Annotated in this window: 38 protein-coding genes and 1 tRNA gene (1 of these 39 cut by a window edge); 14 read left to right on the top strand and 25 right to left on the bottom strand. The window is 69.9% G+C overall.

The features are described 5' to 3' along the window. The first annotated feature begins 161 nt into the window (after positions 1–161). The 3 genes from ACWGSM_RS09190 (at position 162) to ACWGSM_RS09180 (ending at position 2,420) form a co-directional block, all read left to right on the top strand. On the top strand, positions 162–1,001 hold the full coding sequence (locus ACWGSM_RS09190) for a DUF559 domain-containing protein (RefSeq protein WP_452322604.1): 840 nt from the start codon (positions 162–164) through the stop codon (positions 999–1,001). 55 nt (positions 1,002–1,056) lie between these two features. Next, positions 1,057–1,608: a hypothetical protein gene (locus tag ACWGSM_RS09185; protein ID WP_452322603.1), complete on the top strand. Its 552-nt coding sequence runs from the start codon at positions 1,057–1,059 to the stop codon at positions 1,606–1,608. A 284-nt stretch (positions 1,609–1,892) separates the two neighbouring features. Next, positions 1,893–2,420: a hypothetical protein gene (locus tag ACWGSM_RS09180; RefSeq protein WP_452322602.1), complete on the top strand. Its 528-nt coding sequence runs from the start codon at positions 1,893–1,895 to the stop codon at positions 2,418–2,420. Positions 2,421–2,780: 360 nt separating this feature from the next. On the opposite strand, the gene ACWGSM_RS09175 is transcribed toward ACWGSM_RS09180, so the two are convergent. Then, positions 2,781–4,136 (bottom strand): PhoH family protein, encoded by a 1,356-nt coding sequence (locus ACWGSM_RS09175; protein WP_452322601.1) that lies wholly within the window; start codon positions 4,134–4,136, stop codon positions 2,781–2,783. A gap of 210 nt (positions 4,137–4,346) precedes the next feature. Then, entirely contained in the window at positions 4,347–5,129 is a 783-nt protein-coding gene (locus ACWGSM_RS09170) for an isoprenyl transferase (protein ID WP_313355302.1), read from the bottom strand. A gap of 138 nt (positions 5,130–5,267) precedes the next feature. Here ACWGSM_RS09170 and trhA point away from each other — a divergent pair, with 138 nt between their 5' ends. Continuing rightward, a complete protein-coding gene (gene trhA, locus ACWGSM_RS09165; RefSeq protein WP_452322612.1) occupies positions 5,268–5,954 on the top strand; it encodes a PAQR family membrane homeostasis protein TrhA in 687 nt (228 codons plus the stop codon). A 43-nt stretch (positions 5,955–5,997) separates the two neighbouring features. Continuing rightward, positions 5,998–6,471, top strand: coding sequence for an S-ribosylhomocysteine lyase (locus ACWGSM_RS09160; protein WP_452322600.1), 474 nt, complete (start codon positions 5,998–6,000; stop codon positions 6,469–6,471). 12 nt (positions 6,472–6,483) lie between these two features. Here the strand turns inward: ACWGSM_RS09160 and ACWGSM_RS09155 are convergent, their stop codons facing one another. Further along, positions 6,484–6,729, bottom strand: coding sequence for a hypothetical protein (locus ACWGSM_RS09155; protein ID WP_452322599.1), 246 nt, complete (start codon positions 6,727–6,729; stop codon positions 6,484–6,486). 72 nt (positions 6,730–6,801) lie between these two features. On the opposite strand from ACWGSM_RS09155, the gene ACWGSM_RS09150 reads away from it, so the two are divergent. Beyond that, complete coding sequence (locus ACWGSM_RS09150; protein ID WP_452322598.1) at positions 6,802–7,188, top strand: DUF4307 domain-containing protein; 387 nt, start codon at positions 6,802–6,804, stop codon at positions 7,186–7,188. 121 nt (positions 7,189–7,309) lie between these two features. After that, positions 7,310–7,798, top strand: coding sequence for a transcription elongation factor GreA (gene greA, locus ACWGSM_RS09145; protein WP_452322597.1), 489 nt, complete (start codon positions 7,310–7,312; stop codon positions 7,796–7,798). A 63-nt stretch (positions 7,799–7,861) separates the two neighbouring features. On the opposite strand, the gene ilvA is transcribed toward greA, so the two are convergent. Further along, positions 7,862–9,109 carry a threonine ammonia-lyase gene (gene ilvA, locus ACWGSM_RS09140; RefSeq protein ID WP_452322596.1) on the bottom strand — a complete coding sequence of 416 codons (1,248 nt, stop codon included), beginning with the start codon at positions 9,107–9,109 and terminating at the stop codon, positions 7,862–7,864. Further along, positions 9,106–10,305 (bottom strand): AI-2E family transporter, encoded by a 1,200-nt coding sequence (locus tag ACWGSM_RS09135; RefSeq protein ID WP_452322595.1) that lies wholly within the window; start codon positions 10,303–10,305, stop codon positions 9,106–9,108. The genes ilvA and ACWGSM_RS09135 overlap by 4 nt, the downstream gene beginning before the upstream one ends. Before the next feature lie 117 nt (positions 10,306–10,422). Here ACWGSM_RS09135 and ACWGSM_RS09130 point away from each other — a divergent pair, with 117 nt between their 5' ends. Continuing rightward, a complete protein-coding gene (locus ACWGSM_RS09130; RefSeq protein WP_452322611.1) occupies positions 10,423–11,637 on the top strand; it encodes a winged helix-turn-helix domain-containing protein in 1,215 nt (404 codons plus the stop codon). Between the two features lie 115 nt (positions 11,638–11,752). Here ACWGSM_RS09130 and ACWGSM_RS09125 read toward each other — a convergent pair whose 3' ends face one another. From ACWGSM_RS09125 to ACWGSM_RS09115, 3 genes are all read right to left on the bottom strand, one after another. Next, entirely contained in the window at positions 11,753–12,319 is a 567-nt protein-coding gene (locus tag ACWGSM_RS09125) for a LemA family protein (protein WP_071644583.1), read from the bottom strand. Between the two features lie 74 nt (positions 12,320–12,393). After that, positions 12,394–13,707, bottom strand: coding sequence for a D-arabinono-1,4-lactone oxidase (locus tag ACWGSM_RS09120; RefSeq protein ID WP_452322594.1), 1,314 nt, complete (start codon positions 13,705–13,707; stop codon positions 12,394–12,396). Beyond that, positions 13,704–14,942: an amino acid deaminase/aldolase gene (locus ACWGSM_RS09115; protein WP_452322593.1), complete on the bottom strand. Its 1,239-nt coding sequence runs from the start codon at positions 14,940–14,942 to the stop codon at positions 13,704–13,706. Before ACWGSM_RS09115 ends, ACWGSM_RS09120 begins: the two co-directional genes overlap by 4 nt. A gap of 47 nt (positions 14,943–14,989) precedes the next feature. On the opposite strand from ACWGSM_RS09115, the gene ACWGSM_RS09110 reads away from it, so the two are divergent. Further along, positions 14,990–15,062: transfer RNA gene (locus tag ACWGSM_RS09110), tRNA-Leu, on the top strand. Positions 15,063–15,175: 113 nt separating this feature from the next. Here the strand turns inward: ACWGSM_RS09110 and ACWGSM_RS09105 are convergent. From ACWGSM_RS09105 to ACWGSM_RS09065, 9 genes are all read right to left on the bottom strand, one after another. Next, positions 15,176–16,738 (bottom strand): NAD(P)/FAD-dependent oxidoreductase, encoded by a 1,563-nt coding sequence (locus tag ACWGSM_RS09105; protein WP_452322592.1) that lies wholly within the window; start codon positions 16,736–16,738, stop codon positions 15,176–15,178. A gap of 20 nt (positions 16,739–16,758) precedes the next feature. Continuing rightward, positions 16,759–18,123, bottom strand: a complete 1,365-nt coding sequence (locus ACWGSM_RS09100) for a S8 family peptidase (RefSeq protein WP_452322591.1) — start codon at positions 18,121–18,123, stop codon at positions 16,759–16,761. Beyond that, positions 18,120–18,653, bottom strand: a complete 534-nt coding sequence (locus ACWGSM_RS09095) for a DUF501 domain-containing protein (protein ID WP_452322590.1) — start codon at positions 18,651–18,653, stop codon at positions 18,120–18,122. The genes ACWGSM_RS09100 and ACWGSM_RS09095 overlap by 4 nt, the downstream gene beginning before the upstream one ends. A 41-nt stretch (positions 18,654–18,694) precedes the next feature. Further along, positions 18,695–19,210 carry an FtsB family cell division protein gene (locus tag ACWGSM_RS09090; protein ID WP_452322589.1) on the bottom strand — a complete coding sequence of 172 codons (516 nt, stop codon included), beginning with the start codon at positions 19,208–19,210 and terminating at the stop codon, positions 18,695–18,697. A gap of 44 nt (positions 19,211–19,254) precedes the next feature. Further along, positions 19,255–20,535, bottom strand: coding sequence for a phosphopyruvate hydratase (gene eno, locus ACWGSM_RS09085; RefSeq protein WP_452322588.1), 1,281 nt, complete (start codon positions 20,533–20,535; stop codon positions 19,255–19,257). 97 nt (positions 20,536–20,632) lie between these two features. Then, a complete protein-coding gene (locus ACWGSM_RS09080) occupies positions 20,633–21,295 on the bottom strand; it encodes an O-methyltransferase (protein ID WP_452322587.1) in 663 nt (220 codons plus the stop codon). 31 nt (positions 21,296–21,326) lie between these two features. Next, complete coding sequence (locus ACWGSM_RS09075) at positions 21,327–22,298, bottom strand: CPBP family intramembrane glutamic endopeptidase (RefSeq protein ID WP_452322586.1); 972 nt, start codon at positions 22,296–22,298, stop codon at positions 21,327–21,329. Positions 22,299–22,314: 16 nt separating this feature from the next. After that, the gene (locus ACWGSM_RS09070; RefSeq protein WP_452322585.1) at positions 22,315–23,337 is read right to left on the bottom strand and encodes a DUF1648 domain-containing protein; all 1,023 of its coding nucleotides are present in this window, start codon (positions 23,335–23,337) and stop codon (positions 22,315–22,317) included. After that, positions 23,334–23,684 carry a GntR family transcriptional regulator gene (locus ACWGSM_RS09065; protein ID WP_452322584.1) on the bottom strand — a complete coding sequence of 117 codons (351 nt, stop codon included), beginning with the start codon at positions 23,682–23,684 and terminating at the stop codon, positions 23,334–23,336. Before ACWGSM_RS09065 ends, ACWGSM_RS09070 begins: the two co-directional genes overlap by 4 nt. Before the next feature lie 123 nt (positions 23,685–23,807). On the opposite strand from ACWGSM_RS09065, the gene ACWGSM_RS09060 reads away from it, so the two are divergent. Continuing rightward, complete coding sequence (locus tag ACWGSM_RS09060) at positions 23,808–25,037, top strand: APC family permease (protein WP_452322583.1); 1,230 nt, start codon at positions 23,808–23,810, stop codon at positions 25,035–25,037. A 167-nt stretch (positions 25,038–25,204) separates the two neighbouring features. Here the strand turns inward: ACWGSM_RS09060 and ACWGSM_RS09055 are convergent, their stop codons facing one another. The 3 genes from ACWGSM_RS09055 to ACWGSM_RS09045 form a co-directional block, all read right to left on the bottom strand. Then, positions 25,205–26,470 (bottom strand): histidine--tRNA ligase, encoded by a 1,266-nt coding sequence (locus tag ACWGSM_RS09055; RefSeq protein WP_452322610.1) that lies wholly within the window; start codon positions 26,468–26,470, stop codon positions 25,205–25,207. A 217-nt stretch (positions 26,471–26,687) separates the two neighbouring features. Next, complete coding sequence (locus tag ACWGSM_RS09050) at positions 26,688–27,347, bottom strand: MazG family protein (protein ID WP_452322582.1); 660 nt, start codon at positions 27,345–27,347, stop codon at positions 26,688–26,690. 4 nt (positions 27,348–27,351) lie between these two features. Beyond that, positions 27,352–28,527 (bottom strand): Na+/H+ antiporter NhaA, encoded by a 1,176-nt coding sequence (locus ACWGSM_RS09045; RefSeq protein ID WP_452322581.1) that lies wholly within the window; start codon positions 28,525–28,527, stop codon positions 27,352–27,354. A gap of 57 nt (positions 28,528–28,584) precedes the next feature. On the opposite strand from ACWGSM_RS09045, the gene ACWGSM_RS09040 reads away from it, so the two are divergent. Beyond that, entirely contained in the window at positions 28,585–31,248 is a 2,664-nt protein-coding gene (locus ACWGSM_RS09040; protein ID WP_452322580.1) for a phosphoenolpyruvate carboxylase, read from the top strand. A gap of 126 nt (positions 31,249–31,374) precedes the next feature. Beyond that, positions 31,375–32,739 carry an NADP-specific glutamate dehydrogenase gene (gene gdhA / locus ACWGSM_RS09035; RefSeq protein WP_452322579.1) on the top strand — a complete coding sequence of 455 codons (1,365 nt, stop codon included), beginning with the start codon at positions 31,375–31,377 and terminating at the stop codon, positions 32,737–32,739. A gap of 114 nt (positions 32,740–32,853) precedes the next feature. On the opposite strand, the gene ACWGSM_RS09030 is transcribed toward gdhA, so the two are convergent. The 3 genes from ACWGSM_RS09030 to ACWGSM_RS09020 are packed head-to-tail and all read right to left on the bottom strand — an operon-like array spanning position 32,854 to position 36,126. Continuing rightward, the gene (locus ACWGSM_RS09030; protein WP_452322578.1) at positions 32,854–33,450 is read right to left on the bottom strand and encodes a gamma carbonic anhydrase family protein; all 597 of its coding nucleotides are present in this window, start codon (positions 33,448–33,450) and stop codon (positions 32,854–32,856) included. Between the two features lie 22 nt (positions 33,451–33,472). Then, positions 33,473–34,510, bottom strand: coding sequence for a cytochrome d ubiquinol oxidase subunit II (gene cydB, locus ACWGSM_RS09025; RefSeq protein WP_452322577.1), 1,038 nt, complete (start codon positions 34,508–34,510; stop codon positions 33,473–33,475). A gap of 23 nt (positions 34,511–34,533) precedes the next feature. After that, positions 34,534–36,126 (bottom strand): cytochrome ubiquinol oxidase subunit I, encoded by a 1,593-nt coding sequence (locus tag ACWGSM_RS09020; RefSeq protein ID WP_452322576.1) that lies wholly within the window; start codon positions 36,124–36,126, stop codon positions 34,534–34,536. Between the two features lie 146 nt (positions 36,127–36,272). Here ACWGSM_RS09020 and ACWGSM_RS09015 point away from each other — a divergent pair, with 146 nt between their 5' ends. Continuing rightward, positions 36,273–36,629, top strand: a complete 357-nt coding sequence (locus ACWGSM_RS09015; protein WP_452322575.1) for a BlaI/MecI/CopY family transcriptional regulator — start codon at positions 36,273–36,275, stop codon at positions 36,627–36,629. Between the two features lie 4 nt (positions 36,630–36,633). Then, positions 36,634–37,443, top strand: a complete 810-nt coding sequence (locus ACWGSM_RS09010; RefSeq protein WP_452322574.1) for a M56 family metallopeptidase — start codon at positions 36,634–36,636, stop codon at positions 37,441–37,443. Positions 37,444–37,602: 159 nt separating this feature from the next. On the opposite strand, the gene cydC is transcribed toward ACWGSM_RS09010, so the two are convergent. Both cydC and mfd read right to left on the bottom strand, forming a co-directional pair. Further along, positions 37,603–40,989: a thiol reductant ABC exporter subunit CydC gene (gene cydC / locus ACWGSM_RS09005; protein WP_452322573.1), complete on the bottom strand. Its 3,387-nt coding sequence runs from the start codon at positions 40,987–40,989 to the stop codon at positions 37,603–37,605. 78 nt (positions 40,990–41,067) lie between these two features. Further along, positions 41,068–41,501, bottom strand: the 3' end of a protein-coding gene (gene mfd / locus ACWGSM_RS09000) for a transcription-repair coupling factor (protein WP_452322572.1). 3,127 nt of this gene lie beyond the right edge of the window; 434 of the gene's 3,561 nt are visible here — the last part of the coding sequence; its start codon lies beyond the right edge, outside the window — the gene reads right to left on this strand; it ends in the stop codon at positions 41,068–41,070.

Genomic DNA, 41,501 nt, shown 5'->3' with positions numbered 1-41,501 from the left:
GCCGACACTCCAGATGTCGGACGTTTCTCCACGATCCGTCCGACACCTGGAGTGTCGGCCCCCGTTTTGTATCCATCCCCAACGCAGGCGATCGGACGGGTTGTCCACAATCCCCGGAGAACAGGGCGAATCGCCCACGCCGCGTCCCGGATGCTGAGGGGATGTTCGATCCTCTTGACCTGCTCACCCGCCTCGGCGGACTCGCGCAGGGTACCCAGCTCCAGGACTACGGCGTCACGCGGATGCGGCTGAGCAAAGCAGTGCGAAGCGGGGAGATCGAGCGGTTGCGGCCCGGCGTCTTCGCCGCACCCGGAGTCGCAGCCGGCGAGCGCGAGGCAGCACGGCACGGAGGTGCGCTCACCTGTGCTGCGGCCCTGCGACATATGGGTGTCTGGGTTGTGTCATCGGAGACGGCACCGCATGTCTGGGTCGGCCATCGTGGTCGCGTCTATCCGCACTCCGGATGCCAGTGCGTCAGCCACTTCTTCCGCCGCGGGCGCGTCCGTTTCGGCGTCGTCGACGTCGAAACCGCTCTGCTGCATCTGTATCGCTGCGAGGGTGAGGAGTCGTTCTTCGCCTCACTCGAGTCGGCGCTGGAGCAGCGAAAGCTCACCAGGTCTGCGCGCGCTCGCATCCGCGAGGCGCTGCCGACGCACGCGAAGTGGCTCGTCGACTTCGCGCGAGCGGATGCCGGCAGCGGCCTCGAGTCGCTGCTGCGGCTGAGACTTCATCTGCTGGGGATCGCCCTCGACTGCCAGGTCGTGATCGCCGGCGTCGGACGTGTCGATTTCGTCGTCGACGGACGCCTCATCATCGAAGCAGACGGCAAAGAGAATCACGACGGACCGACCAAGCGGCACAAGGACCTGGATCGGGATGCCGCGGCCTCCGCCCTCGGATACGAGACGCTGCACTTCGACTATGCCCAGATCCTCCACGACTGGGCTACGGTGCAGCTGTCGATCATCGCGGCACTGCAGCGGACGGCTCAGCGGGCGTGAACAGGGCTGTGGATAACTTCAACGGGGCTGGGACGATCCGCGTTACCGTGGTGCGGTGACGATGACGACCACCCTTGGGCGCACAGGCTCGGCCCTCGCCGCCGCCGGTCTGCTGATCGGGATGCTGTCGGCCTGCACCCCTGAGGCGAAGCCGACTCCGAAGCCCACGAAGACGGCTGCCTTCGCCACGGATGAGGAGGCGTACGCCGCCGCGGAGGAAACGTATCGGGCCTTCATAGAGGCTCAGAACAGCGTGGATCTGGCGAATGACAACTCGTTCGAAGCCATATACGACCTCACAGCCGACGCAGCGTACAGCGCAATCCGGGAGAGCCTGACCCAGCTCCAAGCAGCGGGAGTCACAATGACGGGGTCGTCGGTGATAACGGGCGTCCGCCCTCTGGAAGCGAACTTAGCTTCTGGGGGCGTCACCATGCATGTTTGCGTTGATGTCTCCGCAACCGACTTGTTGGACGCAAGCGGCGTCTCGATCGTCCCGGCCTCTCGTGCTGACATTCAGTCTCTGGTCGTGGACTTTGGGGTGCAAGAGTCCGGGGAGCTTAAAATTACGCGTACTACCGGAGACGAAGCACCATGCCCAAGCTGAGCACCGTGCTACTGGTCGCAGCCGCCCTCGTTCCGATAGGCGCGTCGACGCCACCATCATGCGGTATCGCCGCTACTGGTTGTGGTTCCTCAATAAATGGCAGTGTCGTCGAAGTTTCGGGGTCGAGGACCTCAACGGGGGAGCAACCTCATCGTGGCGCAGGAAAGGGTTCACCGGGCGGTTCCAACGCCAGGATCGGCAACAGCCCCCGCCAATCCGCGTCCTCCGATGGGTGCGGATTGGCGGGGGTGCGGACAAGACTGGGCTGTTGGGATGTCGTCGTCTTGAGCGACGCCGAGCGTGCGGAACGCGCGAGTTCCTCGGGAGTACCGCCGATCACCATCACGGACCTCGCGAGCTTCTCCCCCGCCAAGGGCACCGTGCTCGGCGAGCCGGACAATCTCGGGGTCGCGGGTCTGCCGACGAACTTCGTGACCGAGGCGGCGACGCACGTTCGTTCCGGCGAGCTGTTCGGGTTCCCGGTCGACGTGCGCTTCACACCGGTGGCGTACACATTCCACTACGGCCATGGGCAGCCGAAGACCACCTCGTCCCCCGGCGCCAGCTGGGAGAGCCTGAGCCAGGCGCAGTTCACCCCGACCGACACCAGCCACACCTACGCAGCACGCGGCACCTACGACGCAAGCGTCGACATCGCGTACACCGCCGAGATCGACCTGGGCGCCGGATGGTTCCCGGTCGAGGGCCGGCTCGACATCGCCGGACCGTTGCAGCAGATACGGATCTTCGAAGCACGCACCGCGCTTGTCGCCCGCACGTGCGCGGAGCAGCCCTCCGCCCCCGGCTGCTGACCCACCCTCCCCGGTTCCCCGGGCTGGCCCATGACGGCACGCGCGGCTTCTAGATCGCGCGGTGCCGGCTCTCGTTCGTCGGGCGCCTGCGCCCCGTCCGACGCATCCCGCATCCCGGCATCCGGCATCCGGCATCCGGCATCCGGCATCCGGCATCCGGCATCCGGCATCCGGCATCCGGACATCCCGACATCCCCGGCATCCGCCCCTCCCGGCCGCCCTCAATACCCGCGGCGCGAGACGAATCGGGGGCCGACACTCCAGATGTCGGACGGATTCCCACGGAACGTCCGTCATCTGGAGTGTCAGCCCCCGGAATGTAAGCCGGCAACGGCAGAAGACCGCCGGTTCGCGCGCCGCTCAGCTCAGCTCGGTGCCCTCCAGCAGCTCGGTCACGAGCGCGGCGATCGCCGAGCGCTCCGAGCGCTGCAGCGTGACGTGCCCGAACAGGTCGTGTCCCTTCAGGGTCTCGATCACGCTCGCGATGCCGTCGTAGCGGCCCACCCGCAGGTTGTCGCGCTGCCCGACGTCGTGGGTCAGCACGACTCGCGAGTTCTGGCCGATGCGGCTCAGCACCGTCAGCAGCACGTTGCGCTCCAGCGACTGTGCTTCATCGACGATCACGAACGCGTCGTGCAGCGACCGGCCACGGATGTGCGTGAGCGGCAGCACCTCCAGCATCCCCCGCTCGACGACCTCCTCCAGCACGTTGCCCGAGACGACCGACCCGAGGGTGTCGAACACCGCCTGGCCCCAGGGGTTCATCTTCTCGCCCTGATCTCCCGGCAGGTAGCCGAGCTCCTGACCGCCGACGGCGAACAGCGGACGGAACACGATGATCTTCTTCTGCTGCTGCCGCTCGAGCACCGCCTCCAGCCCCGCGCACAGCGCCAGCGCCGACTTGCCGGTGCCCGCTCGCCCGCCGAGCGACACGATTCCGATCTCCGGGTCGAGCAGCAGGTCGATCGCGATCCGCTGCTCCGCGGACCGGCCGTGCATCCCGAACGCCTCGCGGTCGCCTCGCACCAGCCGGTACTCGCCGTCGGCCACGACACGACCCAGCGCCGAGCCTCTCTCGGAGTGGATGATCAGCCCGGCGTTCACGGGCATCCCGCGCACCTCCTCGCTGAGGCCGACCTCGCTCTCGTACAGGTCGCTCATCTCATCGCCCGAGAGGTCGAGGGTCGTGATGCCCGTCCATCCGGCATCCACCGCCTGCTCGGCCAGATACTCCTCCGCGGCGAGCCCGAGAGAGGCGGCCTTCACCCGCATCGGCAGATCCTTCGACACGATCGTGACGTTCTGCCCGTCTGCTGCAAGCTGCGCCGCCGTCGCGAGGATGCGACTGTCGTTGTCGCTGAGCCGGATGCCCGCGGGCAGCACCGACATGTCGACATTGCCGAGCTCGACCTGCAGAGTTCCCCCATCGCCCACCTCGATCGGGAAGTCCAAGCGCCCGTGCTCCACGCGCAGCTCGTCGAGATGGCGCAGCGCGCGCCGGGCGAAGTAGCCGAGCTCAGGATCGTGACGCTTGCCCTCCAGCTCGCTGATCACCACGACGGGGAGGACGATCGAATGCTCGGCGAAGCGGAACAGGGCCTGCGGGTCGCTCAACAGCACCGAGGTGTCGAGCACATATGTGCGAAGAGCCGTGTCATCTTGTGACACGGCTCGGGCTGCTGACGTGGACTGCTGCTGTGCTGTACGTGTGGTCACGATCCACTCCCACTCGGGATGTGCTCCCGGCTCTGCAGCGAGTCGACCAGGGTCACGAGTCGCGAACCTTGAGGCCGACCCGACCGGACACGGTGCCCGATGCCATGAACGTACTTCCGCCGGGCGCACACGGTGGGAGACACGCGGAACAGATCGGTGACGTTCGGGTGAACGACGAGGGTCAGGATGCTGCGGCCGAGGCCGGCGGCGTCATCGTCCGAATCGGCGGTCGCGGTCGGCGAAGTCGCGGATGGCGCGCAGGAAGTCGATCTCGCGCAGGTCGGGTCCGAGCGCCTCGACGAAGTAGAACTCGCTGTGCGCACTCTGCCACAGCAGGAAGTCGCTGAGCCTCTGCTCGCCGCTGGTGCGGATGACCAGGTCCGGGTCGGGCTGACCGCCGGTGTATAGATGCTCGCCGATCATCTCGGGGGTGAGCTGCTCGGCGAGATCCTCGAGGGTGCCGCCCGAGGCGTTGTGCTTGCCGATGATGCTGCGCACCGCGTCGACGATCTCGTTGCGGCCCCCGTAGCCGACCGCGAGATTCACGTGCAGCCCGGTGTGTCCGCTGGTGCGCTCCTGCGCCTCCGCCAGCACCCGCGCCAGCTCCGGCGGCAGGATGTCGGCGCGTCCCACGTGCTGCACCCGCCACTCGCCCTGCTCGGCGAGCGTGTCGGCGAGCTCGGCGATGATCTCGATGAGGTCGCCGATCTCCTTCGAGTCGCGCTTGAGCAGATTGTCGGCCGAGAGCAGGTACAGCGAGACGACGCCGATCCCCAGCTCATCGCACCAGCCGAGGAACTCGCGCATCTTCGCCGCTCCGGCGCGGTGACCGGCCGCAGCGCTGTCGAACCCGAGCTGGCGAGCCCATCGACGGTTGCCGTCGATCATCATCGCGACGTGATGCGGAGCCTTCGACACATCGATCCGCCGTCGGAGGCGTCGTCCGTAGAGCCGATAGAGGGGTCCCCGTCCCGAGCTCTCGCGTGCAGTCACGTGCCTACGCTACCGCCACCCGCCCCAGGCCTGCGGCCGCACTCAGGACATGTACCGCTGGCGGCATGCGCGCGAACGTAGAGTGAGCGCGTGAACTCCCGCCCCTCAGACGACGCCGATGTTCCCGAACTCCCGCTGATGGAGGCGGCCGCCGTCGACGCGGCAGTCGAGGTGAGACCGACCTGGCGAGGGTGGATCCACGCGGGCACCTTCCCCGTCGCGATCGTCGCCGGCATCGTGCTCATCCTCCTCGCGCAGGGGGCACCCGCCAAGTGGGCCGCTGCGGTCTTCATGGTGACGTCGCTGCTGCTCTTCGGCAACTCCGCGCTCTACCACCGCTTCGACTGGGGCCCGAAGACCAAAGCGGTGCTCAAGCGCATCGACCATGCCAACATCCTGCTGCTGATCGCCGGCACGTACACCCCGCTGGCGGTGCTCGCCCTGCCCCCGCAGAAGGGCCTCGTGCTGCTGATCGTGGTGTGGAGCGGCACGGTGCTCGGCATCCTGTTCCGCGTGTTCTGGATCAACGCGCCGCGCTGGCTCTACGTCGCCCTCTACCTCGCACTCGGCTGGGCCGCGGTGATGTACATGGGCGACCTGCTGCAGGCGAACGTCACCATGATGGTGCTCGTCTGCATCGGCGGTCTGCTGTACACCGTGGGAGCGATCATCTACGCGATGAAGAAGCCGAACCCGTGGCCGGGGCACTTCGGATTCCACGAGATCTTCCACGTGTGCACGGTGCTCGCCTTCCTCTGCCACTGGACCGCGTGCCTGCTCATCTCGCTCGACCCGCTCTCGCCCTCGCTGGGCTTCGGCGGCTGACCCGGGTTAGGCTCGAATCCCGCGTCAGAGCAGAGGAGCGACAATGGCCGAAGTCGAGAGCTTCACCCTGGACCACACCGCCGTCATGGCGCCGTACGTGCGTCTCATCGGCGTCGAGCACGGCCCGAAGGGCGATGCGATCTCCAACTTCGACGTGCGCTTCGTGCAGCCGAACGAGGGCGAGATCCCCACGGCAGGTCTGCACACCATCGAGCACCTGCTCGCCAGTGTGCTCCGCGACCGCATCGACGGACTCATCGACATCTCACCGTTCGGGTGCCGCACCGGCTTCCACGCGATCTTCTGGGGCGAGCCTGCGGTCGGCGATGTCGTCGCAGCCGTGCGCGGCGGCCTGGAGTTCATCGCCGAGACAGCCGAGTGGAGCGACGTGCCCGGCGTCTCGGCCGTGGAATGCGGCAACTACCGCGACCACAGTCTGCACAGCGCGAAGGAGTGGTCGAAGGCCATCCTCGATCAGGGCATCAGCCTCGACGCGTTCGCGCGCGTCGGCGTGTGAGACGGGCGGGTCTCAGCGCCCGTCGCCGTCGCGGTCAGCCTGGTCGCGCAGCGCCGCCTCTTCGGCATCCAGCTCTTCCCGCACCTCTTCGCGGTAGCGCACCTTGCGGATGCGGCGGTTCATGTCCCAGATCAGGAGCACGACGGCCGCGACGATGATGACGATGATCGCGAAGCCCGCGAACCCGGGTGTCACCGAGTTCGGGTCGACCGTCATCGACGGCGTCGGCATCGGGGTGGTCTCACCGAACAGGATCATGGTCCGCCTTCTCCTCGCAGGTCGAATAACCTGGAACTCCAGCCTATCCGCCGTCCAACCCCCGGGAGAGACGTGACCACCGCACGCGAGCTCGATGAGCGATACGGACGCACACCTCGGCGGCGCCTGCCCTGGATCATCTTCGGTGCCGCCGCCCTGGCGGTCGTCGTCGCCCTCGGCTGGACCATCGTCGCGCAGCAGATGAACGCGGTGGATGCCGATGATCTCGGTTTCAGCGTGGTCGACGCGCACAGCGTCGACCTGCGCTTCCAGTTCACCGCGCCACGGGGTGCGGACGTCGCGTGCGCCGTGGAGGCGCTCGACGAGGAGTTCGGCGTCGTCGGCTGGAAGATCGTCGAGATCGCCGGCGGCGAGCATCACACGAAGGGCGTCGCCGTCAACATCCCGACCGTCGCCGAGGCGACCACCGGTTTGGTGAAGACCTGCTGGGTCGCTTAGAATCATCCCGAAGATGACCGACGCCCCGGCCGATACCGGGGCGTCTTCGCATATCCCACGGGTCGCGAGACGGCCCGAACCCCCGAAGCCCCCGAAGGGGCCCGCACCGAAGGAGCAGGCTGTGTCCACAGACGCTCAGGTACCTTTCCTCACACAGGAGGCCTACGACCGGCTCGTCGACGAGCTCGAGAACCTCTCGACGGTGGGCCGTGAAGAGATCGCCGCCCGCATCGAAGCGGCCCGCGAAGAGGGCGACCTCAAGGAGAACGGCGGGTATCACGCCGCGAAGGACGAACAGGGCAAGCAGGAGGCGCGTATCCGCACGCTGCAGCAGCTCCTGAAGACGGCGAAGGTCGGCGAGGCGCCCACCAGCCGCGGCATCGTCGAGCCCGGCACGGTCGTCACGGCGATCGTCGCGGGCGACGAGGAGGTCTTCCTGCTCGGCAGCCGCGAGATCGCGGCCGGCGGCGAGCTCGACGTGTACAGCGAGGCGAGCCCGCTCGGCCAGGCCATCATCGGTCTGAAGGTCGGCGACAAGTCCAGCTACGAGGCACCCAACGGCCGCGCCATCACCGTCGAGATCACCGGCGTCGAGACCTACACCGGCTGACGCCCCGAGAACGACCAACGGCGGGATGCTCCAGGGCATCCCGCCGTTCTGCGTCAACCGTGATCAGTCCGGGACGACGACGGGCGCGAAACCGGCATGCCGCAGCGTCTCGAGAGCGAGCTCGGTGTGCTCGGGGCCGCGGGTCTCGATCGAGAGCTGCAGGATCATGTCGCTGATCTGCAGACCGTGCCCGTGGCGCGTGTGCAGCACCTCCATGACGTTGGCGCCGGCCTGCGCGAGCAGATCCGACACCTGCGCGAGCTGACCGGGTCGGTCGGGAAGCGGCACGCGCACGGTCGCGTACCGGCCGGATGCCGCCAGCCCGTGCGCCACGACGCGCTGCAGCAGCATCGGATCGATGTTTCCGCCCGAGAGGATCGGCACGGTCAGCCCGGCGTCGTGCACCTTGCCGGCGAGGATCGCGGCCACGCCCACGGCGCCGGCCGGCTCGACGACCACCTTGGCGTGCTCGAGCAGCACCAGAAGCGCACGGGCGATGTCGTCTTCGGTGACCGTGACCACTTCGTCGACGAGTTCGCGGATGATCTCGAACGGCACGTCTCCCGGTCGCGCGACGAGGATGCCGTCGGCGATCGTCGGATGCGTCTGGATCTCGACCGGGATGCCCGCCTCCAGCGACGGGGGCATCGCGGCGGCGTTCTCGGCCTGCACGCCGATGACTCGCACGGTGCGGCCGGCCGCCGCCGCTGCCGCCTTCACCGCGGCCGCGACTCCGGCGATCAGGCCGCCGCCGCCGATGCCCATGATCACCGTGTCGACGTTCGGGACGTCCTCGATCACCTCGAGGCCGAGCGTGCCCTGCCCCACGACGATGTCGCGGTGGTCGAACGGGTGGATCAGCACCGCGCCGGTGCGCTCGGCGAACTCCGCGGCCAGGCGCAGCGATGTCGCCACCGTCTCACCCTCGAGCACGACCTCGGCGCCGTATCCCCGGGTGGCGAGCAGCTTGGGCACGGGCACGCCGAGCGGCATGAAGATCGTCGCCGGGATGCCGAGCATCTGGGCTGCGAGCGCGACGCCCTGCGCGTGGTTTCCGGCCGAGGCTGCCACCACTCCCCTGGCGCGCTCCTGCTGGGTCAGACGCGAGAGACGGTAGGTGGCCCCACGGATCTTGAACGACCCGGTGCGCTGCAGGTTCTCCATCTTGAGCATGACGGGCGAGCCGAGGGTTTCGCCGAGCGCACGCGACAGCTCGGTCGGCGTGCGGGAGATCACTCCGGCGAGGCTCTCGGCTGCGGCGGTGAACTCGGCAAGGCTCGGGATGGCGGCGACGCTGGGGATTGCGGTCATCGATTCCTCCTCTGCCGCTCGCGCGGCACTGTGCTCCAGATGAGATCTTCGGGGGCGGGTTCACTCCCGGTGCGCCATACACCCGATCCGATGGTGACGGCCGCCACGTTGACGAATGCGGCGAGCGGGACGGCGAACAGGGCGCCGGGGATGCCTGCGATCATCGCTCCGCCCGCCACGACGAGCACGACAGCCAGGGGGTGCACCTTGACGGCCGAGCCCATCAGGATCGGCTGCAGGATGTGCCCCTCGAGCTGCTGCACCAGCAGAACCACGCCGAGCATGAGCAATCCGATCACCGGCCCGTTGTAGACCAGCGCGAGGAACACCGCCACGGCCCCGGTGACGACGGCGCCGACGATCGGCACGAACGAGCCGAGGAACACCAGCACGGCCACGGGTATGGGCATGGGCACCCCGAGCAGAGCCGCGCCGACGCCGATGCCGACGGCGTCGATGGCGGCGACGAACATCTGCGTCCGCGCATAGTCGACGACCGTCGCCCAGCCGTTGCGGGCTGCCGCATCGGCCGCAGGGCGGGCCGTGCGCGGGAACAGCTTGAGCGTCCATCGCCAGATGCCCGCGCCGTCGGCGAGCAGGCAGATCAGGATGAACAGCGCGAGAAGTGCGCCGGTGAGGATGTGGGCGGCCGTTCCGGTGACGGCGAGCGCGCCGTTGAGCAGCAGGTCGGCCTGCTCGTTCAGAAGGCCGATGCCCTGCTTGATGTACCCGTCGATCTGCGCCTCGGTGAGATGCAGCGGACCGTCGAGCAGGAAGGTGCGCACCTGCTGGATGGCATCCGCCGTCTTCGCCTGAACGTCGGGCAGCTGGTCGCGCACCTGCCAGATCACGAGCCAGAACAGCCCCGTGACGACCCCGAGTGTGCCCAGAACGGTGACCGCGATGGCCAGCCATCGGGGGAAGCGGGCGCGCAGCATGAGCTGGAAAGCGGGCCACAGCAGCGCGGTGATGAGGATGGCGACGAGCAGCGGGATGACCAGCAGCTTGAGCAGCATCACCAGCCAGATGAACAGGGCGATCAGCCCGGCGATGACCAGCAGCCGCCAGGCGTAGGCCGCGGTGACGCGCAGGGGGGTCGGCACGGCTTCGTCGGCCGTGGTGGTCACCGTGCGATCGAGCACGGGCGGCTGATACCGGAAGGGATTGCGGAACCTCGGCCTCGGGTCGTCGCTCATCGTGCAATTCTACTTACGCCTCGAATCTCCCTCGCACCGGATGTCGGCGGATGGCGCTACTCTGACGCGGTGACGGCTCGACCCTCGAACACCCTCAGCGCCGCCGAAGCGCGCCGGATGACACTGGCGGCGCAGGGGTTTTCCCGACGGCGACCGGATGCCGTGGCCGCGCGCCACCTGCATCGGGCGATGTCGCAGCTGGGAGTGCTGCAGATCGACTCGGTCAATGTGTTCGCCCGCTCCCACTACATGCCGATGTTCTCGCGGCTGGGGTCGTACGATCCCGCGCTGCTCGATCGCACGTTCGTGTCGCGCACGACTCACTACGTGGAGTATCTCGCCCATGAGGCGACGTTCATGCCGATCGCGGACTGGGCGCTGTGGGACTTCCGCATGCAGGAGTGGCGCGCGCGAGCGGAGCGCCCGGGTGGATGGAGCCGAGTGCACAGTCGGACCCTCGACTGGGTGCGCGACGAGCTGCGCGCACGCGGCCCGCTGCGCCCCGCAGACCTGCGCGACGACGCGCCCCGCGAGCGCGGCTCGTGGTGGGACTGGGACGACGCGAAGATCGCGCTCGAGCACCTGTGGCGCTGCGGCGAGGTCGCGATCGCCGGCCGCGTCGGGTTCGAACGGCGCTATGGTCTGGCATCGCAGGTCATCCCGTCCGCGATCCGGGCCGCGACGATCCCGCGTGATGACGCTGTGCGCGAGCTGGTGCGACGCGCAGCGCGGTCGTACGGCGTCGCGACGATCGCCGACCTGAACGACTACCACCGGCTGCGGGATCAGAGCGCCGTGCGAGCGGCGGTGGCCGACCTGGTCGACTCCGGCGAGATTGAGCCGGTCGCGGTGCGCGGTTGGGAGCGTGGAGGCAGACCGATCGCGGCGTGGCGGCATCGCGACGCGGTGCTGCCCCGTCGCATCGATCGAGCAGCGCTGCTGACCCCGTTCGACCCGGTGGTGTGGTTTCGGGATCGCGCGCTGCGGGTGTTCGACTTCGGCTATCGGATCGAGATCTACGTTCCTGCAGACCGGCGTCGCTACGGGTACTACTCCCTGCCGATGCTCGTCGGCGACCGCGTGGTCGGACGCGTCGATCTGAAGGCCGACCGGACCACGTCGACGCTGCGCGTGCAGTCGGCGTGGTGGGAGCAGCACGCGGTGCCGCAGGCGGACGCCGGGCGCGTCGCCGACGAGCTCGTGCGTGCGGCGCTCTGGCAGGGGCTCGAGCGGATCAGCGTGTCCGGCTGGGGTGACGCGGCGGATGATCTCGCCCGCGCCCTGCCCGGCGTGGAGGCATCGGTGGAGCGGCACGTGCACCCGCGGGAATGACGACGCCCCGTCTGATGACGGGGCGTCAGTGCTTTGGGTGTTTCGACTCGCAAGCTCGCTCAACCTTGACCCCCAGGAGGCTCAGTGCGACCTCGTCACATTGAGCCTCTTCGTGTCAGAACTGCACGCGAGGCGGCTCGGATATCGCTCCGTCGTCGTTGACCTCGAAGAACTCGCGCTCGGTGAAGCCGAGGCCGCGAGCGAACAGGTTGTTCGGGAAGACCTTGATCTTGGTGTTCAGCTCACGCACGCCCCCGTTGTAGAAGCGACGGGCCGCCTGAACCTTGTCTTCGGTGTCGACGAGCGAGTGCTGCAGCTGCAGGTAGTTCTGGCTTGCCTGCAGCTGCGGATACGCCTCGGCGACCGCGAACAGGCTGCGCAGCGCCTGCTGCAGATGACCCTCCGCCACGCCGGCCTCAGCAGGCCCGGATGCCGCGAGCGTCTCAGCACGAGCCCGGGTGACTCCTTCGAAGACCTCTTTCTCGTGCGCGGCGTAGCCGCGCACCGTCTCGATGAGATTGGGGATGAGATCCGCTCGTCGCTTGAGCTGCACGGCGATCCCGCTCCATGCCTCGTCGACGCGCACCTTGAGCTGCACCAGCGAGTTGTACGTCGACCACAGGTAGATGCCGACGAGCAGCAGCACTCCGACGACGATCAGTACCGGCCACAGCCATTCCATGCAGAGCCCCCCTCTAGAACCGACACCCATCCTATGCGCGGATCACTGCACGTCGGCTGGACGACAGGCCGGGTTCAGGCTCCGAGAATGCGCTCGAGGTGCCGGTTGCCGAACACGCGGTCGGGGTCGAGCCGGTCGCGAAGCCCGATGAAGTCGCTGAACCTCGGGTAGCGCTCACGCAGCTGTTCGACCGTCAGGTTGTGCAGCTTGCCCCAGTGCGGGCGGCCCCCGTGGGCGAGCATGATCTGCTCGACGGCGTCGAAGTACTCCCGCGGATCGACCCTCCAGTAGCGATGCACGGCGATGTACGCACTGTCGCGGCCGAACGCGGTCGACAGCCACAGGTCGTCGGCGGCGGCGAAGCGCACCTCGACGGGGAACTCGATGCGCCACCCGCGGTCGGCGATCAGCTCGCGCAGCTCTTCGAACGCCGAAGTGACGTTCTCGGCAGGCAGGGCGTACTCCATCTCACGGAAGCGCACGTTGCGGTGGTGGATGAGCACCCGATGCGATCGGTCCGAATACTCCCCCTCCCCGGTCAGCGTCACCGCCAGCCGATTGAACGGCGGGATCACGGCGGGGACCACCCGGCTCACGGCGCAGAACGCCCCGAACACGCCGTTCGTGAGCACGCTCTCGTCGATCCAGCGCCGCACGGGCTGGATGGGGCGTCGTGGGGACGACTCGGGCAGGCGCGTGTGTGTCTTGGTCAGCGCGACGTCGGTGTGCGGATGCCAGTAAAACTCGAAATGCTCGGCATCCGCCACGCGCTGGTGCAGCGAACCGAGGGTCTCGTCGAGCGGCAGGGGCGTGTCCTGTGCCTGCATGACGAACGCCGGCACGCACTGCAGAGTGACCTCGACGACGATCCCGAGAGCTCCGAGACCCACCACCGCTCCCGCAAGCAGGTCGCGGTCGTGCTCCTCGTCGATACGCAGGAACTCACCCGCCGCGGTGACGAGGGTGAGTCCGCGCACCTGCGTGGCGATGCCGCCGAACCGGGCGCCCGTGCCGTGCGTGCCGGTCGAGATCGCGCCGCTGATCGACTGCCGGTCGATGTCGCCGAGGTTCTGCATCGCCAGCCCGTACGGCTTCAGCAGAGCGGGGATGCGATGCAGCCGAGTGCCCGCGAGCAGCGTCACGCGTCCGGTCTGCGGGTCGGCCGAGACCAGCCCCTGCAGGTCGTCGAGCTCGAGCAGCACGCCGGGGGCCGCGGCGATCCCGGTGAAGCTGTGGCCCGCGCCGACGGCCTTGACGGTGAGCCCCTGCTTCACAGCGGCCACGACCGACCGCTGCACGCCTTCGGGCGAGCGCGGACGCTCGACCCGAAGCGGTCGCACCTGCGCGGTGCGTCCCCAGTTCTGCCAGGTTCCGCCCGGTCGGGTCATAGAAAGGCCTTCCCCTCGCCGCGATAGGAGGGCAACTCGCCGATCACCGCGCCGTCTGAGACGAGATGGTACCGGTCGATGCGCTCGGCCGGCTCACCGCTCTTCGCGTGCCGGAACCAGACGCGATCGCCGACCCGCAGATCGTGTGCGGCCGCACCGCGCAGCGGTGTCTGCACCTCGCCCGCCGCTTCTCGTCCGAGGGTGTGCAGTCCTGCCGGCCACACCGGCAGGGGCTGCCGCGATGCCACGGCAGGGCCCGACGCGATCCAGCCGCCGCCCAGCACCGTCGCGATGGCCTGCGTGGGCTTTCGGACCACGTCGAATGCGAACGACGCCGCGGGCGCGGGGCGGAACGAGCGGTACCCGTCGAAGAGGTGCCCGGCGAGCAGTCCGCTGCCCGCGGTCGCCTCGGTGAGCGACTCATCGCTTCCGGTGAACTCCAGTGACCCCGTCCCTCCCCCGTTCAGGAACTCCAGCGGAGCGATCTGGGTCATCGCGTCGGCGATCTCGGCGCGTCGCCCACGCAGCTCGTCGCGCGAGCGCGCCTGCACCATGCGGATCACCGGGGCGTCGGGGCCGGCGGCATCCCCTTGACCTGCGATCTGCGCTTCGTACATCTGCAGTCCCACGAGGCGGAAGCCCGGGCGGCGCACGACCTCCCGGGCGAAGGCGGCGACCTCCGCCGCCGAATGCAACGGCGATCTGCGCACCCCGACGTGGCCGAGAGACGACGAGCGCAGTGAGGCGTCGACGTCGATCGCGACTCGCACCTCGGGTCGCGATCCGGGGCCGGCGACCGAATCGATCAGGTCGAGGTGAGCGGTCTCGTCGACCGTCAGCGTGATGCGCGTCGCCGCCTCATCGTCGGCGAGCAGGCGGCTCAGGCCGGCCCGGTCGACGGTGGGGTAGCCGAGCACGATGTCGTCGTGCTGCTCGGCCAGCCAGAGCGCCTCTGCGAGGGTGAAGGCGAGGATCCCGCGGTATCCGGGGATCTGGAGCACCGCATCGAGCACGGCGCGCACCCGCACTGATTTCGTCGCGACCCGGATCGGGATGCCTCCGGCGCGCACGAGCAGGTCCATCGCGTTGTGCCACAGCGCTTCGCGATCGATAACCGCCACCGGCGCGGGCAGGTGCGCGGTCGCTTCAGTGAGCGCCGGCCAGTAGCGGTCGGGGGAACGCCATGCCGCATCGGAGGCGGGTGCCGGGCTGTGGCCTGCGGTGAGATCGAGCACTCCCCCACCCTACGACCCGGCGTGAGGCGTCGATAGGCTGAACGTGGGCCCCCATAGCCCAACGGCAGAGGCAGGCGTCTTAAACACGCTTCAGTCTGGGTTCGAGTCCCAGTGGGGGCACGAGGCAGCCGTACCGTGGCAGGTGGGATGGGTTCGAATCCCCGTGGGGGCACAGAACGGCCGAGGATGCAGGAAGGGCCCGTCCGATGGACGGGCCCTTCACTCTGCTCGGGTCAGGCGCTGACGTCGACGCTCTCAGACTTCGATTTGGCCGGAGCCTTCTTCGCAGCGGGTCGCTTCGCGGCCGCCTTGGCCGCGTCGACCTTGGCCGCGGGCTTCGCGGCATCCGCCGCTGCGGGCTTCGCGGCATCCGCCTTCGCCGGCTTGCCGGCATCCGACTTCGCGGCGTCCTTCTGCGCAGCGGGTGCGGCCGGCGCGGCGGGCTCTGCCACCGCCGGACGCGGACGCGCGGCGAACTCCTCGAATGCCGCACGCGGGTGCTGCACGGCGGTGAGGTTGGCGAAGTCGCGGCCGAGCCACAGGTTGTTCCACCAGCCCCACAGCACGCGCCACTTGCGCTCCCAGGTGGGCATCGCGAGGCCGTGGTAGCCACGGTGCGCGATCCAGGCGATGAAGCCCTTCAGGGCGATGTTGCCCGACTGGAACACGCCGTTGTAGAGGCCCAGACCGGCCACTGCGCCGAGGTTCTTGTGGTAATACTCCGTGGTGCCCTCGCCGCGCAGCACTGCGACGAGGTTCTTCGCGAGCAGCTTCGCCTGGCGCACGGCGTGCTGCGCGTTGGGCACGCAGGTGCCATCGGGAAGGCCACCCGTCTTGTCGGGCACGGCGGCGATGTCGCCGGCAGCCCAGGCACCCTCGACGGGGGTGCCCTCGGCGTCGACGACGCGCAGGTCGGTCTGCGCGGTGATGCGGCCGCGCTGCTCGGTGGGCAGGTCGCCGCCGCGCACCACGGTCGGGTTCGCCATGACACCGGCGGTCCAGACGATCAGGTCGGAGGGGATGACGTCGCCCGTCGACAGCTCGACGTTTCCGCCGACCGCGCTGGCGACCTGGGTGTCGAGGTGGATGTACGCGCCGCGCTTGCCGAGGTCCTTCATGACCCACTTGCTGGTCTCCAGCGAGACCTCGGGCATGATGCGGCCCATCGCCTCGATGAGGTGGAAGTGCGTGTCCTCGAACGACAGCTGCGGGTACTTCGAGATCAGCGACGAGGCGAACGAGCGCAGCTCGGCGAACGCCTCGATGCCGGCGAAGCCGCCGCCGACGACCACGACGGTCAGCAGCCGGTCGCGCTCGGGGCCGGCGGGGATCGACGCGGCCTTGTCGAAGTTCGACAGCAGGCGGTCGCGCACGGCGACGGCCTCTTCGATGGTCTTCATGCCGATCGCGTTGTCGGCGATGCCCGGGATCGGGAACGTGCGCGACACCGCGCCGGCGGTGACGACGATCTGGTCGTACGCGAACTCGTACGGCTCGCCGATCGGCGGGGCGATCGTGGCGACCTTGTTGGCGTGGTCGATGCCGGTGACCTTGGCGGTGATCACGTTGGTCGTCTTGAGGTGACGACGGTGCGTGACGACGGCGTGACGCGGCTCGATCGATCCGGCTGCGACCTCGGGCAGGAACGGCTGGTACGTCATGTACGGCAGCGGGTCCACCATCGTCACGTCGGCCTCACCCTTGCGAAGGTGCTTCTCGAGCTTCCAGGCTGTGTAGAAACCTGCGTAGCCTCCACCGACAATCAGAATGCGGGGTGCAGTGCTGTTCTGAGGCACAGGGGGACAACTCCTCGTCGTCAGGGTGTGGGAGTGCGTCTACCGCGCTCCGATCGGATGCGCCGGGCAGCTGCGGTGACGCCAAGCGCTATCAGGATACCAGGCACCGTGAGTGCCAGCAGAGGCAGGGTACCGTACCGCAGCGATTCCTCAGTCGGCAGCAGCGGGGACGCGGCGCTGACGGACTGCTCGACGGGTGGAAGGGGCGGCACGGCGACCGGCGTCGCGGACTCGTCGGGTGTCGGCTGCTCGGGAGCGTCGGCACGGCGGTAGACGCGGATCCACTCCTTCAGATCGCCCATCGGGTTGGTCGAGACGCGGGGAATGGATGCCGTGACCGCAGCCTCGGCGTCGAGCAGGCCGAAACCGTACAGCGGGTCGGGCGTGCGGGCCATGTCGGGCACCGGCACCGCCGTTCTGATCAGGCGGTTGATCACGTTGGCGGCATCCAGGTCGGGGTGGGCTGCCCGCACCAGAGCGGCGGCGCCGGCGACGATCGGCGCGGCACCGCTCGTGCCGTCCCACGAGCGCAGGGTGCCGTCGGCCGAGACTCCGAGCAGCGACTCGCTCGGCGCCGAGATGCCGATCGTGATGCCCTGAGTGGATGCCCCCTGGCTGGCGACCCCGGTCTGGTCGACGCCGCCGACGGTCAGCACACCCGGGATCGTGGCGGGCGCGCCGATCATCGAGGTGCCGCTGCCGCGGTTGCCGGCCGCGACGATGACGACGACGTCGTGCTCGAAGGCGTACAGGAACGCCTCGTCCCAGCTGCGGTCCCAGTCGAGGGTGTTGGTGGTGAACGAGAGGTTGATGACGTCGGCGCCGTGATCGACCGCCCACTTCATGGCCTCGACCACCTGGTCGACGAACGGCTTCGTCGAGGCGGAGCCGGGAAAGCCGAGCGAGACCGACAGCAGCTGCGCCTCCGGTGCGACGCCGATCATTCCGGTGCCGTCCGGGTTTCCGCGCCCCGCGGCGAGCGAAGCGACCCAGGAGCCGTGATTGGGATCTCGCACACCGACGGGAGTGCGACCGTCCGGGCTGCCGACGCCCGACACGTCGGTGCCGTCGGCCACTGCGCCGTCGAAGATCACCGGGGGCTTGCCGATGCCGGTGTCGATGACCGCGATCTTCACGCCCTTGCCCCTGGTCACGCTCCAGGCCTGCCGGATACCGGCGCCGTCGAGCCAGTACTCCACCGCCCGCGCAGGGTCGTTCGGGTCGTCCGGGATGGGCGGCGCCGCCGGCGTCGCCGTCTCGGTCAGCACCTGCAGCGCCGACGTCGCCGAGGCGTCCGAGCCGGATGCCGGTACGGCGACGAACACCGCGGATGCCACGAGCGCCGCCGTCACGGCGACACCACGCAGCATCCGAGCCGAGATCATGACGCGCTGTCCGCCAGCGCCGCACCCGGGTCGATGCACGCGCACCGCTCGGGCGACCAGGAGGAGCGCTCGAGCGCGGCATCCCCCATCGGATTCACGCCCGGTCCCGCGGCGAGGGCGTGACCGGCGAGGGCGTGCAGGCACTTCACGCGCGTCGGCATGCCACCCGCCGAGATGCCGTCGATCTCGGGCACTTCGCCGAACTGCGCCCGGTCGGCGAGGTACGCCTCGTGCGCGCGGCCGTAGGCCGCCGTGATGTCGGCGTCGTCCTCGAGCATCCGGGCCAGCTCCGGCATCACCTGCGTCGCCTCGAGGGTCGACATCGCGGCGGTCGCCGCGGGGTGCGTCAGGTAGTAGAACGTCGGGAAAGGCGTCCCGTCGTCGAGACGGGGCGCCGTGGCCACCACGGTCGGATTGCCGCACACGCAGCGCGCGGCGATGCCGATGACGCCGCGTGCGGCACGGCCCAGCTGGCTCGAGACCACATCGATCTCTGCAGCGGTGGGCGGCGGGAAGGGAGGTGTCGTCACCTCACCAGGGTACGGGAGGGTCACCGTGACAACCCTCAGCCCTATTGTGTCGGCGCTTCGACCGCGGTCTTCGCGAGCCCGGCCGAGGTCAGCCCGCGCAGCAGCTGGGGCATCCAGTCGGACGCGCGCTCCTTCAGCTGGTCGCTGACCTCCTGCTGCTCGGGCGGCAGGTCGGCGGGGTCGAGATCGTCGTCGACGAGGAAGACCACCTCACCGGGTTTCACGTAGTACAGCCGCTCGCGCGCCTGGGTGGTGATGTACGCGGGATCGTTCCAGCGGTCGTGCTCGCGCTCGAGCGCGGCGATCTGCTCCTCGGTCACCTGCACCGAGTGCTCCAGGGCGGCGATCTTCTGCTTCTGGCCGAGGTAGGTGCCGATGGTGGGCACGAGCACCCAGGTGCCGAGCACGACGAGCGAGAGCATGATCACGGCGAAGCCCGACAGGCGGATGCCGCTCGCCCACTCGCGCACGTCGACCGTGCGGCCCGCGGACGCGCGGCGCGCGGCGGGCGCCGCGGGCCGGGACGCCGAAGGAGGAGGAGCGGGGCGTCTGGCCATGCTCCTCCTCCTTCTTTCGTTCAGATCAGCGCGTGCGCTCCGGCTCAGGCCTGGAAGCGCGGGAACGCGGATGCACCGGCGAAGACCCCGGCGTCACCCAGTTCCTCTTCGATGCGCAGAAGCTGATTGTACTTCGCGACGCGCTCGCTGCGTGCGGGCGCACCGGTCTTGATCTGGCCGGCGTTCGTGGCGACGGCGAGGTCGGCGATCGTGGTGTCCTCGGTCTCGCCTGAACGGTGCGAGAGCATGGCCGTGTAGCCCGAGCGCTGCGCAAGGCTGACCGCGTCGAAGGTCTCGGTCAGCGTGCCGATCTGGTTGACCTTCACCAGCAGCGAGTTGGCGACGCCGCGCTTGATGCCGTCGCCGAGGCGCTGCGGGTTGGTGACGAACAGGTCGTCGCCGACGAGCTGCACCTTCTCGCCGAGCGCCTCGGTGAGCAGCTTCCAATTGTCCCAGTCGTCTTCAGCGAGGGCATCCTCGATCGTGACGATCGGGAAGTCGGCGACGAGACCCTGGTAGTACTCGATCAGCTCGGGGCCGGTCCAGTCCTTGTTGTCGAGGCGGTACACGCCGTCGTTGAAGAACTCGGTCGCGGCGACGTCGAGGCCGAGCGCGATGTCCTTGCCGGGGGTGAAGCCGGCCTTCTCGATCGCCTTGATCAGGAACTCGAGGCCCTCGCGGTTGCTGGGCAGGTCGGGGGCGAAGCCGCCCTCGTCGCCGAGGCCCGTCGCGTAGCCGGCGGCCTTCAGCTCGCTGCGCAGCACGTGGTAGGTCTCGACGCCCCAGCGCAGCGACTCGGAGTAGGTGTCGGCGCCGATCGGTGCGAGGAAGAACTCCTGCATGTCGATGCCGTTGTCGGCGTGCTCTCCGCCGTTGATGACGTTGAACAGCGGGACGGGCAGCAGGTGCGCGTTCGGTCCGCCCAGGTAGCGGAACAGCGGCAGGTCCGCCGAGTCGGCGGCGGCCTTGGCGACGGCGAGGCTGACGCCGAGGATGGCGTTGGCGCCGACGCGCTTCTTGTTCTCGGTGCCGTCGACCTCGTTCAGGATCTCGTCGACGATGCGCTGCTCGCTCGCCTCGACGCCCTCGATCGCCGGGCCGAGCTCGTCGATCACGGACTCGACGGCCTTCAGGACGCCCTTCCCGCCGTAGCGGCCCTTGTCTCCGTCGCGCAGCTCATACGCCTCGAAAGCTCCGGTGGATGCACCGGAGGGAACGGCGGCGCGCTGCACGACCCCGTCATCGAGGAGCACCTCCACCTCGACGGTCGGGTTTCCGCGCGAGTCGAGAATCTCGCGTGCGCCTACAGCCTCGATCAGTGCCACAGAAGTGCTCCTTCGAAAGGGAGGGGAGGGTGGTGGTGGAGCGACGTCGATCCGCGATTCAGTCTAGCCATGCCCGTCCGCGACCCTCGGGCTGATGTCAGACGACGAGTGCGAGAGCGAACCCGTCCCAGCCCTTGACGCCCACCGTCTGCAGCGCGGTCGCGTCGAAGCGCGGGTCCGCCGCCAGCATCCGGAGCGCCTCCTGGGTGCCGATCACCTTGGTGTCGACCGCCTTCTCGTTCACGATCTCGCCGTCGCGGCCGATGTTGTCGAGGACCACCACGGTGCCCGGATGCCCGAGTCTCACCGCCCAGTCGAGGTAGAGGGTGTTGGACTCCTTGTCGGCGTCGATGAACACGAGATCGAAGCCGCCGACGAGGGTGGGCAGCACATCCTCGCCTCGGCCGACGCGGATCTCTACGCGATCGCCGACCCCGGCAGCGTCGATGCTGGCGCGTGCGATCCCGGCGTTGCCGTGCTCGGCCTCGATCGTGACGACTCGGCCCTGCTCGCCGACCGCGCGGGCCATCCAGATGGTCGAGTAGCCGCCGAGCGTGCCGATCTCGAGCACGCGACGTGCGCCGCTGATGCGCACCAGCAGGTTCAGCAGCTTGCCGGCGACCGGCGCGACCTCGATGTCGGGCATGCCCGCTGCCCGCTGTGCCGACAGAGCGCGCTCCAGCGCAGGGTCGCGTCCGACGAGCAGGTCCGCGAGGTACTCGTCTGCAACGCGCCAGGAGTGGGGGGTGGATTCGACCATGTGCCCAGCCAAGTCGTCCGGCGCGCCGGGGTCAAGCGGGTGGAGCAGTGGGCGCCGCCGGTGCCGGTGGCGGCGCGGCGAGGGGCGGCTGCCGGCGGAACTGTCCGGTGATGATCAGCACGACGACCACCAGCGCGCATGCGATCCAGCCTGACGCGCCGAGCACGAACGCGAGCGCGGGATCCGGTCGCGTGCCCGCGGCGTACAGCAGAGTCGGCAGGCCGGCCGCCGCGTTGACGGCGCCGTGTGCGAAGACCGCCGGCCACACCGACCCCGAACGCAGACGCAGCCAGCCGAGCAGCACACCCCACGCCACGCATCCGGCCGTCATGAGCAGCACGCCGGTGATGTCGGTGCGGCCGAAGTTGTAGCCGAGCAGGATGATCGGTGCATGCCAGAGGCCCCAGACCGCGCCGCTGATCAGCAGAGCCGGCCACGTGCCGTACCGGCGCAGGGCGGGAACGAGGAACCCGCGCCAGCCGATCTCCTCGCCGAATGCGGCGATCGCGTTGACGGTGGCCGCCGCGACCGGAACCGCCAGCAGCTGCGCGGCGACCAGCACACCGAGAGGTGGAAGCGCGACAGCACCGGCCGGACCGGCTTCCAGCACTTCAGCGAACCCGGAGAAGGCGATCAGGTCGAGAGTGATCCAGCCGCACAGCGCCGCGACGGCGAGCGAGAGCACCACGACTGCGACCGTGCCGAACAGCCCGATGGCGCTCATGCCGATCACGCGCTTGACCGGGCGCAGCGGCCACATGCCCAGGAAGCGGAGTCGCTGACCGCGCGGCACCGGCCGCAGCACGAGCATCACCACGAGCACCGCGACCGCGGGCGTGTACATCATCAGCGGCAGCAGCAGCCCGACGAACGGTGTGGCGAGCCCGTCGCCCAGCCAGAGCGGCGATGCCACCGCCCAGGCGAGCCCGAACGCGAGCACGATGTAGGTCAGGGTGGCCGCGGGGCTCACCTCGGGCATCCGGTCGGTCGGCTGATCTGTCATCTCGCTGCTCCTCCGCTCATCCCGCGGCTCGGTGATCGAGGTGGGCCTGCAGTGTCGCGGCGGCCGTCTCCGCGCCGTCGACGGTGATCACGACCGCGCCCTTGCCGCGACGACCGACCTCGATGGCAGGTCCCGTGCGCAGCACGATACCGGTACGACCGTCGAGGCCGACCCGCCAGCCGATGCCGCCGAACTCGGCGAAGGGGTGGCATTCGATCGCACGCACCGAGGTGATCTCGTCGAGCGGCACGTGCAGCCGGGGAAGACCGAGAGCGGAGCGCACCTGCAGCCCGTCGGCTCCGGCTCGCACTCGGAAGGATGCCGTCGCCGCGAGCGCAAGACCGACCACGACGAGCACGAGCGTGGGGAGCCACGCGCTTCCGGGCGCCTGAAGCAGCATGACGGCGGTCACGCCGATGAGCACGATGCTCGTGAATCCGATGGCGAGGACGCCGACACGCGCCGTGCTCGCCGTACCCATCCAGACCACGCGCTCCCCCGCCGAGATCGATGGCAGCCGCGGGCCCCTCAGCGTCGCGGACGCCGTCGCCTCCACATCGGGCTGCAGCACCCAGCCGACAGCCGAGAGCAGCAGCAGCGCGCAGAACGCACTGACCAGCACGGGCAGCACGCTCGTCGCGTCAGCGGCGTCGGAGAGGCCGCGCTGCATCCACGTCGATCCGGCAGCGGTCACCGCGCCGAACGCCGACAGTCCGAGCGCGAGCGCCCCCAGGAACCGTGCCGTCACGCCCCACTGCTGCCGTGCCATGGCGAGCGTGAGCGTGACCAGCAGCAACGGAAGGCCGAAGCCGATCAACACGGCGAGCCACAGGTAGGTGGCGGGCGGGCCGTAGCCGTCGACGCCCCCGGCGCCCCAGTGCGTTGCCGCGGGGTCGGGCATCTCCGGCATCCGGACGGCGACGAGAGCGAGGGCGACCACCGTCAGGGCGGCGGGGATCACGAGACCGACGACGGTGAGGGCGCGTCGGGCCCGCCGCACGTCGGCGGCGGTGGTGGTCTGCGTGCTGGGCGTGATCATGAGTCCATCTCCTTGATGAGGGCGGCGAGAGTGGCGGGGGCGACCCCGAGAGCGGCTCCGCGCCGGACGAGCGCGGAGATCTCGTCGGCGAGGTCGGCGAGCGGCGCGGCCGAGGCCGAGATCACCGCGCCGCGTCCCCGCCGCAGCTCGACGAGTCCTTCGTCGCGCAGCTCCTGGTAGGCGCGAAGCGCCGTGTGCACGTTGACATCGACGGCCTCCGCGAGGTCGCGTGCGGCGGGCAATCGGTCGCCGGGGCCGAGGCGTCCGGCGAGCACCTCGCCGCGCACCGATGCGGCGATCTGCTCGAACAGCGGGCGAGGGCTGTCGGGGTCGACTCTGATGAGCATGTGTTCCTTCCGTTCGGATTATTCTACTCGCACTAGATCAACTAGGGCAACTAGAACTTGCTGGGTGAAGCTCCGCTGCCACCTCGTCATCTCTCGTTCACCGCGGGGTGGGAGCATGGGCGGATGCCCCTCGCCCGCCGCCTGACCCTCACCGACGCCGTCGCGATCGGGCTGGGATCGATGATCGGTGCCGGGGTGTTCGCCGTCTGGGCGCCCGCGCTCTCCGTCGCGGGATCGGGCGTCCTCGTCGGGCTGGGAATCGCCGCCGTCGTCGCGTTCTGCAACGCGACCTCGTCGGCGCAGCTGGCTGCGGTGCATCCTGTTGCGGGCGGCACGTACGCCTACGCGCGTGCCGAGATCGGACCGTGGACGGGCTTCATCGCAGGCTGGTGCTTCGTGATCGGCAAGATCGCGAGCTGCGCGGCCATGGCGATGACGTTCGCCGCCTATGCCGCCCCGGAGGACTGGCGCACGCCCGTCGCCGTCCTCGCGGTCGCATCCCTCGCCGCCGTCAACTGCTTCGGGGTCACGCGTACGGCGCTGCTGACGCGCATGCTCGTGGTGGTCTCGCTGCTCGGACTCGCCGCGGTCGCCGCATCCGGGATCGCCGCCTCGCCGCAGGCCTCGCCCGCTCCCCTGCCGGATGCCACGGCGTACGGCGTGCTTCAGGGCGCGGGCCTGCTGTTCTTCGCCTTCGCGGGATACGCGCGCATCGCGACCATGGGCGAGGAGGTGGTCGATCCCGCGCGGACCATCCCGCGAGCGATCGTGCTCGCCCTCGGCGGCGCGGTCGTCGTCTATGCGCTGGTGGCCGTCTCGGTGATGCTGACGCTGGGAGCGGATGCCGTCGGCAGTGCGCACCCGCTCGCCGACGTAGCGGAGGCCGCGGGCTGGAGCTGGGCGGGCCCGGTGGTGCGCATCGCGGCCGCGACGGCGTCGTTGGGTGCACTGCTCGCGCTGATCACCGGTATCGGACGCACGACGCTGGCGATGGCGCGCGAGTCGGATCTGCCGCGGTTCCTCGCGCGGGTCGATGAGCGATGGCAGGTACCGCAGCGCGCCGAGATGGCCGTGGCGCTGATCGTGATCGGGATCGTGCTGGTCGCCGATCTGCGCGGCGCGATCGGCTTCTCATCGTTCGGCGTGCTGCTGTACTACCTGATCGCCAACGCCGCGGCGTTTCGTCAGACGGGATCCGCCCGCCGCTACCCGCGCGTGCTTCAGGTGGTCGGCGCGCTCGGATGTCTGGTGCTGGTATCGACGCTGCCCGCACTCGCCTCACTCATCGGCACCGGCGTCGTGCTCGCCGGCGTGGGCTACCGGATGCTGCGACTGAGCCTCGCCGTGCGCTGAGCGCTGGTGCCGCGCGTCGTCGGCCGCGCGGGTGCGCGCACGGGGCGCGTGCCCGAACCATGTGTGGAAGCGAGTGCCACGCGGGTGCAGGCGAACAATCGAGCGCAGGCCGATTTCCGTGGAATCGACCTGCGCGCGTGTGTTCGCCTTCCTCGGCGACGACTGATTCAGGACAGTGGCTTGACCTCGAGCGAGCCGACGGCGTCACCGGAGCGCACGGCGGCGAATCCGGTGTAGCCGTCTGTCGCCGCGCGCTCCAGCAGCGCCTTCAGGTTCTTCGGGCGGCGCTCCAGGCGCACCCGCGCAGCACCGCCGTCGCGCAGCAGCGCGGACTTGTGAGCCAGCAGCTCGGCGACGGTCACGTCGGCGTCGTGTACGAGCACGACAGCCTGCGCCTGGTCGACTTCCTGCTCTGCGATCAGATCGACGATGCGCTCGAAACCGATCGAGAAGCCGACGGCGGGAACCTGCTGACCGAGGAACCGGCCGATCATGCCGTCGTAGCGGCCGCCACCGCCGAGCGAGTAGCTCACCGAGGGGTGGGCGAGCTCGAAGATCGTGCCCGTGTAGTAGCCCATGCCGCGCACGAGGAACGGGTCGTAGACGAGCGGCGGCTCGCCGCCGTCGGCGCGCGCGGCGACGACCGCGTCACCGAGCGAGACGAGGTGAGCCACGATCTCGTCGGGAACACCCTCGGGCAGCGCCTTGCGGATCTGCCGCTCACCGTACGGGTTGTACTCCACGGTCTGCGGACGGTTCAGGAATTCCTCGAACCGATCGACGGCCGCGGGAGTGACCCCGCGATCGCGGAGCTCGGCGGCGACACCCGAGGCTCCGACCTTGTCGAGCTTGTCGATCGTGATGAGCACGCCGGGGCGCTCGTCCTCGGTGAAGCCGAACGAGTCCAGCATCCAGTCCAGGGCCCGGCGGTCGTTCACGCGCACGATGCCGCCCTCGAGGCCGAGCGCGTCGATCGTGTCGAGGGAAGCCACGATCAGCTCGGCCTCCGCGCGCGAGCTCTCGTCGCCCATGATGTCGATGTCGCACTGCACGAACTGGCGGTAGCGCCCCTTCTGCGGACGCTCTGCACGCCAGACCGGTCCGATCTGGATCGCGCGGAACACCGTCGGCAGCTGCCCGCGGTTGGTCGCGTAGAAGCGCGCGAGCGGCACGGTGAGGTCGTAGCGCAGACCGAGATCGCTGAGTGCGGCTGGGTCGTCGGCTGCGGCCCTGATGCCGTCGGCGTCGAGTCCGCGGCGCAGGATGCTGTACGACAGCTTCTCGTTGTCGCCGCCGATCCCGGCGTGCAGGCGCCCGTGCTCCTCGACCACGGGTGTCTCGATCTCGTCGAAGCCGTGCGCGCGGTAGCGCTCGCGGATGACGGCGAGCACGCGCTCACGACGGGCCTTGTCAGCGGGGAGGAAGTCGCGCATTCCGCGCGGCGGGTTCACGGTTGCCACCCGTCCATCTTCCCAGGTCGCGCGCGGCGGGATGGTCGATGGCGACGCGGCTCGGTTCCAGCGCGCCATGTCGAGGAGCCACATGCCGGTCACGGGTTGCTCAGAACCGGCATCCGGCTCCCCGCCGGGACAGCAGCCCCCGCCAGGCATCCGAGCCGAAAGGCTGCGAGGTGAGCGATTCGAACGGGGCTCAGCCCGGCTGCTCTGCGGCGCGCACCTCGGATTCGAGCAGGCGGAGGCGCTCGCGCAGCGCGCGCTCGGCATCCCACCCCTGCTCGCGCGCCTGAGCGACCAGAGCGAGCAGGGCGTCACCCAGCTCGACTTCGGATGCCGGCAGCGGCCCGTGCGCAGACCCGCCTTCGGCGCGCTCGATGACCGACGAGGCCCGTCCGAGCAGCTTCTGTGCTCGCGCGAGCGCGGGCATGCCGACCGGAACGCCGTCGAGCACGCTGCGACGCTCGCGCTTCTCGGCCGCCTTCGCGGCGTTCCAGTGCACGAGCACCTCCTCCGGCGTGGTCGCGACGGCATCGCCGAAGACGTGCGGATGCCGGCGCACCATCTTCTCGGTCAGCCCGCGCGCCACGTCGTCGATGTCGAACGGCTCCGCCGCACTCTGCGCGGCGATCGCCGCATGGAACAGCACCTGCCACAGCAGGTCGCCGAGCTCTTCGCGCATCTCGGCGCGGTCGTCACGCTCGACGGCGTCGATCAGCTCATGGGCCTCCTCGATGAGGTAGGGCACGAGGTCGCGGTGGGTGATCCGCTGCGACCACACGCAGCGTTCACGCACCTGCCGCATCGTCTCGGCGGCGGCACGAAGCGGATCGGGCTCGGCGAGCGGATCGGTCATCGGCTCACTCCACCGCGGCCGCGAGCCGGCGGTACGAGCGCGCCCGCGCGGTGACGACGACGGCCGAGAGCACCAGGGCGATCAGCGAACCGCCCAGCACGCCGAGGATCGCCTGGTCGCGGACCTCGCCGTCTCCGACGAACGCGAGGTTCGCGAGCAGCAGCGAGACCGTGAAGCCGATGCCGCCGAGTGTGCCCGCGGCGAGGATGTCGGGCAGCCGCAGCGCCGGCTCGGTGCCCTTCGGCCGCAGCCGCATGCTCAGCCATCCGAAGATGCCGATGCCGATGATCTTGCCGACCGGCAGCGCGACGAGGATGCCCCAGAACGCCGGCGACAGCTCGGTGGGCGAGACCTGAGGGATGACGACGAACGCCGCGACGAACGCGAAGATCGGCAGGATGACGCCGTTCACGGTCGGCTCGAGCGCGTGCCGGGTCTTCTCGGCCGGCGCGGGCGACATCGCGAGGCCGAGCATCACTCCGGCGATCGTGGCGTGGATGCCGGAGAGCGCCATGAAGCCCCAGGCGAGCAGCCCGAGCACGCCCATGAGCACGGCGATCCCCGAGGAGCCGTTCTTCGCGACGACCCTGCTGAGCACGGCGAACGCCGCGACGCTCGCGACCGCGAGCAGGAACATCAGCCAGTTCACGTCGTGCGCGAACAGCACGGCGATGAAGATGATGCCGATGATGTCGTCGAGGATGGCGAGGGCGAGCAGGAAGACACGCACCGCCGCCGGCAGGCCCTTGCCGAACATGGCGAGCACTCCGAGCGCGAACGCGATGTCGGTCGCGGTCGGAATGGGCCAGCCGACGGCCGTGCCCTCCCCCGTCCCGGGCCCCGCGATCAGCAGGTACACCGCGATCGGCACGATCACGCCGCCGGCGGCCGCGATCGCCGGCTGCAGGGCCTTGCGCGGCGAGTCGAGCTCACCGTGGGTGAGCTCGTGGCGCAGCTCGATCGCGACGACGAGGAAGAAGATCGCGAGCAGTCCGTCAGCCACCCACTCGTCGATCGAGAGGTCGAGCCCTGTGCCGGGTATCGCGATGTGCGCATGCAGCACCTCGGCGATCCCGTCGTGGGTGGCGAGGTTGGCCAGCAGCAGGCCGAGAGCCGCGGCGGCGAGAAGAAGCGCCGCCGGGAACTGCTGGCCGCGAAGAGGATTGTCCGAGATTCGCATCCCCACCACTCTGTCACAGGGGACGGATGCCTCGTTCGGGCGGTTTACGCTCGAGACATGTCGCTCGAGCCCACGAACACCGAAGCCATCCGCGTCATCACCCGATTCGAAGCCTCCCACGGCATTCCCGACGCGATGCGCGCGGATGTGCGGATGCTCGGCGGCCTGCTCGGGCAGGTGCTGCGCGAGTCGGGCAGCGCCGGGCTCTTCGAAGATGTCGAGCGACTGCGCCTGGCGACGATCCAGGCGTCCGACATCGACAGCGACGGAGCGGCGTTCACCCGCGCCGCCGAGATCGCCGACTCGTTCACGATCGAGCGTGCCGATGAGGTCGCGCGGGCCTTCACCTGCTACTTCCACCTCGTCAATCTCGCAGAGGAGCACCAGCGCGTGCGCATCCTGCGGGAACGGTCCGGCCAGCCTCGCGAGGGGGAGGCCGACACGGTCGCGACCGCTTTCGCGCAGCTGACGCAGGAGATCGGGGAGGATGCCGCTCGCGAGCGTCTCGCCGAGCTGCGCTTCCACCCGGTGTTCACCGCTCACCCGACCGAGGCGCGCCGCCGCGCGGTGTCGGGCAGCATCCGCCGCCTCTCCGACCTGCTGACCGAGCACGACGCCGCGAGCGAGGGCGGCGCCGACGCGCGCCGAGCCCGGCGGCGGATGCTCGAGGAGATCGACACGCTCTGGCGCACCGCTCCGCTGCGCGCGCAGAAGCCCAGCCCGACCGACGAGGTGCGCACGGTGATGGGCGTCTTCGACGAGACTCTGTTCAGCACCGTGCCGCACGTGTACCGTCGCATCGACGACGCGCTGCGCGGCGACGAGTCCGGCGCGAGCGCGCCCGTCGTCCCCGCGTTCGTGCGGGTCGGCTCGTGGGTCGGCGGCGACCGCGACGGCAACCCGTTCGTCACGGCGGCGGTGACCAGGGAGGCCGCGCAGATCGCGTCCGAGCACGTGCTGCGCGGACTCGAGCGCGCCCTCGATCGGATCGGCCGCGCACTCACCCTTGACGCCGACGACACCCCGCCGAGCGAAGAGGTCAACGCGATCTGGCAGCGCTTCTCCGACGGGCATCCGGAACTGGCGGATGACATCGCCACACGCTCGCCGTCGGAACCGCACCGCCGGGTGATGCTCGCGGTCGTGCACCGCGTGCACGCGACCCGCACTGAGCAGGGCGGCGCCTACGGCGCGCCCGAGGAGCTGCTCGCCGACCTGCGTGCGGTGCAGTCGTCGCTGGCGGATGCCGGTGCGCGCCGCCACGCGTTCGGCGGCCTGCAGCACCTGATCTGGCAGGTGGAGACCTACGGATTCCACCTCACCGAGCTCGAGGTGCGCCAGCACTCGAAGGTGCACCGTCAGGCGCTCGAAGAGCTCGACGCGGGCGGGGAGCTCAGCGCGCAGACCGAGGAGGTGCTCGATGTGTTCCGCGCGGTCGCCGACATCCAGCGCCGCTACGGCCTGCGCGCCGCCGGCCGCTACGTCGTCTCGTTCACGCAGTCCGCGCAGGACCTCGCCAACGTGCACCGCCTCGCGACATACGCGCTGGGCGAGGACGCTCCGGTGCTCGACGTCGTCCCGCTGTTCGAGACCTTCGCCGACCTGCAGGCGGCGCCTGCGATCCTCGCCGAGGTCGTGCAGTTCCCTGAGTTCCGCGCCCGCCTCGACGCCACCGGCGACCGGCTCGAGGTCATGCTCGGCTACTCCGACTCGTCGAAGGACGTCGGGCCGGTGGCCGCGAACCTCGCCCTCTACGAGGCGCAGCGTCAGATCGCCCTGTGGGCCAAGGAATCCGGCATCCGGCTCACCCTGTTCCACGGTCGCGGCGGCGCGCTCGGCCGCGGCGGCGGCCCTGCCAACTCGGCGATCCTTGCACAGCCGCCGCATTCGGTCGACGGCCGCTTCAAGCTCACCGAGCAGGGCGAGGTGATCTTCGCCCGCTACGGAGAGCCGGCGATCGCGATGCGCCACATCGACCAGGTGGCCGCGGCCACGCTGCTCGCCTCCTCCCCCACGGTCGAGCAGCGCACCAGTGGGGCTGCCGAGCGGTTCGCCGACGTCGCCCAGACGATGGACGCCGCGTCGCGCGAGCGGTTCTTCTCGCTCGTCGCCGCCGAGGGGTTCGCGCCGTGGTTCGCGACCGTCACGCCGATGGAGGAGATCGGTCTGCTCGCGCTCGGCTCGCGCCCGGCGCGTCGCGGTCTCTCGGTCGAGTCGCTCGAAGACCTGCGCGCGATTCCGTGGGTGTTCGCCTGGACGCAGGCGCGGATCAACCTCGCCGGCTGGTTCGGTCTGGGCACGGCTCTGGATGCCGTCGGCGACGAGGCACGGCTGATCGAGGCGTACCGGGATTGGCCGCTGCTGCGCACCATGATCGACAACGTCGCGATGAGCCTGGCGAAGACCGACGAGCGCATCGCTCGCGAGTACCTCTCGCTCGGCGACCGGGACGACCTCGCGAAGATCGTGCTCGACGAGCTCGCACTCACCCGCGACTGGGTGATCCGGCTCACCGGCGGAGACCAGCTGCTCGGCAACAAGCCGGTGCTGCAGCGCGCTGTGCAGCTGCGCACCCCGTACGTCGACGCGCTGTCGCTGCTGCAGCTGCGTGCCCTGCGCGCGCTGCGCTCCGAGATCCAGGGCGAGACCGACCCCGATCTGCAGCGCCTGCTGCTGCTTTCGGTCAGTGGAGTCGCCGCCGGGCTGCAGAACACCGGCTGATAGCATCCCGACCGACTCATCGTCGGAGCAGGCACGGCTCGCACGCTACAGTGAGACCCTGCCTGATCCGGTGAAGCATCACGCGACACGATCGCGCCCCTGATCCCCCAGCAGAAAGCTTCCCGCGTGACAGACACCACCGACTTCCACCCGCTCAGCGCCGCCGCGCAGCCCGTGTTCGACACGGTGCGGGCTCTCAACCCGAACGAGCCGGAGTTCCACCAGGCGGTGCACGAGGTTCTGCACTCTATCGGCCCCGTCCTCGAGCGCCACCCGAAGTACCTCGAGCAGGGCGTGCTCGAGCGGCTCGTCGAGCCCGAGCGGCAGGTCATCTTCCGGGTGCCGTGGACGGACGACGCGGGCAGGCTGCAGGTCAACCGCGGCTACCGGGTGCAGTACAACTCGGCACTCGGCCCGTACAAGGGCGGCCTGCGCTTCCACCCCTCGGTGAACATCTCGATCATCAAGTTTCTCGGCTTCGAGCAGATCTTCAAGAACGCGCTCACCGGGCAGGGCATCGGCGGCGGCAAGGGCGGCTCGAACTTCGACCCGCACGGCCGGAGCGAGGCCGAGGTCATGCGCTTCTGCCAGTCGTTCATGAGCGAGCTGTTCCGGCACATCGGCGAGCACACCGACGTCCCCGCCGGCGACATCGGCGTCGGCGGTCGCGAGATCGGCTACATGTTCGGCATGTACCGCAAGATCACGAACCGCCACGAGTCGGGCATCCTCACCGGCAAGGGCATCGGCTGGGGCGGAGCTCAGGTGCGCACCGAGGCGACCGGCTACGGCGCGGTGTTCTTCGTGCAGGAGATGCTCGCCGTGCACGGCGAGAGCCTCGAGGGCAAGCGCGTCGCGGTCTCGGGCTCGGGCAACGTCGCGATCTACGCGATCGAGAAGGCCACCCAGCTCGGGGCGCGCGCGGTCACGGCATCCGACTCCTCCGGCTACATCGTCGATGACGCCGGCATCGACCTCGCACTGCTGCGTCAGATCAAGGAGGTCGAGCGCGGTCGCATCGTCGAGTACGCGAACCGTCGCCCCGGCGCCCGGTTCGTCGAGGGCGGCAACGTCTGGGAGACCCCGGTCGACATCGCGGTGCCGTCGGCGACGCAGAACGAGCTGAACGAGGACTCGGCCCGCATGCTCATCGCCAACGGCGTGCGCGCGGTCGCCGAGGGTGCGAACATGCCGTCGACCCCCGAGGCCGTCGGCGCCTTCCAGGACTCCGAGGTGCTTTTCGCGCCGGGCAAGGCGGCGAACGCCGGCGGAGTGGCGACATCCGCTCTCGAGATGAGCCAGAACGCGTCGCGCCAGCGCTGGAACTTCGCGAACAGCGAGCAGAAGCTGCGCGACATCATGGCCGACATCCACGACGCGTCGTTCCGCGCCGCCGAGCGCTACGGCACCCCCGGCGACTACGTCGCGGGCGCCAACATCGCCGGCTTCGAGCGGGTCGCGGATGCCATGCTCGCGCAGGGCGTCATCTGACCCGACGCATCGCTGTCCTTCGCTGAGAAACCACCTTCTGCACGAGACCACGCCTGGGGCGGTCTCTCACGCAGGAAGTGGTTTCTCGCGTTCTGGGGCTGGGTGGCGAAGGTGTCAGAGCAGGCGGTCGGCTGCGTGGCGGGCGAGCGAGCTCGCGTAGCGCTCGGTGAGCTGCACCATCAGGTCGGGGGTGTCGCGGTCGACGCCGAAGACATGGCCGGGAAAGTCCAGGGCGGGCATCGCGGCGGCGATCTCGTCGGCGCGGTCGGGTGAGAACAGCTGCACGGGATCGCCGACCGCGACCCAGCCGATCGGAACCGCGCTGCCCTCGGGCAGCACCGCGCGGCGCTGGACGATCGCGTTGACGCGCACCTCGCAGCGCGGGCCGACGATCGCGCCGTTGAAGATGCGGGCTCCGGATGCCAGGAACACCTCCTCACCGACCGTCGCCCCCGCGATGCTGGCGAGCGTGCCGACCAGGGTGTGATCGCCGATGTGCACCGCGTTGGCGGCGGTGGCACGGATGAGGGCGTTCTCCATCACGATCACGTGCTCGCCGAGGGTGATCGGCCCGCCCTCGGCGGTGATCACCGCCCCGTGCAGCACCTGACAGCTCGGGCCGATCTCGACGTCGCCCGAGATCACAGCGGTCGGCGCCACGACGGCGGTGTCGTGGATGCGGGGCCGAGCCCCGAGGTGCTCGTACATCATGCGGCCAGACTAGCCCTGCGCGTCACCGGGCGCGCAGCACCGCCGGCAGCACGATGTGCACCTCCGGGATCATCCCCGGCGTCACCCGCTTGCGGAAGATCCAGTAGCTCCACGCCTGGTAGAGCAGGATCACCGGCAGCGACACCGCGGCGACGACGGTCATCACGCCGAGTGTGTACGGTCCGTTGGCGGCGTTCCACACGGTGAGGTCGAACGCGGCATCCACCGTCGACGGCAGCAGCAGCGGGAACATGCCGGCGAAGATCGCCCCGGCGCCGAACAGACCGAACCCGGCGAAGCCGATGAACGCACGGCCCTCGAAGCGCCGCAGTGCGGCACGCCATCCGTAGACCGCGGCGAGCACGGCGAAGACGATGAGCGTCCAGGCGAACACGGGGCCGCCGTGCACGAGCTGCACCCAGATCGCCCATACCGCGGCGGGAGCGATGCACAGCGGCGCCCAGCGGGCGGCGAAACGCCCGGCCCGCTCGCGCACCGGACCGTCGGCCTTGAGACCGAGGAAGGTCGCCGAGTGCAGCAGCGCGAAGCCGACCACGGCGAGACCGCCGAGCACGGCGGGGATCGTCAGCCAGACGAACGGACCACCGACGCGGTCGCCGTTGGCGTCGATGGGCAGGCCGGTCGAGGTCAGGGCCAGCGCGGCGCCGATGCAGAACGCGACGATGAGCGAGCCGAGTCCGATCATCCACGTCCAGGCGGTGCGCCAGCGCTCGGTGTGCACCTTGCCGCGGTACTCGATGCCGACGGCTCGCACGATCAGCCCGACCAGGGTGATCGTCAGCGGCACGTAGAGGGTCGAGAACAGCGATGCGTACCAGGCGGGGAACGCGGCGAACATCGCCGCCCCCGCGGTGATCAGCCATACCTCGTTGCCGTCCCAGACCGGGCCGATGGTGTTGAGCATGACGCGGCGGTCGCGCTCGGATCGGGTGGAGAAGGCCATGTGCATGCCCACGCCGAGGTCGAAGCCCTCGAGCAGCAGGTAGCCGATCCACAGCACGGCGATCGCGATGAACCAGACGACGGGAAGCGGTTCCATTTCCTCAGTTCCTCTCGGGCCGGTCAGTATGCGAAGGCGAGCACGTCGTCGCGTCGGTCGGGGTCGGGTCGGGTGTCGTCGCCGTCGTCCGGATGCCCGGATGCGGCGAGTTCGGGCATCGAGGCGGCCACGCCGCCGCGCACGTACTTCACCATCAGGTAGAGCTCGATCACGAGCATCACGCCGTACACCGCGGTGAGGGTGATGACCGAGAAGAGCATCTCGCCGGCGGTGACGCCGGGTGAGACGGCTGCCGCGGTGAACATGAAGACCCCGTCGATGCCGGTCGCGTCGGGGTTCGGCGCGACGACGAAGGGCTGGCGCCCGAGCTCGGTGAAGATCCAGCCGGCGATGTTCGCGGCGAACGGCGCCACGATGCCCAGCAGCGCGAGGCGCATGATCCACGGCGAGCTCGGCACGGTGCCCTTGCGGGTCAGCCACAGCGCGACCGCCCCGCCGAAGGCGACGACACCGCCGAGGCCGATCATCAGCCGGAAGCCCCAGTAGGTGACCCACATCACGGGCACGTAGTGCACCTCGGTGCCGGCCATGTCGCCGTAGAGCGCGTTGTCGGGGATCGTCTTGCCGTACTGGTCGACGTACTCAGGCTCGAGGTCCTTGATGCCGGGCATGTCGGCGCCCCACTCCCCCGTGCCGAGGAAGCCGAGCACGCCGGGGATCTCGATGAGGGTGATCACGTCGGCACAGTCCTTCGACCCCGGGTCGCCGAGCGAGAGCACCGAGAACGACGAGCCGGTGTGGCAGGCGGCTTCCGCCGCCGCCATCTTCATCGGCTGCTGCTCGTACATCAGCTTGCCCTGGATGTCGCCGGATGCCACGGTGCCGAGGAACCCGGCGATGGCCACGATCGCGCCGAAGCGAAGCGACCAGATCCAGACGCCGTGGTCCTTCTTGTCACGCCCGGGCACGGCATCCGCCTGTCCGATGATCACGCGACCGGTCTCGTCGACCGAGTCGATGCCGTCGTGGCGGCGTCGCCACAGGTGGTACCACGAGATGCCGAGAAGGAACATGCCCGCCACGACGAGAGCGCCGAAGATCGTGTGGGTGTAGGCGGCGATCGCGGTGTTGTTGGTGAGCACGGCCCACACGTCTGTCATCACGGGTCGCCCGTCAGCGCCGAGTTCGACGCCGACCGGGTGCTGCATCCACGAGTTCGCGACGATGATGAAGAAGGCCGAGATCCATGATCCGATCACGGCGCACCAGAGCGCCGCGAGGTGCAGCCCCTTGCGCAGGCGGCCCCAGCCGAAGATCCAGATGCCGAGGAAGGTCGACTCGACGAAGAACGCGAGCAGCCCCTCCATTGCCAGCGGTGCGCCGAACACGTCGCCGACGAAGCGGGAGTATTCGCTCCAGGCCATGCCGAACTGGAACTCCTGCACGAGCCCGGTGGCGACTCCGACGATGAAGTTGATCAGGTAGACCTTGCCCCAGAACTTCGTCATCCGCAGGAACTTCTCGTCCCCGGTGCGCACCCACCGCGTCTGCATGATCGCCACCATCATGCCGAGGCCGAGAGTGAGCGGCACCATCAGGAAGTGGTAGACGGTGGTGATGCCGAACTGCCAGCGGGCGATGTCGAGAACGTCCACTCGGTTTCTCCGTTCGCGAGGGGGATGGCGGTCGTCCGCCACAACTATTCTACGCTTCGTAGAACTTCTTCGACACACGATAGAACATCTTCGACAGGGAGTAGAATCGGAGGGCCGGACAAAATGCGTGAAGGAGGGATGCGCTCATGGGAACGCTCGGAGAACTCGAACGCGCCGTGATGGATGCCATCTGGGATGCCGATCGGGCGCTCAGCGCATACGACGTGCAGAGCCAGCTCGAGACCGACGGTCGAGCGCTGGCGGTCACCACGCTGCTGACCGTGCTGTCGCGCCTGGAGAAGAAGGGCTTCGTCGCGTCCGACCGCTCGGCCCGTCCGCACCGGTACACCGCCGTCGCCTCTCGGACCGACCACGTCGCGGAGCTCATGCACTCGGTGCTCGGCGACGCCGGCGATCGCGCCGCCGTGCTCAAGCGCTTCGTCGGCGGAGTGTCGCCCGAGGATGCCGCCGTGCTGCGTCAGCTGCTCGGCCGATCAGGCTGACCGAATGCTGACGGTCGTGGCCGACGCCGCGCAGAGCGGCGCCCTGGTCATCCCGCACGGGGTCGTCATCTTCGGCGCGATCGCGCTGGGTCTGGTCTCGATCGCGCTCGCGTGGCCGGTGCCTGTCGCACTGTCACTCGCATCGTGGCCGATGCGCGCCCCCGTGATGGCGCTGCTGCTTTGGCAGGCGATCGGCCTGGCCGGCGGGCTGTCGATGATCGCGGCGCTCGCTCTGACCGGTTACGCCGCACTGCCCCGGCATCCGTGGCTCGCACCGACGGCCGCCGTCCTGTTCACCATCTATCTGCTCGTCCATCTCGGCGCGACGATCGTGCAGGTGACGAAGCAGCGCCACCGTCACCTCGCGCTGCTCGAGATGCTCACCTCGCCGCATCCCACCCGCGCACGCACGCGGGTGATCGACGAGGCGGTGCCCATGGCGTACTGCCTGCCGAACGGGCCGCGATCGGTCACCGTGCTCTCGCAGGGGCTGCTCGACCGCCTGGATCCCGACGAGCTGGTCGCGGTGATCGCTCACGAGCGCGCGCACGTCGAGCAGCGGCACGACCTGCTGCTGCTCGCGTTCCGCGCCTGGCGGTCGGCGCTGCCGTGGTTCCCGATCGCGGCGCGGGCGGAGGTCGAGGTGGCCGCTCTCGTCGAGATGCTGGCCGACGACCACGCGCGCCGCGAGGTGCGTGACGAGGTGCTCGCCCGGGCGATCCTGCAGGTGGGCGCGAGCGGAGTGCCCGGCGCCGATCAGCCCGTGTCGGGATCGATGCGGGTGAGCGACCGGTTCCGCCGGCTCGTCGGCTGACGCACAGCCACGTGCGCTGTCTCGGGGGCCGCGCTCGACTCTGGCACCGCGCGAGCGCAGGCGAACACCCGAGCACAGGAGAGGTCCGCCCTGATCGGGCCTACCTCCGCGTGTTCGCCTGTTCTCGATGAGTGCGGCCCGACCGGGAGGCGCGACACCTCACCCGGCCACGGACACCGCGCGGGCCCCGAGCCGCACGACGGCGTCGCCGTGACGGCGATCGGCGCGGCGGTGCGAGACGAGCACGACGATCCGATCGGCGGTGGCATGGCGCACATCGGCCATCATCGCCGCGGCCGTCGGCCGGTCGAGGTGCGCCGTGGGCTCATCGAGCAGCAGGATCTCGGCTCGCGTGAGCAGGGCCCGCGCGACGGCGAGCCGCTGACGCTCGCCGCCCGACAGCGCAGATCCGCCGGGGCCGACCCGCGCGTCGAGATCGCCGCCGAGGATGCCGAGCAGCTCGGCGAGACCGGCCTGCGCGAGCACATCGCGCAGCGCATCGTCATCGGGTGCGTCGTCGCGGTCGCGGGCGAGCAGCAGATTGCCGCGCAGCGTCGAGTCGAAGACGTAGGCATCCTGGGGGCACCACGCGACCCTGTCCCGCCAGGCGCTCTCGTCGAAGGTCGCGATCGACTGCCGGTCGGCGGTGATCGCTCCGGATGCCACGGGCAGCGCCCCCATCACGGCCGAGAGCAGTGTCGACTTGCCGGAACCCGACGGCCCGTCCAGCACGAGCCACCGGCCCCGGTCGACCTCGGCGGTGACGTTCTCCACTGCGGGGGCGGGCGTGCCCGGATAGCGGACCGTGACCGAATCGAGGGCGAGGCGGGACACGGCATCCGGAGTCGTCGTCCCCCACTGCGCACTGGGCGCCGGCCGCAGCACGACGTCGAGACGGCGCAGCAGCGTGTGCAGCGCCGGCAGGCGGTGCACAGCGGCAACGAGCGCGGCGAGCGGCTCGAGCAGGGCGAGCGACAGCAGCGCCACGACCGACGCCGACTCCGCGGGCAGGTCGGGCGAGAGCACCGGAACGAGCACGGCGAGCATCGTGGTGGCGATCGTGATGACGGCCGCGCCGAGTCCTGCCGACCATGCGGCGCGCCTCTCGGCGACGGCGAGCTGCACAGCGTGCGCGTCGAGCTGCCGCAGTGCGTCGTTCGCGATCCCGTTGCCGCGCAGGTCGTCGGCGGCCGCGGCGAGGACGGCGGTCGAGCGCACGATGCCCGACCGTGCCCGCACCCGGTCGAGGGTGGCACCCCGTTCGCTGACGATGGCAAGCAGTGACGCGATGGCGACGGCGGCGATCAGCACGCCGGCGACCAGCACGGTGAGGTGCGGGGTGATGAATGCCGCCGTGACGACGGTTCCCGCGATCACGAGCACGCCCGCCCCCAGAGGCGGGATCACGCGCGGCAGCTGATCGCGCAGGTCGTCGGCGAGGGTGACCAGGTAGTCGAGCGGGGCTCCGCCCTCGAGCAGTCGCCGGGAGCCGGCACCGCGGGCGGCGATGGCTCGCCAGAGCCGCAGGCGCAGCGCATCCACCACGAGGAATGTCGCGCGGTGCGTGACCAGCCGATCGGCGTAGCGTCCGGCCGCGCGGCCGATGCCGAAGGCGCGCACGCCGACGATCGCGACGAGGAGGTACATGATGTACTCCTCGACGCTGGCCCGCACGATCAGCCAGCCCGACACGGCGGTGAGGGCGACTGCGAGCCCGGCGGCGAGGGCGGAGAGCGCCATCGACGCGGCCCAGAGCCAGGCGTGCGGGCGCAGCAGAGAGGCGAGGGTGAGGCTGCGCCGGCCCGTAGACGGTGGCGAGGTGAACGACGACGAGGCCGAGTCGGACGGATGCTCGGGCGCGACCGGCCCCTCGGAAGGCGAATCCTCCTGCGTCCGCAGCTCGCGAGCGCCGACGCCGACGTCGTCGATGGCCGCATCGCTCACCGGGACGAACCGGTCGGCGAGCGCCAGGGTCTCGGGCTCGTGACTGGCGAGCACGATCGCGCAGCGCCCGGCGCGGCGCCGCACGGCGGCACGCACGAGGTCGGCCGCGACCGGGTCGAGGTGTGCGGTCGGCTCGTCGAGCACGAGCAGGCGGGCGCCGGCATCCACCCGCGCGAGCGCACGCGCGACCGCCAGGCGCCGCTGCTCCCCCGGGCTGAGCTCGGCGACCGCGGCGTCGGCCAGCGGCCCGAGACCGAGCTCGTCGAGGGCGTCGGGCCCGGCGCCGTACAGGGCGAGCTCTTCGCGGGGCGTCGCGGCGAAGGCGCGCGGCGCCTGGGACGCCCAGCCCACGGCATCCGGATCGGCTCCGCGAACCGAGCCCGAGACGGCCGCCTCCGCGGGCAGCACTCCGGCGAGCGCACCGAGCAGGGTCGATTTTCCCCCGCCGCTCGGGCCGGTGATCGCCGTGATGCCGGATATCTCGGCCGTCACCGCGCGCAGCGCGGGCGCCTGGCGGCCGGGGTAGGTGACGGTCAGGGCGTCGACGCGCAGCGGGCCCGTCGGATCGACGCGCACGTCACGGCGGGCCGGTGCGCCGAGCATCACCTTGGCGCGCTCGAGCGCGGAGAGTCCATCCTGGGAGGCGTGGAAAGCCGTGCCGACGTCGCGCAGCGCGGTGAAGCACTCCGGCGCGAGGATGAGTGCGATGAGGGCAGGCTCCAGCGCCATGGTGCCGTTCAGCAGTCGCAGGCCGAGGAACACGGCCACCACGGCCACCGAGATGGTGGCGATGAGTTCGAGCGCGAGCGCCGACAGGAACGCCCAGCGCAGCGTCTCCTCGGTGCGCTGCCGGTAGCGGCGCTGGATGCCGTCGAGTGCGCGCGTCTGCTCGTCGACGCGGCCCAGACCCACGAGCACGGGCAGTCCGCGGGCGAGTTCGGTGAGGTGGTCGGCGAGGCGGGTGAGCGCGGTGAGCGCCGCGTCGGTGCGCTGCTGGGTGTGCTTGCCGATCAGGATCATGAACAGCGGCACGAGTGGCACGGTGATCACGATGATGAGGGCGCTGAGCCAGTCGGCGCCGAGGATCCTCACGCCCACCAGCAGCGGCACGATCGCCGCGCCGATCAGGGCGGGCAGCGACTGGATGAAGTAGTCGTCGAGATCGTCGAGCCCGTCGGCGGCGAGCACGGCGGTGCCGCCGCCGGATCGATCGCCCTCCGCGATGCGACTCCACAGGCGGCGGCGCAGATCGCGCTTGACGTCGGTGGCGACGCGGCGCGAGACGACCGAGGTGGCCCATTCCGCGCCGGCCCGCAGCAGCGCTCCGGCGACGCCGAGGATGAGGATGCTGCGGGTGGCGTCGAAACTGAGACCGGATGCCGCGAGGCCGGCGATCCCGCGGGCGACGGCCTCGGCGATGAGCACGAGCCCGAGTGCGCGGGCGGCGGCGAGCAGACCGAGAGCGTACAGCGCCCGCTTCGGCACCGCGGAGAGATCGGGTCGACGGCGCGGAGCCTGAGGGCGCGACGCCTCGATCGCCCAGGGGTCGTTCGGAACGCGGTCGGCCTGAGTCCGCTCGGCCTGGATCGTCTCGGCGCTCACGGCCCAATTCTACCGGGCGTAGAAGTCTGGTGCGGACCGCCGTTCACCTCGAGCGGCTCCACGACAGCCCAGCCCCGCTCAGACGCTGACCGACTCGGCTTTCACCGGCTCGGGGAACATCGCGGTGAAGAGGTTGCCGACCCATTCGATGAGGTCGGAGTCCGTCGGCATCGGCACGACCAGCGCCTCGCCCCCGCCGACCAGCTTCGCCTTCGGGTACAGCCGCTGCAGGCGCACCTTCATCGAGTCCTCGAAGCGAGCCGGGGCGATGCGCAGGTTGGACCCCATCGCGACGACGTCCGACAGCCCGGCTCGTGCTGCGCGCCGGCGCAGCCGCGCGACCGTCACCAGCGTGGTGACCTCGTCGGGGAACGCCCCATACCGGTCGACGAGCTCTTCGACGACGAGATCGATCGCATCGTCCGCGGCCGACACCGTAGCCGCCGACGACAGCTTCTGATACGCCTCCAGGCGCAGCCGCTCGCTGTCGATGTAGTGCTCGGGGATGCGGG

This window comes from Microbacterium sp. NPDC055521, from assembly GCF_053619695.1.
The sequence above is the reverse complement of the archived record's forward strand: the minus strand, read 5'-3'. Positions and strand labels throughout refer to the sequence as shown.

Bases quoted from the DNA above. Each gene is read 5' to 3' on its own strand.
- ACWGSM_RS09015 (WP_452322575.1), top strand. From the start codon at position 36,273: ATGGGAACGCTCGGAGAACTCGAACGCGCCGTGATGGATGCCATCTGG.
- ACWGSM_RS09125 (WP_071644583.1), bottom strand. From the start codon at position 12,319: ATGGAATGGCTGTGGCCGGTACTGATCGTCGTCGGAGTGCTGCTGCTC.
- ACWGSM_RS09030 (WP_452322578.1), bottom strand. From the start codon at position 33,450: ATGATGTACGAGCACCTCGGGGCTCGGCCCCGCATCCACGACACCGCC.
- ACWGSM_RS09045 (WP_452322581.1), bottom strand. From the start codon at position 28,527: ATGCGAATCTCGGACAATCCTCTTCGCGGCCAGCAGTTCCCGGCGGCG.
- ACWGSM_RS09055 (WP_452322610.1), bottom strand. From the start codon at position 26,470: ATGCGCGACTTCCTCCCCGCTGACAAGGCCCGTCGTGAGCGCGTGCTC.
- ACWGSM_RS09060 (WP_452322583.1), top strand. From the start codon at position 23,808: ATGCCCCTCGCCCGCCGCCTGACCCTCACCGACGCCGTCGCGATCGGG.
- cydB (WP_452322577.1), bottom strand. From the start codon at position 34,510: ATGGAACCGCTTCCCGTCGTCTGGTTCATCGCGATCGCCGTGCTGTGG.
- ACWGSM_RS09090 (WP_452322589.1), bottom strand. From the start codon at position 19,210: ATGGCCAGACGCCCCGCTCCTCCTCCTTCGGCGTCCCGGCCCGCGGCG.
- ACWGSM_RS09080 (WP_452322587.1), bottom strand. From the start codon at position 21,295: ATGGTCGAATCCACCCCCCACTCCTGGCGCGTTGCAGACGAGTACCTC.
- ACWGSM_RS09130 (WP_452322611.1), top strand. From the start codon at position 10,423: ATGACACTGGCGGCGCAGGGGTTTTCCCGACGGCGACCGGATGCCGTG.
- ACWGSM_RS09040 (WP_452322580.1), top strand. From the start codon at position 28,585: ATGTCGCTCGAGCCCACGAACACCGAAGCCATCCGCGTCATCACCCGA.
- ACWGSM_RS09120 (WP_452322594.1), bottom strand. From the start codon at position 13,707: ATGACCCGACCGGGCGGAACCTGGCAGAACTGGGGACGCACCGCGCAG.
- ACWGSM_RS09160 (WP_452322600.1), top strand. From the start codon at position 5,998: ATGGCCGAAGTCGAGAGCTTCACCCTGGACCACACCGCCGTCATGGCG.
- ACWGSM_RS09065 (WP_452322584.1), bottom strand. From the start codon at position 23,684: ATGCTCATCAGAGTCGACCCCGACAGCCCTCGCCCGCTGTTCGAGCAG.
- ACWGSM_RS09075 (WP_452322586.1), bottom strand. From the start codon at position 22,298: ATGACAGATCAGCCGACCGACCGGATGCCCGAGGTGAGCCCCGCGGCC.
- ACWGSM_RS09070 (WP_452322585.1), bottom strand. From the start codon at position 23,337: ATGATCACGCCCAGCACGCAGACCACCACCGCCGCCGACGTGCGGCGG.
- ilvA (WP_452322596.1), bottom strand. From the start codon at position 9,109: ATGACCGCAATCCCCAGCGTCGCCGCCATCCCGAGCCTTGCCGAGTTC.
- ACWGSM_RS09010 (WP_452322574.1), top strand. From the start codon at position 36,634: ATGCTGACGGTCGTGGCCGACGCCGCGCAGAGCGGCGCCCTGGTCATC.
- ACWGSM_RS09135 (WP_452322595.1), bottom strand. From the start codon at position 10,305: ATGAGCGACGACCCGAGGCCGAGGTTCCGCAATCCCTTCCGGTATCAG.
- ACWGSM_RS09190 (WP_452322604.1), top strand. From the start codon at position 162: ATGTTCGATCCTCTTGACCTGCTCACCCGCCTCGGCGGACTCGCGCAG.
- ACWGSM_RS09050 (WP_452322582.1), bottom strand. From the start codon at position 27,347: ATGACCGATCCGCTCGCCGAGCCCGATCCGCTTCGTGCCGCCGCCGAG.
- ACWGSM_RS09100 (WP_452322591.1), bottom strand. From the start codon at position 18,123: ATGATCTCGGCTCGGATGCTGCGTGGTGTCGCCGTGACGGCGGCGCTC.
- trhA (WP_452322612.1), top strand. From the start codon at position 5,268: ATGGAGGCGGCCGCCGTCGACGCGGCAGTCGAGGTGAGACCGACCTGG.
- ACWGSM_RS09155 (WP_452322599.1), bottom strand. From the start codon at position 6,729: ATGATCCTGTTCGGTGAGACCACCCCGATGCCGACGCCGTCGATGACG.